Here is a 57,671-nt window from a genome sequence, read left to right as displayed (position 1 = left end):
CTCTGCGGTCGGCGCGGCTGCCTCCATGAAAGCCCCTCACCAGAACGGGATCAAGGAGCGACCAGTGTATGCGGGATCATTGAACTGTAAGTATTAAATGCAGGACTCATGGACCAACTGTGCGATTTAAAGGAATGGTTGGTGAAAGTTGCGGAGCCATGCCCAGGACGAATCCCCCGACACTGGGCTCGGTCAGCCAGTCCGTGCCGGTGGTGCGGGCGGCCAGCTCGACGTCACCGCTCCCCAGGGCGCACGCGGCCAGGCCCATCGCGGTGCCGATCAGATACAAGTTCTGAATGACCGCGCCAACGTGCTTCAGCGTCAGCGCGTAGGGGAGGCCGCTGTACTTCCAGGACAGCCGGTGGATGCGCGAGGTGATGGTGATGACCACCGCGGGCGGGTCCACCAGTCCGGCGCTGATCTGCGCCTCCGCGACCAGCTCCGCCGTCGCCGGGTCCGTCTCCCCGTCACCGACCTGCACCAGGCAGTGCTCCAGCGGCGCGTAGTAGTGGGTGCCCGACGGGATGCCGGCGCAGTCCCGGATGGTGAGATAGAACTCCAACTCGTAGGCGCGGCCGCCGCTGGGGTACGGCCGGTCGGTGTACGCCTCCTCCTGCCGGCCCTCGCCCTGCCGCTCGTGCAGACCGCGGACCCGCAGCGCCCGGTACAGGAACTCGCCCAGCACGGCGGCCGTGAGCGGCTCCGCGCCGAAACTCCGGATGCTCTGGCGCTCCTCCACCACGGTGGTCAGCGGCGGGTCCTGGGCCGTCACCTCGCTCAGGGCCGGCCGGGGCAGCGCGAGACGCGGGCCGTCCGGCAGCGGCTTGACGGCCGGGGCCGGGGGCAGCCGCCCGGCCAGCGGATACGTCGCGCCGAAGTCCGCGTCGTGCCGGCCGAGCGTGGAGCGGCTGTGGAAGAGCAGGTCGACGGCGCCCCACGACAGCAGCGCCGGGTCCCGGTCCTCCGCGAAGGACGGCACCGGGTCACCGCCGCCCCGGCCCTCCTCGTACCCGCCCGGACCGCCGTGGTCGGCGGCGGGCGACGGCTGCTCCGCGGAGAGCACCATGCCGGTCCCCAGCAGATGGCCGACGATCTCGGCGACCACCGCGGCGGGCAGCGGCACGGCCGCGGCGATCTCGTCGACCGTGAGCGCGCGGCCGAGCATGCTCACGACCCACGCGGCCTCCGGAGCGTGCAGGACGACCCGGTACAGCGACACCGGCCCCTCCAGCACGAACCCCTCGCCCTCGCTGCGCAGGAACGCGAAGCGGGACAGCCGCACCGGACGCCGCCGGTCGACGGCGTCCGGCCGGAACCGGGCCGACTGCGCGATCGGCACCACCGACAACAGGGGATGGTCGGCGCCCTCCAGCGTCAGTGAACGCACCACCATGTGCTGCAACCGGTGCAGCACCATCAGGATCTCGGCCTGCGCACCCGTGACAGTGGCCGTGCGCCCCCCGGGGGAGGAGGGGCGCACGGAGCTGTCGGCGGCCAGCTCGGCCGCCACGTTGGCCAGCGAGATCGGGCCGAGGCTCATCCGCCGCAGCGCCTCGCGGACCAGCGGGCCCGCCCGGTGCAGCCGGGTCTCGCCCCACCGGCCGGAGAGCACCACGGGACTGGTCGGGCCGCCCATGTCCACCAGGACGTCCTCGCGGAGCGACCACAGGGCGACGCAGCGCCTCTCGCCCTGCGGTGTCACGACGGTGCTCAACGGCCTCTCGGCGGTCATAGGGGCTCCTGGGGGCATGACGGGGACGGCGGTGGGGCGCCGTCCCGTGCAGATGAACAGTCAGAGGAACAAGGGGACGGGGTTGAGGTCCTCGTACGGTGTCGGCGCGGCCAGCCGGCCCAGCCGCACCGGCACGTCGAACAGCCGGCCGGGCGCGAACCGGGCCCAGAAGTGCCGCAGCCCCGGTACGACGACCTTCACCACCGGGATCCCGATGTCGGGCCTCGTCTGGTCGAGCACCAGCAGGTCCATGCCGTGCCCGCGCAGCAGCTCGACGACGGCCTCGACGTCGTCCCGCAGGTCCGGCCGGTTGCGGAAGGCGAAGTCGGCCGGACCGCGCGCCGGGAGCGAGGGGTCGGGCAGCAGATACGGCTGCGTGGCCACGGTCGCCCCCCACCACCAGCCGAGCGGTTCGGGCGCCGTCGTGCCGTAGCCCGTGCCGTCGGGCCGTGCGTCGACCACCGCGGGCAGCAGCTGGTTCATCTCGGTCAGCGCGCGGCGCAGCGCCACCGCCGGGTCGAAGTGCGCCCCGAACCCGAACATGATGTCCTCTGCGGGTTTGTCGGTGCGCCGCGACACCGCCGCGAACACCGGCACGCCCAGGTCGGAGGTGAGGTCCAGGACCCACACCTCACGGTTCATGTGCCGGTACCGGTCGAGGAGTTCCTCGGTCCAGGCGTCGCCGAAGCCGTCGGCGCCGTGCAGCCGCACACCGGGCTGCCGGGTGCGGTTGTACCACCACAGGGCGACGGCGTCCCGTTCCACCAGCTCCAGGAAGCCGTGCAGGATCGCGTCCTCCGGGCTGCTGCCCGCGGCGTTGCCGTTGGAGTCGGCGCGCAGCGAGCGCCTGCCGGCCACCGGCCGGGACGACCCGTCGGCGGCCCCGGGGAAGTACAGCATGCCGGTCGGCAGCAGCCGCTGCCGCTGCTCGGTGAGCGACCACACCGGCGTCCAGTCGACCGGGGCCCGGTCGTCGAACGGCTCGGGAACGTACTGGAACGCGTCGTGCAGGGCGTTCCACCGCTCCCGGTCGCGGAACTGGCGGGGGGCGAACAGCTGGCAGGCGTCCGGGGAGACGGCGATGTCGCCCAGGCCCCGCAGGCTGTCCCTGGTGCGCGGCTCGTCCCCCTGGAGGGTGCCGCTGTACCGCTCCAGCGCCTCGCACATGGCGCTCACCTCGGCGTCGAGCGCGGTGGCGCCCTTTCCGCCGCTGAGGTGACGCAGCCCGGCCCGCAGCCGCGCCAGGTCGGTTCCGCCCAGCGCGGCGTTGCGGCCGGCCAGATAGCAGTGCAGGCCCGACGGTGCCCGCGGGTCCCTGCGGATCTCCTCGATCACCCCGGTCACCGGGCTGACCAGATGCGCGTACCGGTCGCGGACCTCCTGCGGGGAGAGCGCCCGGTGCCCGCCCCCCGCGTACGGGGCCTTCGGCCGGGAGACCAGCGTCACCGGCTGCCGCACCTGACGTGCGACGAGGCCGGGGTCACCGCAGTCCGGGCACTGGGGGCGCCGCCGCAACTCATGGTGACGGGTCGTCAGGGCGAGGGTGTCCAGGGTCAGGACCGCGGACTGGCCCGGATAGCGGTAGCCGGCCAGCCACTTCGCCGTCTCCAGCGCCGCGAGCTGCGCGGCGGCGGCCGCGGACGGCGGCACCTGGGCGGCCGGCCGGGGGACCGGGCCGGTCAGGCCGAGCGCCCGCCGCACCGGCGCCTCGCACAGCCGGTGGCCGCGCAGCCGGTGGGCCAGGCACGACCAGCAGGGGCCGGAGTCCGGCTGGAACACCGGACCCACCCACGCCGTGGAACCACCGGGCCGGGACAACAGCCAGGGCCGCCCCGTGGCCCGGTGCAGGGCGTCGATCTCACGCAGTTCGGGGTTCAGGTAGTCGTCGCACACGACGAGGGACAGCGAGGCGAGGTCGTTCCCGGCCCCGCCGTGCGCGCCGTGTGCTCGTCCGTTCCCGGCCACCGCGAGCCCCGCTGCCCGGCACGCCTCCAGCACCCCCTCGGCGCACGCGCCGCCCACCGTGAGGACCTCCAGCGGGGCGGCCGCCAGCCGCCGCAGCGCCACCGTGCCGTCCAGGCCCGCCAGCTCCCAGAACGCGCGGGCCGGCCGGCCCGCCTCCTCGGCACCGCCCGCGACCGCGACCGGCGCCGAATAGCCCACGAGACCGGCCTGGGCGAGCCGCGCGATCAGCCGGCCGACCTGCTCGGGCGGTATCTCGGGGGCCGCGTCCCGCAGCAGGGACGGCAGGTCCCTGGTGCCGTCCAACAGGGGGACCAGGGCCTCGATGTGATCGCCCTGCAACGCGGTCACCCCCCGGTCGGACAGGAGGTACGCGGCGTCGTCGGCGACGACCTCCGCTCTCAGGTGACTGCGGAAGCCCACGAGCCGCGGGTCGTGCGTCCTCGACGGTTGCGCGGGACGCTCACCGAAGACGGCGGTCACCGCACGATCCTCCGGCCGCCGGTCCCCGACGACGTGTAACGGGCCTCGGGGGACACGTCCTCGGTCAGGCAGAAGCAGAGGAACGCGTGCGTGGTCGTCGGCTGGGAGAGCTCCTCGATGGTCAGTTCACCGACCGGGTTCTCGGGCAGCGAGGGGGGCTGCTGCCCGTGGGCGAGCGTGACGCCGAACTCGTCGAGCACCGATGTGGCGTCCACCTGGTAGCGGCGTGACAGCTCCGGCTCCAACCACGCACGTGCGACCAGTTCCATGAACCGCAGTTCCTGGCCGGGCATCCGGTCGAAGGCCACGGTCTGCTCCGTGGCGGACGTACCGTCGAGAGTGGAAATAACGCCTTCGTGCACGTTGCCCTCCGCAAAGACCTGTGTATGGATCGGAAGTCGCCGTGATCGGACCGGCAGACAGGATTCTTCGGGCAGCGGGGTCGTCACCGACAGTGTTCCCCTCATGCCTCCCATGTGAATTCGTCATGGGTCACCGCCTCCGTTATTCACGCGGCGCCGATGAAGCGCTCACTGGGAGTGGCGTGGCCCGCCATGCCACTGTGGAGCGCTCGGAAACGCAAGCCGAGCGGTTTTGGCTGGAGGGAGAACCACAATGGAGGTCCGGGTCCTGGGGCCGCTCGTCGCCCAGCTCGACCACACGTCCGTAGTGCCCAGCGCGGCCAAGCCCCGCCAGGTGCTCGCCCTGCTGGCTCTGCACGCCGGCCAGGTCGTGACCGTGTCCACCCTGCTCGACGAACTGTGGGGGGACGCGCCGCCACGCACCGCGCCCGCGACCCTCCAGACCTACATACGGCAACTGCGCCGCCGGCTGGCGACGGCGCTGGGCCCGACCGCGGTGCGCGGGCCGAAGGACGTCCTGTGCACACGGTACGGCGGCTACGCGCTCGACGTGGCCGGCCCCTGTGACGCGACGGAGTTCCAGCGGCTGTCCGCTGCCGGGCAGACGGCCCTGCGCGAGGGCTCCGTCCGGGAGGCGTCCGTCCTGCTGCACCAGGCGCTGGCGCTGTGGCGCGGCCCCGCCCTGGCCGACGTGCAGATCGGCCGGGCGCTGGAGGTGGAGACGGTACGGCTGGAGGAGACCAGGCTGGGTGCCCTCGACGCCAGGATCGAGGCGGACATGCGGCTCGGCCGGCACGCCGCGCTGCTCGGGGAGCTGACCGCGCTGGCCGCCCAGCACCCCCTGCACGAGACCGTGCACGCCCAGCTGATGCTGGCGCTGTACCGCTGCGGCCGGCCCTCCCACGCCCTCGGCATCTACCAGAGGCTGCGTCAGTGCCTCATCCGTGAGCTGGCGTTGGAGCCGTCGACGCGGTTGCAGCGGCTGCACCAGGCGATCCTGCGGGCCGACCCCGTCCTGGAGTCCCCCGAACCGACCGTGTCCGAGGGCGCCGCGCCACGCCTCAGGCCCCTGACCCCCGCCTCGGTCTGACCGGCGCCCCGCCGCGGGCCCCTGTCCGCCCGGCGGTCGGCCGGCCGCGCGGGCGATCGGGGACGTACCTCTCTCTTCGGATCTCTTCGGACTCTGTCGTCGTTTGGCGGCCCTTAAGCGCCGCTCCCGACGCTGTGGGCACTGCGGGGGCTGGTCACCTGGTGGCCACCGCGTGACGAGAGGAGTTCCGGGGCACTATGACGCGATACCTGAGACGCGGTGGCACACGCCACGACGGTCGCCTGCGCATGTTCTGCTTCCCCTACGCGGGTGGCGGTGCCTCCGCCTACGCGGGCTGGCAGCGGTGGCTGGGATCCGGCGTGGAGGTGCTGCCGGTGCAGTTGCCCGGCCGTGAGGGCCGGATGGCGGAGCCGCGCTTCACCGACCTCCCCGCGCTCGTGGCCGATCTGGACCGGGAGCTCGGCGAGGAACTCGACGGTCCGCACGTGCTGTTCGGGCACAGTATGGGAGCCCTTGTCGCGTTCGCCCTGGCGCAGTACCGTCGGGCCCGCGGCGAACGGCTGCCCCTCGCGCTCCTCCTCGGCGCGCACCGGGCCCCGCATCTGCCCGCCCCGCCCCTCACCCACGGCTACGTGGCGGACGACATGGAGCTGATGCGCGGGCTGTCCGCGCTGGGAGGTCTGCCGCGGGTGCTGCTGGACCGCCCGGAATGGCTGGCGGCCCTGCTGCCCGTCGTCCGGGGCGACCTGATGCTCTGTGAGGGCGCCGGGAGCGTGGACCGCACCCCGCTGCCGGTTCCGCTGCACACGTTCGCCGGCGCGGAGGACCGGCTGGTGACCGTCCCCGAGGTACGGGAGTGGTCCCTGTACTCCACGGTGCACTGCGAGACCGTGGTGGTGCCGGGCGGCCACTTCTACATCAGGGAGCAGGAGAGCGCCTTCCTCGACCGGCTCACGGAGGTCCTGAGCCGGTACACCGACATCGCCGACCTGCTCGGCATGGACCTGGTGGGAGCCCCGAGCGACTGACGCGCCCTCCTCCGGCACGAGGCCCTCCGGGGCAACTCCGAGAGGCCGCCTCCCCTCCCGAACTCAGGGAGGGGAGGCGGCCGTTCGCGTGCGGGGAACCGCTCACCCGAGGACGCGAATGCTCGCACACCGAACACCGCCGGGCTGCCGCACGAGCCGCAGTCCGCGCCCACCCCTACGGTCACTACGCGCGCCGGACGGCCTGTCCGCGAGGCGGCCGTCGGCGGGCCGGGATGTGGTTCGGTGTGCTGGACGCCCGGTCGAGGAGCGGCCTCGCGTCGGCTGGGCGGTGCCTTGGCCTCGCCGGGCGGCGTGTCCGAGGGCGGCCCTCCGTCGATCGGGCGGTCGTGTCGCGCGCCGGGGTGCCTGTCCGAGGGACCGCCCTCCGTCGGTCGGGCCGTCGTCTCGCGTGCCGGGGCGGTCGTTCGTTCGCGAGGCGCCGCCGGTAGAGCGGCTCAGCCGACGGGCGTCCGCCCCGTCGGGATCTCCGAGGCCGGGATCTCCGGGGCTGGGATCTCCGGAGCTGGGATCTCCGGGGCCGGGATCTCCGGGGCCGGGATCTCCGGGGCCGGGATCTCCGGGGCCGGGATCTCCGAGGCCGGGGTGTCCGGGGCCGGGGTCTTCGACGGCATCTCCGGGGCCGGGGCCGGGGCTCCGGGGGCGTCGGTGTCCTCGACCGGGGCTTCCGCCTCCCCGGCGGCCGTGCGGCCCGGCATCAGCAGGGCGGCGACCACCGCGCCGGTCGCCACGCCGGCCGCCGCCACGGTCAGGCCCACCCCGGCGGCGTGGTCGAAGGCCGACCTCGCGGCCGCGGCGAGCGCCGCTCCCGCGTCGCCCCCGGTGCGTTCGGCGAGTGCCAGGGCGTTCTCCAGCGTGCGCCTCGCCGCCGGCGGCCGGCCGGCGTCGGTCATCGCGTTCGTGTAGCTGTGGGCCAGCACACTGCCGACCACGGCGACCCCCAGCGCGTTGCCGAACTCCTGCATCGTCATGTCCAGCGAACCCGTCGCACCCGACCGCTCCGGCGGCACCAGGGACATCACCACGTCCGTCGTGGGCCCCATCGCCAGCCCGAAGCCGATCCCCGCGAGGACCAGCCCGGCGAGCACCGGCGCGTAACCCTCGCCCACCCGGCCGAGGACCAGCACCCCCGCCGCCCCGAGCGCCAGACCCACGGCGACACTGCCGCCGGGACCGACCCGGCGGACCACCGCGGGGCACACCATCGTGCCGAGCAGCACGGCGAACGCCACCGGCATCACGGCGAGACCGGCACGCAGCGGCCCGTACCCGAAGGCGAACTGCAACCGCTGGGTGAGGACGAAGAGCGTGCCCGCCAGGCCGAACATCAGCAGCAGGATGCTCACGCTCGCCCCGATGAACGGCGCCCGGCGCAGCAGCGCGAAGTCCACCATGGGGTACGGGTGCCGGCGCTCCCACAGCACGAAGCAGACGCCCGCGACGGCGGCCACGGTGAAGCCGGTGACCGGCCACGTGGAGGTCCAGCCGTGCTTGGCCGCCTGGATCGTCCCGAAGACCAGCCCCACCATGGCGCCCGTGCCGAGCAGCGCGCCCACCGGGTCGGGGCGGCGCGGCGAGGGATCGGCGGACTCCGGCAGCAGCAGGGCCCCGGCGACCAGCACCACGGCCACCGGCACCAGGTTCACCAGGAAGATCGACCCCCACCAGAAGTGGCTGACCAGGGCTCCGCCGACCACCGGCCCGGCCGCGACCCCCAGCGCGGAGCAGCCGCTCCACACACCGATCGCGCGGGCCCGCTCGGCCGGCGGGAAGACGTCGACCAGGACGGCGAGCGTGCCGGGCATGATGCACGCGGCACCCAGCCCCATCAGCACGCGCGCCCCGATCAGCTGGCCGGTGCCGTCCGCGGTCATGCCGACCAGCGAACCCACGCCGAAGACGGTCGTGCCGAGCAGGGTCGCGCGCTTGTGGCCGTACCGGTCGGAGAGCGTTCCGGCGGTCAGCAACGCCCCGGCGAGGGCCAGGGCGTAGCCGTCCACGATGAACTGGATCTGGCCGACGTCGGCGTCCAGGCTCCGCATCATCTGGGGGATGGCCACGTTGAGCAGGCCGTTGTTGAGCACGATCGCGAACAGGGCGAGGGAGAGCACACCGAGGATCCACCAGCGGCGGGGATCCGCGGTCTCGGTGCCGGTCATGGTTCGGTCCTCCGTCGGTGGCGGGCACAGCGGTCCCCGCCACCCTCACGGGACCCGCTGAAGGGGGACTTGCGGCGGGCCCGCCGTCCCGGTCCGGGCCGCCGTCCGCTCAAGCCGCGCTTCAGCGCCGCTCCCTACGGTCCCGGCGGTGCTGCCCTCGGGTGAGCGGCGGCGAACACCGAAGGAGGTGCCATGGAGCTCCCGGTTCGGCTGCGGCAGTCCCGCTCCGCACTACTGCTGATCTTTTTCGTCCACGGCGCGGTCTTCGCCCTGCTGGTCACCCGTATCCCGGCGATCCAGGACCGGTACGGCCTCAGCGACGCCGAGCTGCCGCTGTTCCTCGCGGCGGTCCCGGTCCTGGCCGGCGTCGGCACGGTCACCGCCTCGCGGGTGGTCCGCCGGGTCCCCTCGTCCCTCGTGGTGAGGGTCGTCCAGCCGGGGATCTGCCTGGCGCTCGCCGGGGTCGGGGCGGGCCAGGCCGTCTGGCAACTCGCCGTGTGCCTGGTGGCCTTCGGGCTGCTGGTGGGCGCCATGGAGGCCAGCCTGAACATGACCGGCGTGGGGATCCAGCGCGGCTACGGCCGCAGCATCATGCTGGGCTTCCACGGCGCCGCGAGCCTCGGCGGCATCCTCGGCGCCGCCCTGTCCTGGGCCGGCGCCCACTGGCACCTTTCGCTGTTCACCGTGTTCGCCTCCTCGGTCGTCATGCTGCTCCCTGCCGCGGTGGCGGCCGGCCCCCGCCTCGACGTGCGCCCGGACGGGCCGGGTGCCGGGAGCGGCGCTCCGTCCACCGCCCCGACCGCCGCCGGGACGCCCGAGGCGCGGCCGGGCGGCCGGCGTGGCGTCCCCTGGAAGCCGCTGCTGCCGCTCTGCCTGATCATGGCGGTGTCCGTCGTCGCGGACTCCACCGCGACCAACTGGAGCGCCAAGTTCCTGGAGGACACCCTCCACAGCTCGGAGGCGATGGCGACCGTCCCGTACGGCCTCTACATGGTGGCCACCCTGCTGGGCCGCGCGCTCGGTGACGGCTGGGTGCAGCGGTGGGGCGCGGCGGCCGTGGTGCGGGCGGGCGCCGTGCTCGCCGCCCTGGGGTTCGCCGTCGTCGCCGCGGCGCCGGAACCCCTGACCGCCGTCCTCGGTTTCGCCGTGCTCGGTGTGGGGCTGTCCGTGATCATCCCCCAGGCCCTCGTGATCGGCGCGCAGCGGCTGCCGGGGGCCGAGGACACCGCCGTGGCACGCGTCAGCCTCTTCAACTACGTGGGATTCCTGATCGGCCCACCCCTGGTCGGGGCCGTCGGAGCGGCCGTCTCCTACCGCGCGGCCATGTGCGTGCCGCTGCTGCTGGTGCTGTGCGTCCTGCTGGTGGCCCGTTCCCTGGCCGCGCCTAAACCGGCCGACTCCTCCGCCCGCGCCCCGCGTCCCGAGGCGCCCAGGACCACTGTCGGCTGACGGCGCCCGCGCGTCCCCCGGCGCGGCGCCCACCCGGTCGTGCCCCGGCTGCCCGAACGGCAGCCGGGGCACGAGCGTTCCCGCTCCACCCCGCGCGCTGACACCCAGTCTCGTCCTCCCGCCCCCGCCCCGAGCCCGCCCCCGGTCTTTAGTCGGGCCAAAGCGTCAGGGCCGACGATCCCGGCAGGGCGGATCCCAGGAGCCCGGCCGTGCGGCCCGGCTGCCCGGTCATCCATGGGTGAGCCAACCGACGATGGGAGAACCATGCGCTGGGAAAGCGTTTACGTGGCGGGGACGGGGGCCTGGCTCCCCGAACCGTTCTCCGCCCGCGCCGCCGTGGAGGCGGGTGACTACGACCCCGAGCAGTTCGAGGCGGACGGCCTGCTGTCCGTCCGGGTGGCCGGTGAGGACGTCCCGCCCCCCGACATGGCGGTGCAGGCCGCCACCACCGCGCTCAAGCGGTCCGGTCTCGCCCCGGAGACCGTGCGTCTGCTGCTGCACAACTACGTCTGGTTCCAGGGCCAGACCATGTGGCCCGTGGCGTCCTACGTCGCCGACCACGCCGTCCACTGGGGCGTACCGGCGTTCGAGGTGAAGCAGGAGTGCAACGCGGCCGTCGGCTCGCTGGAGCTGGCCGCCCGGCAGCTGACCACCGAACAGGACGAGGCCGCGGTGGTGCTCACCACCGCCGACCGCTTCGCCGAGCCGCTCATCCACCGCTGGAGCGCGGAGGCGGGCCTCGTCTACGCCGACGGCGGCACCGCCCTGGTCCTCTCCAACCGCGACGGCTTCGCCCGCGTCCTGTCGACCGTGACCCGCGCCGACAACCGCATGGAGGCGCTGGCCAGGGGAGCGGGCCTCACCCCGCTGCCCACCCAGGAGCCGTACGAGCACGCCGAACGGTTCGCCCACTACCTGCGCTCCCGCGGCGGCAACATCCGCGAGGCCACCGACCGGCTGGTCGCCATGGTCAAGGGCGCCGTCGACGACGCCCTGGCCGAGGCCGGGACCACCCCGGACGAGCTGGCCCACGCCGTCATCCCGACCGGCGGCCGCAGCAAGATGCAGTGGCAGGCCGAGCAGCTGCTGGGGGTGCCCGAGGAGCGCACCACCTGGGAGTTCGGCCGCCGCACCGGACACCTCGGCGCCGGCGACCAGTTCGCCGCGCTGAACGACCTCGCCGAGACCGGCGCACTGCGCCCGGGCGACCGCGTGCTGATGCTCTCCGCGGGCCCCGGCACCGCCAGTTGCGCCGTCCTGGAGATCCTCCGCACACCGGGCTGGACGACCCCGGCCGCCGACCCGCAGACACCCGAGGAGCAGCGATGACCGCGACCGTGATCGGAACCTTCCCCGGCACGGCACTGATCGACAACGCCGTGGGCACCGACACCGCCCCCCGGGTCGACAACGCCGCGGAGGTGTTCCTCACCGCCGCCGCCACCCGGCACCCCGACGCCCCCGCCGTGCGGGACCGCTACGGCGTGTGGACGTACGCCGAACTCGACGCCGCCGCCGACTCCTTCGCCAGGGAACTGCACCGCCGCGGCATCCGCCCCGGCGACCGGGTGCTCGCGCGCGTCGACAGCGTCAAGGAGTTCACCGCCCTGCTCTACGGGACCTGGCGCAGCGGCGCCGTCCTGGTGCCGATCAACCCGGGCATGAAGGCCTTCCACCTCCAGTCGGTGATCGCCGACGCCGAACCCTCGCTGATCGTCGTCCAGGACGCCGAGCGCGACGGTGCCGACGGCCTGAGCTGGCCGTCCGAGGTGCCGGTCGCCGTCGTGTCCGAGCTGGACCTGTCCGGTCCGGCCGACCCGGACGCCCGTACCCAGACCGAGGTGCCCGCCGACCGGCTCGCCCTGCTCATCTACACCTCGGGCAGCACCGCGGCGCCCAAGGGGGTGGCCTGCCCGCACGGGCCCGTGGCGTTCGCCGCCCGCGCCATCCAGGCCCGGCTGAACTACCGCCCCGACGACATCGTGCTCACCGCCGTCCCGCTCTCCTTCGACTACGGCCTCTACCAGGTCTTCCTCAGCGCGCTGGCCGGCGCCGAACTGCTGCTGTCGGGCCCCGCCGACCACGCCCGGCTGCTCGGCTTCGCCCGGGACCACGGCGCGACCGTCGTGCCCCTCGTGCCGTCGCTCGGCGAACTCCTCGTCAAGCTCGCCTCCCGCGACCCGCGGCCCACCCGGATCCGCCTGTTCACCAACACCGGCGCCGCCCTCAACGCCCCGCTCATCGCCACCCTGCGGGAGACCTTCCCCGGCGCGTCGGTCGCCCCCATGTACGGCACCACCGAGTGCAAGCGGATCACCATCCTGGAGCCCGACGGCGACCTGGCCCGCCCCGGCTCGGTGGGGCCCGCGCTGCCCGGCACCGAGGTGCTCGTCGTCGACGACGACGGCCGGCCGCTGCCGACCGGGGAGACCGGCGAGATCGTGGTGCGCGGCCCGCATGTCATGGCCGGCTACTGGCGGGCCCCGGAGCAGACCGCGCTGCGCTTCCGGCCCGGCGCCGACGGCGGCCCCGTCACCCTGCACACCGGTGACTACGGCCGGCTCGACGCGGACGGCCACGTCTACTTCCAGGGCCGCAGGGACGACCTGTTCAAGCGGCGCGGCTCACGCATGAGTTCCGTCGAGATCGAGGCCGCCGTCCTCGACATCGACGGCGTCCGGGAGGCGGCGCTCCTCGTCCCCGAGGAGGACCGCGACATGGTCCTGTTCGTCGTCGGCGAGACCCCGGACGTCACCGGCGAGCAGGTGCTGGCCCGGCTCGGCGACCGTCTGGAGCCCGCCAAGGTGCCGGACGTCTGCCACATCCTGCCCGCGCTCCCGCTCACCCCCAACGGCAAGACCGACCGCAAGGAGCTGCGCCGACGGCTCATGGAGGGCACCGATGGCAACTGACCACGACCGCACCGGGCACCCCGCCGACGACCTGACGGCCCGCCGGCTCGTCGAGCAGTACGGCAGCCCCCTCTACATCTACGACCTGGCCCGCGTGCGCGCCTCCCTGGAGGACCTGCGGGCCGCCCTGCCCCAGCCGTGCCGCGTCTACTACTCCCTGAAGGCCAACTCCCATCCCGATCTCGTCGCCGAGCTGCGCCGGGGCGGGGCCCGCGCCGAGGTCACCTCGCGCGGGGAGCTCGCCGCGGCCCTCGAAGCGGGCCACCCGGCGGCGGAACTGATGTACTCCGGCCCCGGCAAGGTGCCCGCGGAGCTCGACGAGGCGATCGCGGCGGGGATGCGCACCTTCTCCGCCGAGTCCTTCGGCGACCTGGAGCGGATCGGCGCCGCCGCCGACGCCCACGGGGTCACCGCGGACTGCGTCCTGCGGATCAACGCCGCCGGGGCGCCCGGCCAGGCCGGGCTGCGGATGACCGGCGGCCCCTCCCAGTTCGGCTTCGACCTCGACGACCTGGCCGAGCACGGGGCGAGGCTCCTGGTGAAGGGCGTCCGGATCGTCGGGATGCACTTCTTCCCGCTCACCAACTCCCGCGACGAGGACGGCCTCATCGCCGAACTCGCCCAGAGCGTGCGCACCGCCGCCCAGCTCCGGGAGGAACTCGGCATCCCCCTGCACCTGCTGGACCTCGGCGGAGGCTTCGCCGCCCCGTACGCGAACCCCGGCGAGCGGCCCGTGTACGGCAGGCTGCGCACGGTCCTGACCGCCGTGCTCGACGAGCACCTGCCGGGCTGGCGGGACGGCGAACCGGTCATCGCCTTCGAGTCCGGGCGCTATCTCATCGGCGACAGCGGCCGACTGGTGGTCACCGTCACCGACGTGAAGAACAGCCGCGGCAGCACCTACGCGGTCCTCGACTCCGGCATCAACCACCTGGGCGGCCTGTCCGGCCTCGGCCGGCTGCTGCCCCTGAACGCCCAGCCGCTCGCGGACACCGGCCGGGCGGCCGACGAGCCCGCCGACCGCGAGGCGGCCACCGTGACCCTCGCCGGCCCGCTGTGCACCCCCGCCGACATCCTCGCCCGCGCGGCCGAACTGCCGGGGCTGCGCGCGGGCGACCTGCTGGCCTTCCCCAACGTGGGCGCCTACGGGCTCTCCGCGAGCCTGCTCGGTTTCCTCGGCCACCCGGCGCCCGCCGAGATCGTCGTGGACGGCGGCGAGACCGTCTCCGCCACCCGCCTGGACTTGCGGCGCCACACCGTCGCCCCCCACACCGGATCCCGTACGGAGGACCTCACCACCATGACCGAGACGACCACTCAGGCGGCGCCCGCCGCGGCGGACGAACCGGCCGCCCCCTGGGACGCGACGTTCGAGGCGCTGCTGCTGGAGGCCCTGCCCCGGCTCGCCGCCAAGGGCGAACTCCAGGCCGACAGCAGCCTCAAGGCGGCGGGCCTCGACTCGCTCGCGATGGTGGAGGTCCTGGTCCGCGTGGAGGAGACGTACGGCATCGCCGTACCCGACTCCGAGCTGATGGCCGACACCTTCGCCACCCCCGCCTCCCTGTGGCGTGTGGTGGCCGCCCTGCGGGAGCAGTCCGTCGGCTCGGCCTGACCGCCGGCGACCGGAGAGGAGACCTCATGCAGTGGGAAGGTGTGTACGTCGCCGGGACGGGGGTGTGGCTGGGCGAACCCGAGGACGCCCGGTCGGCCGTGGAGTCCGGCGCGTACGACGCGGAGCAGTACGCGGCGGACGAGATCGTCTCCGTCTCCGTCGCCGACGAGTCCATGGCCCCACCGGACATGGCCGTCCACGCCGCGACGACCGCGCTGAAGCGGTCCGGGGTGGACGCCTCCGACGTGGAGCTGCTGATCCACAGCGGCATCTGGTTCCAGGGCGTCGAGATGTGGCCCGCCGCCTCCTACGTGGCCGGCCACGCGCTCGGCCGGGGCGTGCCCGCGTACGGGCTGGAGCAGGAGTGCAACGGCGGCCTCGGCGCGCTGGAGATGGCCGCCCGCCAGGTCGCCGCGCGCCCGGGCACCGGAGCCGCGATGGTCACCACCGCGGACCGTTTCGGGGCGCCCCTGGTGCGCCGCTGGAGCAGCGAGCCCGGATTCGTCTACGGCGACGGCGCCACCGCGCTGCTGCTGTCCGCGCGGGGCGGCTTCGCCCGTCTGCTGTCCACGGCCACCGGCGCCGACAACTCCCTGGAGGCCGTGGTGCGGGGCCCCGGACTGCGCCCCCTGCCGTCCGGTGAACCGCTGGACCTGCTGGGCCGGGTGGGGCACTACATGCGCACCCACGGCGGTGTCCGGGAGGCCACCGAGCGGGTCGCGGCGGTGGTGAACGGCGTGGTGGACACCGTGCTGGCCGACGCCGGCATGGCCAGGACGGACGTCGACCGGGTGGTGACCCTCTCCAGCGGACGCAGCCGGCTGGAGTGGCAGGTGCCGCAGCTGCTTTGCATCCCCGTGGAGCGCGCCACCTGGGAGTTCTCCCGCACGGTGGGTCACCTGGGCGCCGGCGACCAGATCGCCGGCTTCAACGACCTGCTGGAGCGGGGGGAGTTGGCCGCGGGCGACCGGGTCCTGTTCGTCGGCGGCGGCTCCGGGTTCAGCTGCACCTGCGCCGTCGTGGAGATCATCGACGCACCGCGGTGGGAGCCCTTCCGCGGCGGCGGGCGGTGACGGGCCGTCCCACGCGTGAGCGGGTGCGCGGGCGGGCAGGATCCGCCCGCCACCTGCGGCTTCAGCGGCGCTCCAGCGGCCCGCCGCATACTGCGTTGTTCGATCGCTCGTGACGTACGGCCGGGCCGGTCCCCACGGCCGGCACGGCCGATCCGGCCGTACGCCTCGACACCGAGGAGAAATACATGGTGATGACCGATTCCACCGGCGCCACGAGGAGTTCCACCCCCGTGCCGCTCCGCGTCGCCTGGGGCGTGCTGGCGGCCTTCCTGCTGCTCTGGGACGTCTTCGAGGTGGTCAAGCACATGGGCTGGGTGATCCCGGGGGCCGCCCTCGGCGCCGTCCTGCCCTTCCTCCCCCGGCTCGCCGGGCTGGGCCAGGCCCATGAGCCGGGTCAGCTGGCTCCCCGGGCCGTCCCCCTCCACAACATCCTCAACCTGGCCCTGATCCCGTTCGCGATCATGGTCGTCTTCACGTTCGTCGGGGACGCCCCCGAGGACATCGCGGCCCCCTTCACCTTCGGCATGAGCTGGCTCACCTCCATCGCGTTCGTCCGCGCCCTCGGCTTCGGCCTGCGGACACCGGAGGGCTGGCAGCGCTGAACCGGCGCCAGGTCCCAGGCCCGCAGCCCTTCCCCCGGGGCAGCGGGCCTGTTCCATGCCCCGGGCCCGCGCCCGGTCCGGTACAGGGAGCCTTTATCGCTGCACAAGGCGGTCCTGCGACTGTCGGCTGACAGCCCGACATGTCTGTGAACCGAAGTAGCCCTGGAGGCCACACGATGGACACCGCCTCAGTGCCCCCCGCCGGGACCGGGACCGATAGCGAGACCGAGTACGAGTACCCCTTCCACCGCCCGTCCGCGGTGGAGGTGCCCCCCGTCTACGAGGAGCTGCGCGCCAAGTGCCCCGTGGCCAAGGTGAGGCTGCCCAGCGGCGACGAGGGCTACGTCGTCAGCCGGTACGACGACGCCCGCGTCGTGCTGGCCGACCCCCGGTTCAGCCGGGCGGCGATGCTGGACGAGGGCGCGCCCCGCCTCACCGCGGCCCCGCCCATGCCGGGCAGCCTGTTCACCATGGACGCGCCCGAGCACACCCGGGTGCGCAGGCTCGTCTCCCGCGAGTTCACCGCACGACGTGTGCAGAACCTCCGCCCGCGCATCCAGCAGATGACCGACGAACTGCTGGACGAGATGGAGAAGCTGTCCCCGCCGGTCGACCTCAACCCGGCCTTCGCGTTCCCGCTGCCGGTGATGGTCATCTGCGAACTGCTCGGCGTGCCCTTCGAGGACCGGGACCGCTTCCGCGGCTGGTCCGACGCGTTCGTCTCCCTCACGGCGCACACCGCCGAGGAGGTGATGGAGCAGCGGATGTCGATGGTCCAGTACCTCGCCCAGCTGGTGCAGCGCAAGCGCGAGGAGCCCGCCGACGACCTCATGAGCGCCCTGGTCGCCGTGCACGACGAGGACGGTGACCGGCTGAGCGAGCACGAGCTGATCACCATGGGCATCACCCTGCTGGTCGCCGGACACGAGACCACGGTCAGCATGATCGGCAAGTGCGTCCTGACCCTGCTGCGCCACCCCGAGCACCTGGCCGCCCTGCGGGAGCGCCCGGAGAGCATCGACCAGGTGGTGGAGGAACTGCTGCGCATCAACCCCATCGGTGACGGCGGCCCGTTCCGCATCACCCTGGAGGACGTCGAGATCGCCGGCACCACCATCCCCAAGGGCAGCGGTGTCATCGCGGCGGTCGCCTCCGCCAACCAGGACCCGGAGCGCTTCGGGGCGGACTCCGGCGCCTTCGACCCGGCGCGGTCCTCGGCCGGCGCCCACCTGGCGCTCGGCCACGGCGCGCACTTCTGCCTGGGCGCGGCCCTCGCCCGCGCGGAGCTTCAGATCGCCGTCTCCTCGCTGATCCGCCGCTTCCCCCGGCTGGCCCTGGCCGACGACGTCGACAACCTCAGCCTCACCAGCGGCATGATGGTGCACGCCCTGAGCCGGATGCCCGTCACCTGGTGACCTCCGCCGGTGTCACCGGCAGACAGACCGCTGCCCGGGTCCCTTCCGAGGGACCCGGGCAGCGGTCTGTGGTGGGCGCTCCGCGCTCAGGGGCGGCCGGCCGGCTGCCGCACCACGCGCGGGGCCACGACCGGCCCCGGCCCCTGCACCTGGAAGTACGCCCTGGCCAGCACCTTCTGCTGGAGCGCACGGTTGCGGTCCACCACCCGGTACAGGGACCGGCGGGCCAGACCGCCGAGCCGCCCGTCGAGCGCGAACAGCCGCTCCTGACGGAGCTGGAGCGCACGGGAGCGGCGTACGGCCTCCTCCCGCGAGGACTGGAACGTCTCGCAGGCCCGGACCAGCGCGGCCGCGCTGTCGTCGGCGAGCGCCTCGCCGACCAGCGGCGCCAGCGTCACCGCGTCGATGATGGCGTGGTTGACGCCCTGACCGAGGATCGGGGTCAGGGTGTGCGCCGCGTCGCCCATGAGGACCAGACCGGGCATGGACCAGCGGGGCACCACCGTGGTGAAGATGTCCAGCATCGAGGTGTCCGACCAGGCCCGCACCTCCTTGCGCACGGTGTCCGACAGCTCCGGGGCGAGCCGGTCCAGCCGCTCGTGCAGCGCGCCCAACCCCTGGGCGCGCAGGTCCTTCAGACCTCCCTTCGGGATGTTGAGGCCCACCCGGACGCTGTCCGGATGGGTGGGGATGAACAGCCCGTGCTCACCGCCCCGGATACGGATGCGGTACGTGTGGCTGTCCCACTCCTCGGGGAAGGGCAGCCGCAGCCAGATGACGTCCCGGTCCAGCGGCTGCTTCTCGTACGCCAGCCCGGACATCTCCCGGACCTTGCTGAACCGTCCGTCGGCCGCGACCGTCAGCGCGGCCCGCACGACCAGCTCGCCGTCGGGGGTGCGGGCGCGCACACCGGTCACCGGGCCGCTGTCGCCCTGCTCCCTGAGCAGGCCGACGGCGGTGGCGGACTGACGCAGCGTGAAGCCCGGGTGTGCGCGCCCGGCGTCGGCCAGGGCGGACAGCAGAGCCGGCTGCGGCAGTTCGACCGGGTAGGGGTGGGGGTAGCGGAAGTCGGAGAAGTCGACGCTCAGCACGGTGCTGCCGGAGTCGACGATCTCCATGTGGTGCATCTGCGCGTAGGTTCCGTCGAGCCGGTCGAGCAGACCGAGCCGGTCGAGCAGCCACACCGAGTCCGGGGAGACCGACTCGCCGCGGAAGGACCGGTTGAAGTGCCCGCTCTGCTCCAGAACCACCACCGACACGGAACGCTTGGCCAGCTCCACGGCCAGAGTGAGCCCGGCCGGCCCCCCTCCGACCACGCACACCTGTGCGGTCAGCTCTGCTGTCATCGTTTTTGCTGCCTCTCCAGCGGAGTCATGGTCGGTCGATGGTGGGACCGCGGGCTAAAGCTCCCCTTGCAGCGACCGCTCCGCGCCCGACCACCCGGACACGCCCCTGACACCGGAGGACTCCACCCTGGTCTTCAGCGCGTCGGTGAGATGGCGGAACCCCTGCTCGGACGGCGTGATGATCGAATCCGTGAACGGCACCAGCAGCCCGCTGAACCGCTCCGTCTGCACCACGTGGGTGCCGCCGTCGCGCGGGATCAGCTCGAAGCTGTGCACCCCGTCGAAGACCCCGGGCACGCCCAGCCGGCCGCGCCAGCGCAGCAGCCGCCCCGGCTCGCTCTCCAGCACGGTCGGCCGGAACACCATCTCCTTCCCGCTGCCGGGCAGTCGGAAGCGCAGGGTGAGCCGGGCGCCCGGCTCGGCCCGGCCGGCGGCCTCGACGAGGAAGGGGTTCCACTCGTGGAACCGTTCGAAGTCGGTGAGCACCGACCACACCTGGTCGACGGTGCTGTGGATGTGCACGGCGGACGAGATACGGCGCATGACGTTCCTTCCGGGACGGACTGCGGTGAACACGGGCGCGACGAAGCGGCCCCGTGACGGTCGTGCGGACGAAGAAGGGGGCAGGGGCGGGAGGCGGCGGGACCGGGACCGGGGCGGCCGGAGTCCCGGCGGCGGGGCAGGGCGCGCCGTGAAGGGCCTCGGGAGGCCGACGCTACCGGCCGGACCCGGACCGGCGCGGTCCGCGGGCCTCCGGCTCTAGCGCGACCTTAGCGCCGGTCAGCAGGGTCCCCTCCGGACGCTTCAGTGAGAATCCAGCGCCCTGCCCGACGCTTGGCGTACGCGTCCCGCCCCCCCACGGGCGCGAAGGAAGGAAAACCCATGTTCTCGGCTCTGGGCTCGGCCCTGCACCGCCGGCGGATCGTCGTGCTCCTGCTGACCCTCCTGGTCACCGCCCTGGCCACGGTGTACGGCGGCACCGTGGAGGAGAAGCTCTCCAACGGCCTGTCCGACTACGACGATCCGGGCGGCGGCAACGTCGCGGCCCGCGAGATCATCGAACGGGCCACCGGCATCGACCCCCAGCAGGGCCACCTGCTGCTGGTCCGCACCGACGGGCGGCTCGCCAAGGACACCGCCCCGCCGAAGGCCGTCACGGCCGCCGCGGAGCTCCTGCGGTCCCGCCCCGAGGTCGAGCAGGTGCTCAACTACACCTCCCCGGACGGCGCCGCGCTCATCTCCCGCGACGGACGCAGCACCGTGGTCGTCGGCGCCACCGGCTCCATGACGGACCAGGAGAGCGCCCGGGCCGTGGAGGGCCTCCAGAAGGCCATCGACGACGATCCCACCCTGCGCGGCCGCACCTGGCTGGGCGGCGCCACACCCGGTCACGTCCAGGTGGCCGAAGTGTCGGGCACCGACCTGGGGCAGGCCGAGCTCCTCGCCACCCCGGTGATCCTCGTGGTGCTCTTCCTGGTCTTCCGCGGACTGGTCGCCGCGCTGATCCCCCTGCTGGGCGGCATCGTCTCGCTGCTGCTCACCATGGCGGGCCTGCGCGTCGCCACCGAGTTCATGAACGTCTCCACCGGCGCGACGAGCCTCGCCTTCGCCCTCGGCCTCGGTCTGTCCATCGACTTCGGACTGCTGCTCGTCTCCCGCTACCGCGAGGAACTCGCCGAGCGCGGACCGGGCGCCGAGGCCGTCTGGCGGACCGTCGCCACCGCCGGCCGCACCGTGCTGTTCAGCGCCCTCACCGTGGCCGCGGCCCTCGCCGCCCTGATCGCGTTCCCGCAGCCCTATCTGCGGTCCATGGGACTGGCCGGCGTCATCACCGTGGTGTCCGCGGCCCTGTTCGCCCTCCTCGGACTGCCCCCGCTGCTCGCCCTGCTGGGCAATCGGATCAACTCCCTCGCCCCGCGCCGCTGGCAGCGTGACTCCGGTGCCGCCCGCGCCACCGAGGGACGCTGGTACCGCGTCGCGCAGGCCGTGATGCGCCGCCCCGCCGTCTTCGCGCTCGCCGCCACGGCCGTGCTGCTGCTCATCGCCTCGCCGATCCTGGGCGTGCGCTTCACCGGAGTGGACCCCACCCTCCTGCCCGAGGAGACCAGCGCGGGCCGGGTGGCCGCCGTGCTCGACGAGGACTACGACGCGAGGGCCACCTCGCCCCTGCAGATCGTGCTGGAGACCGACGGCGCCCCGGACACGGCTCGGCTCGCCGACTACACCGAGCGGATCGGCGCCGTCCCCGGCGTCAAGTCGGTGGGCACCCCCGTCGAACTCGACGACCGGTACTGGGAGATCGACGCCGTCCTCGCCGAGGACCCGCTGACCGACTCGTCCATGGACGCCGTCGAGGCCGTGCAGGACCTGGCCGCCCCGTACACCGCCCGGTACACCGGCCGGACCGCCGACTTCCTGGCGCAGCGTGAGAGCATCGCCGACGCCCTGCCCCTGGCCGGCGGCATCCTGGTCGTCGTCACGCTGCTGCTCCTGTTCGCCTTCTCCGGCTCGGTGGTGCTGCCGCTGAAGGCCCTGCTGATGAACCTGCTGTCGACCGGCGCCGCCTTCGGTTTCCTGGTGTGGGTGTTCCAGGACGGCAACCTCGGCTTCGCCCCGCAGACCGGGCTGGAGGCCACCACGCCCGTCCTGGTCTTCGCGCTCGCCTTCGGCCTGTCCACGGACTACAACGTCTTCCTGCTGAGCCGTATCAAGGAGGCCAGGGCCCAGGGCCTGGACAACCGCGAGGCGGTCGCCCAGGGTCTGTCCCGCACCGGCGGGATCGTCACCTCGGCCGCGGTCCTGTTCTGCATCCCGGTGGGCGCGCTCGCGATGTCCCGGCTGGTGTTCATCCAGGAACTGGGCCTCGGCGCTGCGTTCGCCGTCCTCATCGACGCGACGGTGGTACGCGCCTTCCTCGTCCCCTCCCTGATGGCCCTCCTCGGCGCGGCCAACTGGTGGGCCCCGTCGCCTCTGCGCGCACTGCACCGGGCCCTGCGCCTCGACCGGATGGAACACGCCGCCGAGGACACGCCCGCGTCCACCCCGGCCCCCGACAGGACGGCCGCACCCGTCGGCTGACACCACCCCCTCCACCACTGCCACCACCGTCCCGACACGACGAAAGGCCGTCCGCCATGCCGAAGGTCACCCAGGCCCACCGGGACGCCCGCCGGCGGCAGATCCTGGACGCCGCCCGCACCGTGTTCGCGGAGAAGGGATTCGCCCAGTCCTCCACCGGTGACATCGTGGCGCGCTCCGGACTGTCCGCCGGTGCGCTCTACCACTACTTCCCGAGCAAGGACCATCTGATCCAGGCCGTGTGCGAGGACGCGATCCACACGGCTCTGGACGACGTCACCTCGTCGAGCCTGCCCGAGTCGCCGGAACGCGTCCACGGCAGCTGTGACGGGCGGGAACACGCGCGGCTGATGGCGCAGATCTGGGGCGAGGCGGCCGTCTCGCCCCGGCTGGCCGAACGGGTCCGCCACCACCTGGCGACGGCACACGCCAAGGCCACCGACCTCATCCGCGTGGAACGCACCGTCCACGGCGTCCCCGCCGACCCGGACGCCACCGGAACGGCCCATGTCCTCCTGGCCCTCCTCACCGGCTACACCCTGCGCCTGGCCATGGGCGACGAGGAGAGCCCCGACGCGTTCGTCCGGGCGATAGACACGATCATCAAGACCCCCTGACCACCGACCCCGCTGCACGGCCCCCGCGCCACCGCCCCGCGTACGGGGATCGGCCGGGGGCCGTGGGGTGAACAGATGGACATGGGGTCGGCCGGGGTAGGTCCGGCGGGCCGCCGGTGCCCGCGTACGGGCGGGTTGGTCGGCAGCCGTGGCAGCGGAGGCAGTCGGGCGGCACTGCGAAATCTCCGCACCCCCACCGCGTCCGTCCTGGACCCGCGTCCCCCGGCCGCCGCCGACGACCGCCTCCGCGACGCCGTCGGGGGCCTCCCTCGCCGACCCGTCGGCCACCCCTGCAACGCCGGAGCCGGGGCCGGGTTGCGGCCGGCCAGGGCCCCAGGGCGAGCCGACTCTCGTGGGGCCACCAGCCGTTCGTGGGCGTTAACCCCCGTCCGCATCGGTCAACCCCCGTCCGCGCGGTCAACCCGCGGCCGTGTCGGTCAACCCGCCGTCGTCGGGGTCAGTCCCAGGTCCACCGCGGCCTTGCGCAGGGCGTCCGTCACCGCTGCGATCAGGGGCTCGGGGCCTGTGCGGGAGGCCCGGTGGACCGCGGCGACGCGGCGGTGGCCCGCCACGGGTGCCGACGGAAGGGCGATGGTCTCGGCGGGGGCGTCGGCGAGGGCCAGCGCCGGGACGACGGCGGCGCCGAGCCCCGCCCGGACCAGGGCGAGGACGGTCGGGAACTCCCGGCCGACATGGGCGCGCCGCGCGGTGAAGCCGTACTCCGCTGAGATGCGCTCCAGGGCGCGCCCGCACGCGGTGTCGGACGGCGCCGCGACCCAGGGCCGCTCGGCGAGGTCACGCACGGAGCGGGGCGGCGGCGACCAGTCCGCCGGAGTGATCACCCGGTACGCGTCGTCCGCGACGGGCGTGGACGCCAGGTCGCGCCACTGCTCGTCCGGGTCGGGGTCCGCGCCGTCGTACTCGACGACGAGCACGTCCAGACCGCCGGTGCGCAGCTCCCGCAGGGCATCGGGGCCCTCCGCCTCGATGACGCGAGGCTCCAGGCCCGGATGGGTGCGGGCGAGGGCGGCGAGGGCCGGGACCAGGAGGTGGCACACCGCCGAGGAGAACGCGGCGACCGCCACCGGCCCGGTCGCCCGGCCGGTGAGTTCGGCGAGTTCACGGCGCGCCTCGGCCAGCTCCTGCTCGATGCGTTCGGCGCGTGCCGCCAGCAGCCGCCCCGCCGGGGTCAGCCCGGCCCGGCGGCGCGAGCGGTCCACCAGCGGACGGCCGACCTCCCGCTCCAGCTGCGCGAGATGCTGCGAGACGGCCGACGGCGTCAGATGCAGCACCTTCGCGGCGTCCACCACACCGCCGCGCAGCGCCACGGCGCGCAGGACGCGCAGGCGGCGGGGGTCGAGTTCCATAAGCCGCACTGTAGCTCCGCTTCAGTAATCCTTGCTTGTGGTGAAGTACCACTGCATGGAGGATCGGTTCATGAGCGAGAACGACGAGCAGTGGCGGATTCGGTTCGACGCCGAGGTGACCTTCGGCAACGGCGGTGGACTGCGGACGCAGGGCTTCATGCTGGACGTGCCCGGACCGGAGATCGGCGACGGGGAGCTGGCCGAGCTGTTCGTCCGGCATCTCGGGCTGCTCATGGTGGACGAGGTGCACGTCAGTGGCCGGGAGGCGGTGCGGGAGCCGCACAAGGGGTCGCGCGGCACGAGCGGCGAGGGCCGCAGGACCGTGGACGGCACGGAGAGCGGCGCGCGCGAGGCGGGCGCCGTGCCCGGGGCGGACGGTGGGCCCAGAGGGGAAGGCCGCCGGATCGTCGACCTCAGCCACACCATCCGGCACGGGATGACCACGTACCCCGGACTGCCCGGCCCCGAGATCGGCGAGCACCTGACACGGGACGCGTCCCGCGACCACTACGCGCCCGGCACCGAGTTCGCCATCGGTCGCATCGCGATGGTCTCCAACACGGGCACCTACCTGGACAGCCCCTTCCACCGCTTCAGCGGCGGACACGACCTGGCCGGGCTGCCGATCGGCACGTTCGCCGACCTCGACGGCCTCGTCGTCCGCGTGCACGACGCCGGACGCCGGGCCGTGGACCGGGCGGCGCTGCTGCCGTACGACGTCACGGGGCGGGCCGTACTGATCCACACCGGGTGGGACCGGCACTGGGGCACCGAGCGGTACGGCCACGGCCACCCCTACCTGACGGAGGACGCCGTGGCCTGGCTGGTGGACCGGGGGGCGGCCCTGGTCGGCATCGACTCCCTCAACATCGACGACACCGACGACGGCACCCGCCCCGCCCACACCGGGCTCCTCGCCGCGGGCATCCCCGTCGTGGAGCACCTGCGCGGCCTGGAGCAACTCCCGCCACAGGGCTTCCGCTTCCACGCCGCGCCACCGGCCGTCGAGGGAATGGGCACGTTCCCCGTGAGGGCGTACGCACTCCTCGACGCCACGGGGGACGACGGCCAGACCGAGGACGGTCGCTGAAATACCGGGTGTGCGGGGCGGTGCGGGATGCCTAGGCTGAGCCGGTGACCGCCCTCGACATCCAGCACGTGGACGGTGCCGCAGGCGACGAGCAGCTCGAAGCCTGGCGGTACGTCCACAACACGATCATCCCCGCGCACGTCCTCTCCCTGGACGACGTCCGTGAGCGCGCCATCCGCAACCACCTGGAACTGGCCTATGCGGACGGCGAGTTGATCGGCAACTCCACGGTCCGCCCGCCCGGCGGCGACGACGCCACGGCCGTGGTCATCGCCCGCGTCCTCGCCGGGCACCGCGGCCGCGGACACGGCGGGCACCTGTACGAACGCGCCCTCCTGAAGGCACGCGAGCTGGGCGCCCGGGTCATCGAGACCTGTGTCCTGGAATCGAACGAGACCGGCCTCCGCTTCGCCGGGAAACACGGCTTCGTACAGATCGACCGCTACCGACTGGACGGCGACCCGGCCTGGTGGATCGACCTGCGGCTGGCCGGGTAGCCCCGCCCGCGGAGCGGTCCGGCCGCCGGGCTCACAGGGCGCCCGCGAGGTCCAGCGCCGCCACGTAACCGAAGGTCATCGCGGGCCCGATCGTCGAGCCGGCCCCCGCGTAACTGCGGCCCATCACCGCGGCGCTGGCGTTGCCCGCCGCGTACAGGCCGCGGATCACCGAGCCGTCCGGGCGCAGCACACGGGCGCGGGCGTCGGTGAGGAGCCCGCCCTTCGTGCCGAGGTCGCCGGGGACGATGCGCAGGGCGTAGTACGGCGGCAGCCACAGCGGCGCCAGACAGGAGTTGGGCTGCACGGACGGGTCCGTGTAGTAGTGGTCGTAGGCGCTGTCGCCGCGCCCGAAGTCGGTGTCGTCGCCCTGCCGGGCCAGGGAGTTGAAGCGGTCGACGGTGGCGCGCAGCGCGCCCGCGGGGACCCCGATCGCCGAGGCGAGCGCGTCCAGCGACCACGCCTTGTGGACGGCCCCCGCGTCGTACCAGTCGGCGGGGAACGGGAACGTCGGCACGATGTCCTTGAACAGGTACCGGTTGCGGTAGTTCTGGTCGACGATCAGCCAGGCCGGGATGTGCCGGGCGGCCGGGGTGTCGCGCTCGTACATCGTGTGGACGACATCGCTGTACGGCCCGGCCTCGTTGACGAACCGGGCGCCCGCCGCGTTCACCAACAGCCCGCCGGGAAGCGTGCGTTCGGCGAGGCAGAACCACGGCTGCCCCGGTGTGGCGATGGCCGGCCCCCACCAGGCGTCGTCCATCAGCGCCACGTCGGCGCCCGCGCGCTGCCCGGCGCGGATGCCGTCGCCGGTGTTCTCCTTGGCGCCCACGGACCAGTGGGCGACGGGCGGCTCCTGGTACTGCTCGCGCATGGCGGCGTTGTGCTCGAAGCCGCCGGAGCCGACGACGACGCCGCGTCGGGCGCGCAGCAGCCCGGGGGTGCCGGCGCGGGTGACGACGGCCCCGGTGACCGCCCCGTTCTCGATGTGCAGGTCGGTGAGCGGGGTGTCGAGCCACACCGGGACGTCGGCGGAGAGGAGCCCGGCGCGCAGTCCGCCCGCGAGGGCCTGGCCCATGGTGAGCGGCTTCTGCCCGAGCAGCGCGGCCTTGGTGCCCCGCGCGAGGCACTCGGTGGCGACGGCGAGCCCCTTGGCGCTCACGGCGGTCAGGGCGAGCCACTTGTAGTCGGCGCTGAAGACGACCATGCCGGGCGGGGTGGCCAGGTACGCCGGGTTCAGCCGGGCGAGTTCGGCGCCCAGCACGTTCCCGTCGAGCTGGTCGGGCTCGATGGAGCGGCCGTTCGGCAGACCGCCGGGCAGCTCCGGGTAGTAGTCGCTGTACCCCTCCATCCAGCGGAACCTGAGCGGGCTGTTCGCCATGACGAAGGAGAGCATGGCGGGGCCGTGGTCCAGGAACGCCTTCTGCCGGTCGGCCGGCACCTCGTCGCCGACCACGGCCGCGAGGTACTGGGCGGCCTTCGCCGGGGTGTCGGGCACACCGGCGGCCTTGATGACGCTGTTGTTGGGCAGCCAGATCCCCGCGCCGGAACGGGCCGCCGACCCCCCGAAGGTCGGCGCCTTCTCCACGACGACACAGCTCAGCCCCTTCTTGGCCGCCGTCAGCGCGGCGGTCATCCCGGCGGCACCGGAGCCGATGACGACGACGTCGTAGGTGCCGAGCAGGGGAGGGGCGGCAGCCGATTCCGCCGCGACGGCGGTACCGCCGAGCCCCCCGGCCGCCACGGCGGCCCCGGCACCGGCGGCGGCCCCGAGCACATGCCGCCGCGACGGGGTGGCGGCCGGTACGGTCGAACCTCTGTGGGGGTCCGCGCTCTTGGACATGCAGGTCGCTCCAGCCTGGTGAAGGGGTGGGTGGCCGTGCTGTTCGCCCGGCGGACACACGTCTGCCGTGTGTCCCGGGTGGGGTGCGGAGCCTCGAATCTGACGGGCGGGGATGGCGAAGTCAAGGCATGCGTCGGGCAGGATGTTCCGTACGAGAACGCGTCTCGCGCAGCCGTCGGCGTGGCGCACGACCCGGTGGCGGGCGCCGGGCCAGGAGGTGTCGGCACCGTGAGGCGCGCATGGCCGGAAGAGGTGCGTCGCCCGGCGCCCGCGCCGCCGTCACGCGCTCGAACCGTTTCGCGGGAAGGACGAACGGGAACGGTCCGGGCAGCGTGGTCCCGGTCCTGACGGACCGAGGGAGGGGGAGCGCTGTGCATGATCTCGCACGGGCACCGGACCATGTCCGGGCGCCCGACGGGCGGCTGCTCCGGGTCGAGTGCTCGGGGGATCCGGCAGGACGGCCCGTCTTTCTCTTCCACGGCATGCCGGGCAGCCGAGTCGGCCCCCGGCCGCGGCCGATGTTCCTCTACCAGCGGGGGACGCGCCTCATCAGCTACGACCGGCCCGGCTACGGAGGATCCGACCGCCGAATGGGGCGTCGCATCGTGGACGCGGTGGAGGACGTCACCGTCGTCGCCGACGCCCTCGGGGTGGACCGGTTCGCGGTGGTGGGCCGTTCCGGGGGCGCCCCGCACGCCCTGGCGTGCGCCGCCCTGCTGCCGCACCGGGTGACGAGGGCCGCGGCACTCGTCACCCTCGCGCCCCGTGACGCGGCGGGCCTGGACTGGTTCGCGGGCATGGCGCCGTCGAACGTGCGGGACTTCCGCTCGCTGCTCACCGACCCGCAGGGCTTCACCGACCGGCTGATCCCGCGTTCCGACGCGATCCGCTCCGACCCCGCCCGCCTGCTGGAGGACCTCCGCGCCGATCTCACCGACGACGACCGTCTGATCGTCTCCGACAACGGGATTCGCTCCATGCTGCTGCGCAACTACCACGAGGCGGTGCGGCTCTCCCCGTACGGATGGCTCGACGACGCGCTGGCGCTGACCTCGCCCTGGGGCTTCGACCCCGGTGAGATCCGGGTACCCGTGCTGTTCTGGTTCGGGGCGAAGGACGTCTTCTCCCCGGCGGCCCATTCGTCGTGGCTCGCCGAACGCGTTCCGCGTGCCACCGCCGTCCTGGAACCGGCCGCCGCCCACTTCGCCTCGCTTCGCGCCCTGCCGACGGTGCTGGGCTGGCTCCTCAAGGGGACACCCCTGCCCATGACACCGCCGGTCTGAGCCGGGCGGACGTCCGTGGAACACCGTCAGACCGCCAGTGGCTCCAGATCGCGGTAGATCCGGCGTTCCCGGGAGACGAGGTGGGAGATGCCGTTGCCCTCGCCCAACTGGCGACTCTGCCGGGTGAGTTCCGCGATCGTCTCCGCGCGCAGGCGCTCCGCCTCCTCGGTCCGGCCGAGCCGTCGCAGCGTCAGGGTGGAGTTGGCGACGACACCCAGCGCTTCGGGATGGTGCGGGCCGAGTACCTGTTGGAGCGCGGCCCGGGCCGGCTCCTCCAGCGCCCACGCCTCCTCGTACCGGCCCTGCTCGGCGCAGATGTTGGCGTAGTTGGCCTGGCAGAAGAGCGTGTGCGGATGCTGGTCGCCCAGCACGTCCCCCATCCGGTGCATCACGCGCTGGAACACCGCGTCCGCCTCCTCGACGTCCCCGCAGGCCCAGTGGTAGATGCCGAGGTTGTTGAGCGCGGCCTGAGTGTACGGATGCTCTTCCCCGGGCACCCGCACGTACTCGGCCAGCGCGGCCAGCGCGATCCGGCGTGCCTCCTCCCGCTTGTCGTCGGCGTACAGGTCCGCCGCCCAGTTCAGGTCGCAGGCCAGGGAGTCCGGGGTGTGGGCGTCGTACTGCTTGTGGTACTGCTCCCGGGTCGCCCGTGTCAGCGCCTTCGCGTTCGTGAAGTCCCCCGCTCGTCTCAGCGACACGGCAAGCGATTTGGCGCAGCTGAGGGTGCCGGGGAAGTTCTTGCCCAGCTTCCGTTTGTGTGCCTCGTACGCCTCCGACAGCAGGTCCACCGAGTCCGTGTACCGCCCCACCTCGCGCAGGTCACGGCCGAGACTCGTGGCGGATGACAGCGTGTACGGGTGGTCGGGGCCGAGGACGTCCTTGCGGCGGCCGTAGGTGTCCTGGTCGATGTCCCGGGCGTCGTCGTAGCGGCCGACCATCCGCAGCGCCAGCGCGAGGTTGTTCGCGGCGCTGAGCGTCCGCGGATGCGACTCGTGAAAGATCTGGCTGAACCCCTGGTGGGCGTCGCGGGCCAGCTCCACCGCGTTGCGGTACTCGCCGAGGGCCGCGTAGTCGCTGGCGAGGGACGAGGTGGTGATGTACGTGTGGGCGTCGGACGGGCCGAGGACGCGGCGCTGGTGTTCCACGAGGTCCTCGTCGATCGCCTTCGCCTCCACGAAACGCCCCTGGGAACGCAGGACGTTGGCGAGCTGGCCCCGCAGGTACAGGTGCTGCCGGTCGTTCTCACCGAGCGTCTGCCGCCAGTACGCCAGCAGTTCCTCGGCCAGGCGCTGGGCGTCCGGGAAGGCGCCGCGCTTCCAGAGGTAGCGGATGCGGTCGATGAGCAGCCGACGGGGTTCGACCTCGGTGCAGTCACGGATGTCCGAGGGACGCAGATGGGGCCAGATGCCCTCGAACAGCGGCCACGTCGCGGGGTCGTCGGTGGGCTCGTCGACGTCGGGGCGGGCGCCCGCCAGGACGGTGTGGACGACGTGCCGGGCGCGCCGCTGCTCGTCCACGGTGAGCTGGGAGCGGATCACGGCCTGGACCAGACGGTGGATCTGCACGCTGTTGCTGACCTGGTCGACCTTGGCGAGAGCCAGGCGGGCTATCTCCCGGATCACCCGCCCCAGCATCAGGTTCTCCTGGAGAGCGGGGTCGACCTTCCGGAGCTCGTCGCGCATCTCCTTGCTGTACAGCAGCCGGGAGGAGATCGGCTCGGGGGCCATGAACGCGCACAGCTGGAGGAGCCGCACCGAGGCGGGGGAACGTTCGGCCAGCCGGGCGATCGAGATGTTCCAGGTCGCGGCCACCGTCATCGGGTAGTCGGTGGGCTGGTTGAGGTCCAGGACGTGGGTGGTCTGCTCGGTGAGTTCGCGCAGGTACTCCTCCACGGGGGTGGCCGTCTCGGCGAGCCAGGCCGCCGCCTGCTCCACGGCCAGTGGCAGGTCACCGACCGCCTCCGCGACCCGGTCGGCCTCCTCGCTGCTCAGTCCGGGTGCCCGCAGCGAGAGATGTTCGATGCTTTCCTGACGCAGGAACACATCGACCGTCAGTGAGGCGCCCCGGTCGGCCCAGGACTGGTTGCGGGAGGTGACGAGGATGTGCCCGCCGCCGCCCATCGGGAAGAACGGCGAGAGCACTCCGGGGTCGTCCGCGTTGTCGAAGACCAGCAGCCAGCGCGTGGTCGGCACTCCCCGGGCCAGCATCTGTACCGCTTCCTGGCTGGCCAGCGCCATGTCGTCGCCGCCGGGCGCACCGATCCTGGAGCCGAGCAGGGCGAGCGAGTCCACGACGTTGTCGACATGCTCGGCGGAGATCCACCACACCAGGTCGTAGTCGGCCATGAACCGGTGCACGTACTCCAGCGCCAACTGGGTCTTGCCCACACCCCCGAGCCCGAACAGCGCCTGCGGGCGCGGCAGTACGACGGACATGCCGCCGCGGAGCTGCTCCCGCAGCTCGTCGAGGATGACGCCGCGCCCGGTGAAGGTGGTGTTGCGCTGGGGGGCGTTCCAGATGGCCGGTGTCCGGCCCGGGAAGCGAGGGTCGGACGCTCCGGTGGTCACGGGCTCCGCCCGCAGGCCCAAGGCCTCCAGGAGCGCCCTGGCACCGCCCGTCTCGTCCATGCGGTGCAGGTCGACCAGGTCCGAGGTATGGCCGGTCGGCCGGACGTCGTCCACGCGCGCGTGGGCGTGGACGGCGGCGGGGGCGTTCTGCAGGGTGGGGGTGAGGACGCGCCGCACCGACTCCGCGTTGCGGGACTTCTGGAAGGCGTGTGACAGCAGGAACAGCACACGGGTCTCCGCGGCGGGCCTCTCCCCGGGTTCGGTGGCCACCTCGTGCAGGGCCACCCGACAGCCGGCCCGTTTGAGCACACCTTCGGTCCACTCGGCCCACATGCGGTTCTCCGCCGCGTACGCCACGAGGACATGCACGGTCCGCGTCGCCGGAGACTGCCGTGTGAACGCCTCCAGACAGCGCAGCCGGAGCGGTTCGGGCACCGGCGGCAGCTGGGTGACCTCGCCGTCGGAGAGCACCGCAGTCAGCCGTTCGAAGGCCGACAGCAGGGAGTTCGCGATGCCGCTCTTGTCGCCGACGGTGGCGAGCGTCTCCTCGTACGCGTAGTACGGACGATAGGGGATCTCCACCGTGCCCCAGTACGTGGTCTGCTCCTCCGGGCTCAGCTCCTGCCCGTCGGCTCCCTTGGGCAGCCCGTCGAACTTCAGCCGGGCCAGCGCCCGCCCCGCGTCGACCTTCTCCTTCTCGCCCTCGTCGATCCGCATCGGGACGGGCAGGACCCGGATGTGCCGCTTGCGGTAGCCCATGGCCACGGTCTGCGCGACGGCGGCGGCGCCGTCCAGTGCCTGGCCGCTGAGCGTGAAGCAGTCGACGAGCACGTCGGGCATCTGGATCGTGCAGATGTCCGCGTTGTCGGACAGGCCCGTGCGGCTGTCGATGAGGACGTAGTCGTACGACGCCTTCATGTCGTCGCGCAGCGCGTCCAGGAACAGACCGCCGCCGAGCCGCTCGTAGAAGTTGTCCCACTCGAACGAGGAGACGGTCGCCGAGTACTCCCGGTTCTGGCGTCCGGCGGACAGGAAGTCGAGCGTGCCGCCGTCCGGGAAGGACAGGCCGAACCGCTCGGGTTCGAGGGAGACGGCGTGGTCCTCGACACGGGCGTAGTCCAGGTGCCAGGGCCCGGGGCGGGGTTCGCCCGTGGTGGCCGCCCAGGAGTACTCGGTGATGATGTCGATGACGCCTGAGGTCGCGGCCAGCGCGTTGGGGTCGAGGAACGGTTCGAAGAACCGGTGCAGGCCCGGCGCCTCCAGGTCCCAGTCGACGGCCAGCACGCGCTTGCCGTTGGCGGCGAGGATCCAGGCCGTGTTGGCCAGGGCCATCGTGCGGCCCGTTCCGCCTTTGTACGAGTAGAAGGTGATGATGCGTCCGCCGGGCCGGGCCGTCATGCTTCTCCTCGGGGGTCGGGACCCGCGGTGGTGTACGGCGGGTAGGTGGGGCCCTTCAACCGGGGTTGCTCGAAGTGCGGGCCCTCGGGTGGATGCGCCTCGGCCTTCTTGAGGTACTGCCGGGTCAGATGTGCGACGACGGACGGCAGCACATCGGTGAACGCCTTGAGCGTCGGTACGCCGTTGACGGCGATCCGGAAGTCGGTGCGGCGGCCGCGGTCCAGGATCGACGGGAGGGTGCGCTCGAGTTCGGCCTTGACCTGGCGCCCCTCGTCACCCTGGCAGGGGGAGTCCGCGCGGTTCCAGGGCACCACCGCCGCCACCCAGGGCTGGGCGGCGGAGTCGAAGGCCTTGAGCCGGCGCCGGCGTTCCTCGTCGAGGACCGACCAGCAGTCGACGAGCAGCAGCGCGGGATGACCGGACGGGCTGGACTCGGTGCCGGGTTCGGCGTCGGCGCCGCCCGTGGTGAGGTCGGCGGTGACCGGATCGGAGTCGTCGAAGTCGGACACGGTGATCTGGTAGTCCAGTGACCGGATCAGCTCCTCCGCCAGCACGGGCAGCGGCCGTCGCGACTCGTTGTGGTAGGGGTTCCACTTGAGGGCGTTGTCACCGTACGGGTCACGGCCACGGTGTTCCGGAACAGTGTGGCGGGTGGGCGCGGCCACGCTGACGTGGATCCGGCGGGGCCCGTCACCCGAGGGCCGGAAGGCGCTCGGCAGCGACTCGAACGGGCGGGGGTCGCTGGAAGGCAGCGGTGTCTCCTCGGCGATCTGCACGATGCGCTGGGCCAGCATCAGCACGGTCTCGTCGTACTCGTCCCGCAGCCGCTTGAGCTTGATCAGTCCGTAGATTCCGTGGGACAGGTAACGCTCGCCGAAAGCCGTCTGCTCCACCTGGATGTTGCGCACCGACTCCGGGAGCCGGTTGAGGTCGACGCGGGTCCACAGCACCGGCACGATGGCCGGAATGTCGCCGACGCCCGTGTCCCGTGCCTGGCGCATACGGTCGGTGAAGGCGAACCATTCCCGACCGCAGTACGGACTGCTGAAGTAGCGCGGGGAGTACAGCGGCACGAAGACGCGGCAGTGCGCGAGATTCAGGCTGAGCTGCTCCGGCCAGCCCGCTCCCGACCGCATCTCCCGGTCGATGAAACCCACGGGGGTGCCGTCGATGGCGGTGAGTTCGAGGATGTCCTTGCACAGGTCCTTGAAGAGCGTGTGCACCCAGTGGTTCGGGTCGCCGCTACCGGGCCCCGAGGACGGCGTGTGGGCGTAACTCAGGAAGAAATAGGGCCTCTTGTCCGGAACGACCCGCCCCCGTGCGTACGTGTTCACATGCCCCCCGCCTCTGGACGCCCTCGTTCCCCCGCCGAAGAGTCATCTGGCCGGAGCCAACAATGTGCCTGACCCGTCCGGCTGTCGGATGGCGTGTTTCACGCCAATCATCTGCGATATCCGGACATGATCCTGCTTGCGGCGTCGACCGCGTCACGCACTCCGATGTGCACGACCCGGCTTCCCGCCCATTCCCCTTCCTCGTACAGGTCGCGTGGGACCCGTGCCCCGATCTCGCCGAAGTCCCCGTCGTACAGGTCGAGATCCTCGTACTCGATCCAGTTGCCCTTCTCCTCCACCACACAGCGGTACGTCCGACGTGACGGGGGAGGCGTCATGCGGTACTCGGCGAGGTGGAAGGCGCTGCACACCTCGAAACCCACCCGCAGGAGCAGTATCCGCGCGTCGGCCTCGTACAGCCTGGCCATGGGGGAGCCCTCACCCAGGTGGCAGTGCGGATCGTGGCCGGTGAGCAACTCCGCCGCGCGTGGGCCGAGGCCGGCGAAGGATGTCTGTGGGTGCGCGCTGCGGAGGGCGCCCGGTGTGCTCCGCACGCACTCGGCGAGAGCGCCCATGGTCGGGCAGGGTGTCGCGCCCTGTTCGAACGGCAGCACCCCGGCCCGGAACTCGGCCCTCTCCTGCTCCGTCATGCCCTCGACCATGCGGCGGTACTCGCGGGAGGTGTCGGAGTTCTCCGGGGTGAACGCGGGCACGACCAGGGTGCCGTCCGGTCCCACCGCGCGCAGCAGCACGTCACGTACGGCGGTGGCACCGAGCCCGGTGCCGCCCAGTGAGGAGTGCACCATGAGGGTGCTTCCCGGGCGGACACCGACCTCGGCCAGAGTGTTCCGGAGCTTGTGCAAAAGGTTCTGAGGGCCAGTGGCATCAGCCATGGAGCGCTACCCATTCCTCTTGTAGTTCCTGGACCAGGTACGTCCCATTCTCCGTGAGTTCGTCTGCCGGGAGCATGGCCAGGCGGTCGAGTGCGTGCCGGGCCCTTCGCAGTTCCTCTTCGGTGGCGAACCGGTCCGGTGCCAGGGCCGCCGCCCTGCCGAGGCAGGCGCTCGCCTCGTCGAGGAGGCGCCCGGCACCCGTTCCGGGTACATGCAGGTCCGCCACCTGGCGCAGGGCGGCGAGACGCGCCCGCCGTGCCAGCAGGGGCAGTTCGCGGACGAACTCCTCGGGTTCGAAGTCGACGGCCAGGCCCAGCGCGTCGGGCGCGGACGTGCTGAGCTCCAGCCCGGAGCCCGCCCGGAGGGGGGTGATGGTGGTCGCGAGGAGAACGCGGGGGTCGTCGCGCAGACCGGGGTGGCGCTCGTCCAGCAGGTCGTGGGCGGTCCGCAGCCGCTTGCCGAAGAGCGCGAGATCGCTGGGGCTCAGCGGGGAGGCGACCGGTGTGGGGTAGCGGTTCCGGTACGGGTCGGCGTCGTCGATCAGCAGGGTCGGACCGTCGGCGGGGCGCAGCCTCTCCAGCGGCCGCCACCGTGCCGACGACCGGGAGCCGCCGTGCTCGGGGGTGCGCCACCGGAAGTCACCTTCGGAGACCGTGAACCGCACGCGGCCCGGTTGTGGCAACCGCACGGTCCCCAGTGTCGGGAGGTGCACCTCGGTGTCCGGCTCGTCCCAGTCGAGGGTCGTCTCCACGCCCGCTCGCACCGAGGCGGCGACGGCCGTGGCCATGAGCCGGGGCAACCGGCTCCGCGCGTCGGCCCTGAGCAGGGAGGGCCGGAGATAGGGGTGGGAGAGGACCGCGTCGAGCGCCACTCCGCTCGTCTCACCGGTGTCCAGCCCCAGCAGCAGCTCCCAGGCGGTGTCCCAGTCGGGGTGGCCGGCGAGGTGCTCGTGCGCACCGGCGACGAGCAGTCGGGTCAGCTCGGTCTGCGCCAGCCGGAGTTCCTCGACTCCGGTGACGGACGGGACCAGGGCGCGTTCGGTGACCCGCTCGGCGACGCCCACGATGAGTGCCCGGAGATCGGTGCAGAAGACGGAGGGGTTGTCGAACCCGCGTTCGTCGCTGTACCGGTGGGCGTAGAGCCCGCCACCGCAGGACTCCACGACCGGACAGGCGCGGCACGTCTCGCTCAGGCCCTCCTCGCCCTGTTGCCGGGCGCGGACGCCGGGATGGTCCGCGAACTCCGCGAAACTGTGCCGGAAGACGTCATAGCCGGTGGCCGGGGCGCCGTCGTACGCCGTCTTCAGGGAGTCGGCCTGCTCGAACGAGCCGTCGGTCTCGACGACCGCGAGGTCGGACGGCGCCAGCCCCAGGGCCTCGGTGAGGCTGGGGCCGCCTCGGAGCGTGCTGAGCACCGAGTCGAAGGTCCTGACCGGCATGGGGCGCCCCTGCTCCTCCCAGCGGTCGAAGACCTTGAGCAGCCAGTCGGCGTAGGGCGTCCCGGCGCCGTGGCCGGGCGGCGGGGCGGCCCAGGTGGAGTGAGGGAGCAGGTAGTCGATCCGGGGCGGCTCCAGCGCGGTCAGTGCGTCATGCACCGCGATCGGGTCGTTCGCCACGTCCACCGTGCACAGCAGGCCCTGGTACAGATGCCGGTACTCCGGGAGACCCAGCAGGTCGATCGCGCGCAGGACCCGGTCGTAGCTGCTGCGGCCCCGCCGGTCGAGTCTGTGGCGGTCGTTGGAGACCCGGTCGCCGTCCAGGGAGATTCCGATCTTCACGCCGAACTCCCGGAAGACCTCCAGATGCGGCCTGCCCAACTGTACGCCGTTCGTGTGAATGCGCAGGTCGAGCTCGGTGAGCGGGGTCAGCGCGCCGGTGAGTTCCGCGCAGATGTCACGCAGTCGGGCCGGGCCGGCGAGCAGCGGTTCGCCTCCGTGCAGAATGACCGTGACCGACTCCGGGGACGTGTCGGTCACGTACTCGGCCAGCCGGCGGGCGACCTGGCCGACGACGTGCTCGGCGATCACGATCGGCCGCCCACGCCAGCTCTGGTCGGCGTGCTCATACACATAACAGTGGTCGCACGCCAGATCGCATCGGCTGTGCACCTTGAGGACCAGCTGTTGGATCGTCTGCCGGCCGTGAGAGTCCGTCACTTCTGGAACTGTACCGGCCTCGCTCCGTCCGAGCCGATACACAAAACCCCAACCTCCTTGTTGATCAAGGAGGTTGGGGTCGGTGAGGGGCTGGGCTCAGACGGCCGAGTTGAACCCCGGGCGCTGCGTCTCGCGAGGGTCGATCAGCCGATCGGTGGACCGCTGGGCGTGCAGGGCGCGCGAGTCGATCGCCTGGAGGGAGGGCGTTCGCCTGGTGGCCGGTCGAGCCGCGTCCGGCCGGTGCTTCGACGTCGTGAGCGAAGGGTTCATGTCTTTCCCGTCTGGATCAGGGGACCAACGTGCTGTCATCGGTCCCTGGCCGACGAGATCCCGTGGCGAGGGCCTGGTCATTGAGGTTAGGACGACACTGTGGGTGACGTTTCTATCATGCACGCCCTATACCATGCACGCCTCCCGAGGTAAAGGGTGCCTTGGGCGTATGTGCGGATGCGGGGCGCTCTGGTGGAGTTTGCAGATTGACGAGAGCATGATCTGCCCGTTTGTCTCCAGACATCTGTGCGAGGTCCTTCTATGGCTGCCACGCCCGGCCCGAGCACCACGGTGAGTGATCGTGATTTACCCCCGTTGTTCCACGTGTGCGATCAGCTCGCGCTGGTCCATCAGGGGGAGTCGTTCCGGATCGTGCGGAGGCAGTTGTTCACGCTGCTGCTCGCCACCGGGACCGCCTCGCTCGCGGAGCGGGTGGGGAGTCGGATACCGTCCGCCGTCGCGGCCGTGCTGTACGCCGCGACCATCGCCATCGGGATCCACGCCTCCCGGCGCCGGGCCCGGGTGCACTGGCAGGCGCATCGCGCCGCCGCCGAGGTGATCAAGTCGCTGGCCTGGCAGTACATGGTGCACGGCGGTCCCTTCCACTCACGGCACGTCAACCCCGAGGCCCTCTTCGCCGAACGGCTGGAGGAGCGGCTGAGCGAGCTGCGGAAGGTGGGGTGGGACGACCCTCGGGAGAGCTCCGCCGAGCTCGGGCTCGGGCAGATCACCCCCCGGATGCGGGCGGTGCGCGCCAAGCGGTTCGCCGCGCGGCGGGACATCTACCTCCGGGACCGGGTGCTGGAGCAACTGGCCTGGTACGGGGGCAAGGCCGGGCAGGCCCACCAGGCCTCCGTGCGCTGGTCCGGCGTCACGACCACACTGACCGGGCTGGCCCTGATCACCGCCGTGCTGCGCGCCCTCGGCGCGATCGGCAGCCGCTGGGACCCGACCGGCGTGCTCAGCGCCGCCGCCGCGGCCGGTGTGGCCTGGCAGGAGGTCCGCCGGCACCGCCCGCTCACCTACGCCCACAAACTCGTCGAACAGGACCTCGACACCCATCGCGTCGCCATGGGCACCACGGTCACCGAGGACGGCTGGGCCGACGCCGTCGCCGAGGCCGAGCGCCTGGTCTCCCCCCAGCACACGGACTGGCTCGTGCGGTTCGGGTCCTGAGGGCGCGCGGGTCGGCTTCTGCGAGGGCCCGGCGCCGCTGTCGACGCGTCAGGCTCGGCGTACTCCGGGGCTCCACAGCACCGTCACCGGGACGCCCGTCCGCCGCGCGTACGCGACGATGTCGGCCGTGCCGCCCAGGCCGCGCGCCGGGGCGCCGTCCCAGACGGCGACCATGCGGTCCGCGTGGTCGACGATGTAGCGGCCCGCCGCGTAGTACGCCTCGTCGTGCGTGTGTTCGTACGGCAGCTCCACGCGGTCCGCGCAGCATTTGAGGAGCCGGCGGTACTCCGCCCGTACCTCGTCGCCGCCCAGGTGCGTCTCGTAGTCCATGCCGGGGATCACGGCGGTCAGCGGGACACCGCAGTCCAGGGCGATCTCCGCGAACAACTGGTCGGCTCCGGCGGCGAGGCTGCTGAGGGCCCGGGCCGTCGGACGGTTGCGCAGCTCCGACCGGATGCCGGACCGTACGGTGGACAGGGCGGCCTCCGGGATCTGCCGATGTCCGGTGATGCCGATCCGGGTCACGGGCCCTGGCATCCGTGCGCTCACCTCCGTGGCCGACCGCGGTCGTCCAACCCACCCTAGCCGCGCGGGACTTCAGCGAGAACGACACGTACGGGCGTTCGGTGGGGCGTCATGGGCTCACGGGGGCGACGGGCGGGCGACCGGCCCGCCGCCGACCGCCCCCGCATGCCTCGAATGCCGCCGCCGCCGGTGCGAGCGGGGGCGGCGGGCGAACGACGGACGGCGGGGGGCGGCGGGCGAACGACGGACGGCGAGGGGCGGCCGTCCGCCGCGTGGCCGTCCGGCGGACGGCCGGGGCGGGGTGCTGAGGCCGGGGCCGGGCTGGGAAGCGGGCCGGGGCGGCCCGTGTGCCGCTGCTGAGGGTCAGTCGCCCACCGGGTCCAGGGAGATGGGTTCGAGGCGGCCCTCCAGCATCGCGCCGACTCCGAGGGCCGCGCAGACGTCCGGTCGCTCGGCGATCGCCACCGGCATGCCCGTCGCGTGTCGGAGCATCTGGTCGAAGCCGGGGAGCAGGGCGCTGCCGCCGACCATCATGATGCCGCGGTCGGCGAGATCGGCCACCAGATCGGGCGGGCAGTCGCGCAGGACCTTGCCGATGCCGTCGACGACCGCCGTCAGCGGCGTCTGGATGGCGTCGCGCACGGCCGCCGTGTCGACCTGCACGGAACGGGCGAGGCCCGTCGCCACGTCCAGGCCGTGGATCTCCGTGGAGGCGGGACCGTGCGGGGTGAGGCCGTTGCCGGACAGGGCCAGCTGGAGCGGCCGTACCGACTGGCTGGGCAGGGTCAGCTCGTGCCGCAGCCGCAGGTGTTGCACGATCGCGTGGTCGATGGCCTCGCCGCCCACCGGGATGCGCACGGCGTTGACCACCGAGCCCAGGGAGAGCACGGCGAGCTGGGTGGCCGCGGCGCCGCACACCATGATCATGGTCGCCTCGGGCTGCTCCACGGGCAGACCGCAGCCGACCGCGGCCGCGATCAGCGTGTCCACCAGTTCCACCCGGCGCGCCCCCAGACCCACCAGCGTCTCGATCGTGGCGCGCTGGGCGAGGGGGTCCGCGTCGTGCGGGGTGCAGGCCGCCGCCCGGAGCACGGGCTTGCGGCGCAGGGTGCGGCGGACCTTGTCGCCGAGGAGCTGGCGCAGCATCCGCTGGGCCATGTCGATGTCCACCACCGTGCCACCGGAGACGGGCCGGGCGACGCGGATGTAGTCGGGCGTACGGCCCGTCATCTTCTCCGCGAACTCGCCGACGGCGATCAGCGCGCCCGTCCTCGTGTTCACGGCGGCCACGCTCGGCTGGTCCACCACCAGCCCGGCGCCCTTCACATAGACACGGGTCCGTGCCGCACCCAGGTCGACGGCGAAATGGCAGCGGCGCAGCTGCTCCAGACTGGCGGTCATGGTCGTCATGGCGGCGGATCCTCCCGAGAGCACGGGCCGTGCGGGCCGCCGGGTGGCGGTTCCCTGGTTCCCTTGCATCGTGCGCGGGCGGGGGGCCGGGTGCCCGCTGGGCTGGGCCGGGTGGGGTGCGGCTGGACGGGTGGTTTCTGTGACACCCGGTCACCTCGGTCGCCCGCCCGTCGCCCTCCGGTCACGAGGCCACTCGCCCGCGGGTCACCCTCCGGCCACCGGGCTCGTGATGCCCCGGATCACCCCCAGGTCCACCAAGTCCTGTGGACGGATGCGGAGTTCGTCGGCCGTGGCCCTGACCTGGCTCTCCGGGCGTTTGAGGATCGCTGCGGCCGGTTCGGGGGCGATCACCGAGAAGTAGCTGTCGGGGGTGGCCCAGGTGTTGCCGGGGGCCGCGAGGGCGAGGGCGCCGCCCGAGCCGCCCTCACCGATGACGAGGGTGGTGACGGGGGTACGGGCGGTGGCGACGGCCGTGAACAGGTCGGCGATGGCGGCGCCGGTGCCCTGGCGTTCCGCCTCGGCGTCGTTCGCCGCGCCGGGGGTGTCCACCAGGGTCAGTACGGGGATGCCGAGCCGGTCGGCCAGGCGGATCAGTCGGGCGGCGGTGCGGTAGCCCGCCGGGCGGGTGGCGGTGCCGCACTGGGCCGCGTAGGCGATCGTCCGGCCCTCGTGCTCGCCGAAGCCGCACAGCATGCCGGGGTCGGTGCCGCCCGCCCGGTCGCCGCTGATGGCCGTGCGGTGCGTGAAGTAGGCGTCCAGGTAGGCGTCGGCGCGCGGGCGGCGCGGGGAGCGGGCCCGCTCCACGGCTTCCCAGCCGGTGGCGGGGAGGGGACGCGGGGCGCTCGGGGGCGGGGCGCCCGTGGCCGGCGTGGTGGCCGGGGGCGGCGTCGGCAGGTGGGGCGGGGGCGGGGCCGGGGTCGTCGAAGGGGCGGTCAGGAGGCGGAGCCAGCGGGTCAGGGTCTCGCGGAGGTGCTCGGCGGCCACGATCGCGTCCACCGCGCCCGCATCCCGCTGCGCCTCGGCCGTGTAGGCGGCGGGGTCGGCGTCCGGCGGGCGGACCCGCGAGCCGGCGAAGCCGACCTGGGCGGCGGGGAGCGCGAGGACGACATCGGCGCCGGCGCCCAGGGTGGCCCAGCCGCCGCCCGTCGTGGGGTCGCGGAGTACGGCGATCTGGGGGAGGCCCGCCGCACGGGTGAGGGCCGACTGGCGGGCCACCCGCTGGAGTTGGGTCAGCGCGCGCATGCCCTCCTGCATCCGGCTGCCGCCGGTCGCCACCAGCGACACGACCGGCAGACGGTGCTCCCGCGCGTACCGGTACGCCGACTCCAGCCGGTCGCCGGTGCGTTCGCCGAGGGAACCGCCGAGAAAGCCGAACTCGAAGGCGATGAGGACGGCACGGACCGCCCCCGCCGGGCCGGCGGGCTCGGCGGGGACTGCGGCCGGTGCGGGTGCGGGTGCGGGTGGGGGTGCGGCTGCGGGCGCAGGGAGAGGGTCGGGTGCGGAGGCAGGGGTGGAGACGGCGGCATGGGCGGAGGCGGTGGCCTGCGCGGGAGGGGACGGGGGTGGCGGCGTGCCGATCGTGGCCACGCCGCACACCACCGACTCCTCCTCCCCGGTGCGTTCGGCGGCGCGGGCGCGGGCCGTGTCGTAGCCCTGCCAGGCGAGGGGGCCGTCGGGGGCGTACTCCTCCGGCGGGGCGGGGAGACGGGTGAAGTCGTCGGTGAGGAACGCGATGGCCTCGCGGGCCGAGAAACGGCGGTCAGTCATCCGTCTTCAGCGCCCGCTTCATGATCTTCCCCATGTCGTTGCGGGGGAGGGAGCCGAGGTAGTGGACGGTCCGGGGCCGCTTGTGGGGAGCCAGCCTCGCCGCCACGTGGGCGGCCAGCTCGTCGGGGGTGGGGCGGGCGCCGGGGTCCGCGGGGACGATCCAGGCGACCACGCGCTCGCCGAGGTCGGGGTCGGGCGCGCCGGTGACCGCGGCCTCCTTCACCGCCGGGTGTTCGAGGAGCGCGTTCTCGATCTCGCCCGCGCCGATCTTGTAGCCACCGCTCTTGATGAGGTCGGTGGCCTTGCGGCCGACGATGCGGACGTAGCCGTCGGGGTCGCGGACCGCCATGTCGCCGGTGCGGAACCAGCCGTCCGAGGTGAACGCGGCGGCGGTCGCGTCGGGGCGGTTGAGGTACTCGGTGAAGAGGTTCGGGCCCCGCACCTGGATCTCGCCGACCGACTCCCCGTCGTACGCGGTGAGCGGGGTGCCGTCGTCCTCCACCAGCCGCAACTCCACGCCGGGCAGCGGGACTCCGACCGTGCCGGCGCGGGGTTCGCCGTCGGCGCGGACGCTGGTGTTCATGAGGGTCTCCGTCATGCCGTACCGCTCGATCACCCGGCGTCCGGTGGCCGCCGCGATCCGTTCGTGGTCGTGCACGGGCAGCGCGGCCGAACCGGAGACGAGCAGCCGCGCCCGCGCCAGGGCCTTCGCGAGGTCCGGGTCGGTGGGCAGGGCCTCGGCGACGCGGTGGTACATCGTCGGCACGCCGAACAGCATGGTCGCGCCCGCGTTCAGCTCCCGGGCCACGCCCTCGGTGCCGAACCGGCCCAGGTGACGCACCGAGCCGCCGCGGCGCAGCGGGCCCAGGATGCCGAGGATCAGGCCGTGCACATGGAACAGGGGCAGGGCGTGGACGAGGACGTCGTCGCCGGTCCACTGCCAGGCGTCCGCCAGGGCGTCCAGGGTGGTCGCGACGGCGCGGCGGGGGATCACGGCGCCCTTGGGCGGCCCGGTGGTGCCGGAGGTGTACACGACGAGGGCGGGGGCGGTGTCCGGGACGTCCTCGACGGCGTACGGGGCTCCGCGGCCCGGGGCGGCGTCGACGTCCTCGACGTCCTCGACGTCTACGACGTCCACGCGTGCCAAGTCGCCCAGCGCGGCCGGGAGTTCGGTGCCCGGCGCCGTCAGGATCAGGGTGGGGGCGCTGTCCTTCACGATGTGGCCGAGCTCGCTGTCGCCCGACTTCGGGTTGAGCGGTACGGCGGGGACCCCGGCGAGCAGCGCGGCGACGACACCGACCGCCGTCTCCAGTGTCGGCGTTGCCCACACGGCCACGCGGCCCGCGTCCCGCAGGCGGGGCGCGAGGGCGCCCGCCGCGGCGGCCAGACCGGCGTAGGTGAGGGAACGGTCGCCGAAGCGGAGGGCGGGACGGTCGGGCGGGACGGGCAGGGCCAGGTCCGGGAAGAGGGGGGACACGCGTCGTACTCCTTGGTCGCTGCGGGAGGCGAAGGGTGAGGGTCGGGAGCTGAGGGGTGAGGGTCGGGAGCTGAGGGTGGGGGCTGAGGGTTGAGGGTCCGGGCGGTCCATGGGGGCCTACCCGATTCCCGGCACGAGCAGTACCAGCCCCACCACCGTCGGCACCAGCGCACCGTTCGTGGCGACACCGGCCCGAGCCCTCTCTCCCTCGGCCGCCTCCCCGTCCTCCCCCCCCTCGCCCCCTCAGGCGGCCCCGCCGTGGCTACCCCTCCACCACGTCGGCCACCACGCAGCTGACGTTGTCCGGTCCGCCCGCCCCGTTCGCCTCGGCGACGAGGGCGTCCACGGCTGCCGCAGGGGTCCCGGACGAGCCGAGGACGCGTCGGATGTCCGGGTCGGCGACGACCGTGGAGAGCCCGTCGGAGCACAGGAGGTAGCGGTCGCCGGGGTGCGCGTCCCGCAGTCGCACATCCGGGGCGGAGGTGTCCGCGCGGCTCGTCAACGCCCGCAGCAGCAGCGCCGGTTGGGGGTGGGTCGTCGCCTCCTCGGGGGTCAGCCGGCCCTCGTCGACCAGGGACTGGACGACGGTGTGGTCATGGGTGATCCGGAACAGTTCACCGCCGCGGAGGAGGTATGCGCGGGAGTCGCCGATGTGGACGAGGGCGAGCCGGGAGCCGGTCCACAGCAGCGCGGTCAGGGTGGTGCCGTCGTCCTCGGTCGCCGCGCTCTCCCGTACGGCGTCGGTGGCGCTCCGTACGGCGTCCTCCAGCACGTTCAGCACGTCGCCCGCCGGAAGTGGCTCGCGCTCCAGGGTCTTCAGCGCCTCCACGGCCGCCGTGCTCACGGGGGCCCCGCCGGGGCCGAAGCCGTCGGCCACGGCGAGGAGGCGGTCGCCGGCGTACGCGGTGTCCTGGTTGGCGGCGCGCACGCGTCCGGTGTCGGAGAGAGCGGCGTAACGAAGTTCCAGCATGGTGGTGTTCCTTCCCGGTGTGTCGGTGAGGTGGTCCACGAGGAACGCCGCCAGCTCGCGCCGGGCCGCCGTGTCGGCCTCGACCCCGGCCCAGTACGCCCGGATCTCCCGGGTCGCGGGGCCGGGCGGCAGCGCGCACACCGTACGGATACGGGCGAGCGGCATGCCCAGGCGGCGCAGCCACGCCACCAGCCGGGCCTGCTCCAACTGCCCCGTGGCGTAGTAGCGGTAGCCGGTGTCCGGGTCGACCCGCGCCGGGCGCAGGAGGTCCAACTCGTCGTAGAGCCGCAGCGCCTTGGGCGACAGCCGGCACGCCTTCGCGAACGCGCCGATCGTCAGCATGGCCCCTGATTCGGCCACAACTCCCCCTTTGCGCAGGCCGGTTCATCGTGCACCGACTCTTCCTCGTTCCGCTCTCGATGCTGGGGCTTCACCAAAGGTGAAGGTCAAGCGCGTGTTCGGAACTATGCCGGTCATCCGTTATCGTTTCGTGATCGAATGGGTCTCATCCGATCACAACCTGATCACACTCTGAAGGAACATGACCGAGCGCAGAGCAACGCCTTCCCCTGACCGTCGCCGCCGGAGCGGCTCCGCGGAGCCCGCCGGACGTCGGGCCAAGGGCGGCGGGCACCGCCGCAAGGCCCCCGCACGATTTGGCCGGGACCGCGAACCCGGTGACACCGAGGACGGCGTCGGGACGGTGCCGGAGGACGACGCCCGCACGGGCAACGGTGGCGAGGGCGGCGGCCGAGCGGTCAGCGGTGGTGAGGTCGACAGCCGTGTGGGCCGGGGCCGCCGGGCCCGCCACGGTCGCCGCGGGAAGGGGCGGTCGGGTGCGGGGCGTCCGGGACGCGGGCGGTTGTGGGGCGGGCTGGGAGCGATCACCGTCCTCGGCGCCGCCGGGTTCGCGGCCGTGGGCTGGGCGCCCGTCGACCGGGAGGAGTCCGCCGGGGGCCGGTCCGCCGTCTCCGCCGAGCCCGAACCGGAGCGGTCCCGGCGCACATCGGGCGCGGGTGCGGGGACCGGGGCCGACGGTGAGCGCGGGCGCGTCGTCCCGCCCGGCACGTCACCGAGCCGCTCGACGGGCGGTTCGACGGGCGGTTCGGCCGACGACTCCACCGACGGGGCGAGCGGTGAGCCGAGCGACGAGTCGGCGGGCGGTGGCTCCGGTGGCTCCTCCGGCGGTTCCGCCGGGCGCTCCGCCTCGCCGTCGCCGTCGCCGTCCGGGCGCACCATCCCCGAGACCGGGCCGGGCACCTTCGCCAGGGCTCCCGGCAGTGGCCCCAAGGTGGGTGACGGCAAGGTCCTGCGCTATCGCGTCGAGGTCGAGAAGGGGCTGTCCCTGTCCGCCGCCGACGTCGCCGAGGAGGTGGAGCGCATCCTGGGCGACCCGCGCGGATGGACGGCGAGCGGCGACTCCGCGTTCCAGCGGGTCTCCGGCGGCGCCACCGACTTCGTCGTGAAGGTCGCCACGCCGGGCACCGTCGACGACATCTGCGGCGCGTACGGCCTCAACACCCGCGGCGAGGTCAACTGCAACGTCGAGGACAACGTCATGGTCAACCTCAAGCGGTGGGAGCTGGCCACCCCCGTCTACGCCGACGACGTCACGGCCTACCGCGCCCTCATCATCAACCACGAGGTCGGCCACTTCCTCGGCGAGGGCCACGTCGGCTGCCCCGGCCGGGGCAGGCCCGCCCCCGCGATGATGCAGCAGATCAAGGGCATGAAGGGCTGCGTCCCCAACGTCTGGCCCTACGACGCGAAGGGGAGGCTCATCACCGGGCCCGCCGTGCCGTGACGGGTGCCCGGTCCGGTGCCCCCGGTTGTTAGCCTGCGCGGGAGAGCCAGCTGCCCGAGCAGCCGTCCACGCCTGGACGGATGTACGGGCCCCCGTACGAGAACGGAGTCCCCGTGGCCCGCACCGCCGCCCCCCGGATCGCCCTCGCCACCTACGACCCCGGCGCCAAGGCCAGTGCCGACCGGGATCTGCCGGTGCTGGTGGGCGCGCTGCGCGCGGCCGGCGCCGAGGCGGAGGCCGTGCACTGGGACGACCCGGACGTGGACTGGTCGGCCCACGACCTCGTCGTCATCCGGTCCACCTGGGACTACAGCTGGCGGGCGGCCGAGTTCACGGCGTGGGTGGAGAAGTGCGGCCGGGCCACCAGGCTCGCCAACCCGGCCGACGTCGTCCGCTGGAACACCGACAAGCGGTACCTCGGCGACCTCGCGCGCGCCGGGGTGCCCGTCGTCCCGACCTCCTATCTCGCGCCGGGCGACCCCGTGGAGCTGCCCGACGCCCACGAGTACGTCGTGAAGCCGACGTCCGGGGCCGGGGCCCGGTTCGCCGCGCGGTACGGGGCCGGGCCGGAGCAGCGGGAGATCGCCGTACGGCATGTCGAGCGGATGCACGCCGAGGGGCTCACCGCGATGGTGCAGCCGTTCGTGGCCAGCATCGACACCGACGGGGAGCGGGCGCTTCAGTTCTTCGGCGGCCGGCTGCTGCACGCCAGCCGCAAGGGCGCGGTGCTGTCGCCGGGCACCGCCTACGACGAGGACAAGGTGGCCCACCCGGACCTGGGGCGCTGGACGCCCACCGAGGACGAACTCTCCGTGGCCCGGCGGGCGTTGGCGGCGGTGCCGGGGCAACCGGAGCTGCTGTACGCGCGGGTGGACCTCGTCACCGGGTCGGACGGACGGCCGTGCGTCATGGAACTGGAGCTCGTCGAGCCGAACCTGTTCCTGTGGCTGCACACGGAGTCGGTGGGACGAGTCGTCGAAGCGGTGCTGGCGGCCGCCGCACGCTGACGTCGCGGCCCGGGGCCCTGCCCCGGCGTCCTCCTCGGACGGTTCCGGTCGCTCACCCGAACCGGCGGCAAATCCGGTTCCCCGGCGGCCCGCCCGTGCCCGGTGGCTGGTCTTCACGGTTACAACAGCCTGTACGGCAACCACAAGTGAGGGCGTGACCAGGGTCGTGTGCGGATCGGAGTCGCGGCGCACCTCCGGCTTCCCGGCGGAGCTGACGAGCTTCGTGGGGCGGCGGGACGAGGCGGCGGAAGTCAGACGGTTGCTGTCGGCGGGGAGACTGCTGACGCTGACGGGACCCGGCGGGGTGGGCAAGACCCGGCTCGCCGGACATGTCGCGGAACAGGTCGCGCGGGCCTTCCCGGACGGCGTGTGGCTCGTGCCGCTGGCGGCGCTGCGGGACGAGGCGTTCGTCCCGCACGCCGTGAACGACGCGCTCGGGGTGCGCAACGAGACCGTACGGCCGCCGCTGGACGTCCTCGTCGAGTATCTGCGCGACCGGCGGTCACTGATCGTGCTCGACAACTGCGAACACCTGCCGCGCAGTTGCGCCACGCTCGCCGGGACCGTGCTGGCGGCCACCGAGGGCGTACGGATCCTCGCCACCAGCAGGCACCGGCTCGGGGTCGCCGGGGAGCGGCTGTTCGAGGTGCCGCCGCTGCCCGCGCCCCCGGCGGAGGACGTCGGCCCCGAGGCCGTCGAGACCTTCCCCGCGCTGCGGCTGTTCGCGGACCGGGCGGCGGCCGTGGTCCCCGGCTTCACCGTCGGCGCGGCCAACCAGCGGGCCGTGGCTCGTCTGTGCCGGCGCCTCGACGGGCTGCCGCTCGCCATCGAACTCGCCGCCGTACGGGTCCGCGCCCTCGGCGTGGACCAGCTCGTCGAACGCCTCGACGACCGCTACCAGCTGCTCACCTGCGGCAGCCCCACCTCCGCGCCCCGCCACCGCACGCTGCGCTCCGCCGTCGACTGGAGCCACGAGCTGTGCACCCCCGAGGAACAGGCGGTCTGGGCCCGGCTGTCGGTGTTCGTCGGCGGCTTCGACCTGGCCGCGGCCGAGGCCGTCTGCGGCGGCGACGTGCTCAACGCGGTGGCCGGGCTCGTCGACAAGTCCGTGCTCGTCCGGGAGGAGCACGACGGCCGGGTCCGCTACCGGCTGCTGGTCTCCCTGCGCGACTACGGCCTGGAGAAGCTGAACGACCTCGGGGAGACGATCGCCACCCGGCGGCGGCACCGCGACCACTTCGCCCGGCTGGGCGCCGCGTACGAGCGGGCCTGGTTCGGCCCCGACCAGGTCGGCATCACCGAACGGCTCCGTATCGACCAGGACGACTTCCGGGCCGCGCTGGACTTCTGCCTCACCACCCCCGGCGAGGCGCAGCACGGGCTGCGGCTCGCCTCCACCCTGTGGTTCCACTGGGTCGCGTACGGCATCTGGGGCGAGGGCCGGCACTGGATGGACGGCGCGCTGCTGGCCGGGGCCCGACCCGACGGGTCCCTCACCCGCGCCCTGTGGGCGGGCGCGCTCACCTCACTGGTGCACAGCCGCTCGGCCGCCGTCCTCGCCGGTCTCGACCCCACCCGGGCCGCGTCCGCCGACGACTCCGAACTCCCGGTGCCCGCGCCGCCGCCCGTCGTCCTCGGCCCCGGCCTGGTCCGGACGTCCCACGCCTCCTTCGTCGTCCTCACCCGGATCGAGCTGGCCTGCACCCTCGTCAGCCGGGGCCGTGCCGCCGAGGCGATCCCGCTGTGCGCCGAGGCCGTCGCCCTGTGCGAGGCCCACGGCGAACAGTGGGCCCGCTCCTGGGCGTTGCGCACGCTCGCCCTCGCCCACTGGTCGGCCGGGGAGTACGAGCGGGCCGCCGGGCACGCCCGCGCCTGCCTGCGGCTGCCGTACACCGAGCGCCAGCACCAGAGCCTCGCCCGCACCCTCGCCCTGCTCGCCGCCGCCGAGGCCATGGCGGGACGGGCCGAGCGGGCCGCCGTCCTGCACGGCGCCGTCGACCGCATCTGGCACGCCATCGGCGGCGACCCCACGGCCGCCCAGCGACCTGGCCAGCTGGGCGCCGCCGAACACCGGGCCCGTGAACTCCTCGGTGACCACGCCTACGAACGCTCCCGTCGACGCGGCGCCGCCCTGTCCCCCGAGGAGACGGTGGCGTACGCCCTCGACGGGAGGGCGGAGGCGACGGCGACCGTGGGCGAGGACCCCACCCCCGGCCCACGCAGGGGCCCCGCCTCCTCCGGCGCTGCCGTGCACGGCGGCCGGCCCGCCCCGGCCGGGCGCACGGGGCCAGCCCCGGCCGTGGCCGACGGGCCCGCACCCGGCTTGCGCGACGCCCGTACGCCGGCCGGGAGCCGTGCCCCCGACACCGCCGTGACCACCGGGCTCCCCGCCGAGCCCGTGCCGCTCACCCGGCGGGAACTCCAGGTCGCCGCCCTCGTCGCCCAGGGCCGCACCAACAAGCAGATCGCCGACCATCTCGTCATCGCCCGCCGCACCGCCGAGGGCCATGTCGAACGGATCCTGAACAAGCTGGGGTTCCACAACCGCAGCCAGGTGGCGGCCTGGTTCAGCGCGCGCTCGTGGTCGTAGGCCGTGTCCGACGATTCCCGTCCGCCTCGCCCTCCGGGCGACGACGCGCATTGTCGGACACGGCCTGGGATGCCGCTCTCCACGCCTCACCCGGCGGCCGCCGCCTCGTCCTCCACCCTGACCACGAGCTGCGGCACCTCCGCCGCGCCCAGTTGCTCCAGCACCAGCGCGAGCAGTTCCCCGCAGCGCACGGTCACCGCGCTGCCGGACGGCAGGGACGCGGCGAGACTGATCAACTGCCACGCGCAGTGCGCCTCCATGAAGCACAGGTCCCGCAGATCGAGGACGACGTGGCCGGGCCCCGAGTCGTCCCGGTGGTTCAGCGCCTCACGCAGGGCCTCCACGAACTCCGGGCCCGTGCCCGGCTCCGCCCCACCGGCGATCCTGGCGCCCTCCGGTGTCCCGGTGACCGGCGGGGAGTCGAGCAGCTCCACGGCCCGCACCGGGTGCACCTCCGTGACCCGGGCCGTCAGCTCGTCAGCGAACCGCCGCCGGTCGTACCAGCAGATCGCGGTGAACCTCGGGTCCGCGAACAGCGGCGCCACCGACGCCTCGTAGTCCAGCAGCCGCTCCGGGGCGAGACGGACGCGGGGCGCCCAGCTCATGTCGGCGGTGACCCGCAGCCCCGACCAGCCCTCCGCGTAGGAGCGGTCGACCTCGGCGCGGTACGCGTCGATCGTGCGCTCCTTCTCGAAGCGGCCGTCGGGGACGTACATCTCGGTGTTCCGCCGCAGCACCAGCTGACCGCTGTCCCGCGCCGCCACGGCCTGTCCGGTGCCCCCGTCCACCAGGGTGACCACCTCGTCGTCCGTCAGGTCGTCCGGGTCCATCACCAGCAGCACCTTCTCCCGGCGCGCCAGACTGGTCCGGGTGTACGCCGTGAACACCTTCCACGGCGACTCCCCGGCCACGTCCGCCGTCCCCATGCACGCGTGGTCCCCCAGCCGCAGCGCGTCGACGGACACGATGCGACGCTCCGCGGAACGTTCGGACGACATGGGGGCGCCTCCTGGCGGTACGGGACTCTGCGCGGAGGTTAAGCCCTCGCGGGCCGCCGTTGAGGGGATGATCACGACTGGTCGACTTGGGTCCGGCGGCGAGCGAATGAGGGGCAAGGATGAACGGTCACGTTCCCCACGCGTGACCGCGACCCGGACCCGAACCGGCGGCGGGCCCTACCGGGCACTCACCCGCTGCAACAGTCCCCACGTGAACTCGGCGACGACCTCCCGTCGCGTGCCCCGCGCGTCCGGGGCGGCGAACGCCAGCCCCCAGCGGGTCGGCGCCGTCCCCTCCAGCGGCCGGGCCGGGGCGAACGCGCGGGCCACCTCGTCGACCGTGCACGACCACGGGGTGAGGTCCTCCAGGGTGGCCGGGGCGGGGCCGGCGGCCCCCGGTGCCCGGACGAGCCACTCGTTCCAGACCGCCCCGTCCGGGCCGACCAGCACCTCGAACCGGAGGTCCGGCCACAGCGGCACCGGCCACAGCCGGGCCTCGCAGTCCAGGTCGCCGATGCGGCGCGGCGCCACGGACTCCGGCGCGCCCAACACGGACCGGTACCGGGCGGCGGCGCCCCGTGCCCGGGGCGAGCGGACCATCGCCTGCCACCGCTTGTTCGCCTCGCGCATCTCCGCGATCGACACCCCCAGCTCCCGCCGGGCCTCCTCGACGAGCCCGGGATTGTGGTCGGCCATCCGCCGCAGCAGCACGAGCTGGAAGTCGAGCGGGGTGAACGGACCCGAGGGGCTACCGGGGCGCTTCGCGGAGGGCATGGGAGCCATGCTCCCCCACCGTCCCCCCGCCCGGTCGGCGCCCGTCCGGCAGGAACAGCACCGAGTTCACGTACCGCGGTCCCCCGAACGGCAGGACCCGGCGCAGCAGACCGTGCGACGCCACGTACGACGTGCGCGCCTGGTGGGCCTCCAGCACGGCCGGGTTCAGCCGGTGCCAGGTCCCGGCGGGCAGCACCCAGCCGGTGTAGCCGAGGCCGGTGAGGAGGTCGACGACCGGGGCGATCGGCTGGATACGGGACTCCAGCTCGACGAAGAGGGCCGGGCGGTCACGGGCGAGGGTCGCTGAGGCACCGCGCAGCACGGCGAGTTCGTTGCCGTCCACGTCGATCTTGACGAAGCCGACCTCGCTCAGGCCGAGCCCGTCGAGGGTGACGCACGGGACGTCGAGGGCGCGGGCGTGGATGTCCCGGCGGACCAGCGACGACACACCCCGCCCGCCGTCGTCGCCGGGCGGCAGCCACAGCCGGGCGGTGCCCGGCCGGTCGGACGCGGCGGCCTGGACGACCCGGACGTTGCCGGGGGCGCCCGCGACGAGCAGCCGGGCCAGCCGGGGCACCGGCTCGACGGTCACCACCCGCGCGGCCCGCCGGGCGAGCCGGTGCGTCCACGGGCCGTACCAGCCGCCGACGTCGACGGCCGTGCCGCAGCCGGGCGGACAGAGCTCGTCGAGCCGGGCCAGCTCGGGCTCGAACCGGGGATAGACGAACCGGGCGGTCGCGGCGACCGCCCGGTCGGGCAGCAGCGGGGCCAGCCGGGCGGCGAGCGTGGTCATGAACACATCCTCCTCAGCAGTTCCTCGTGTTCGTCCTCCGTGACCTGCTCGCCCGAGGACGGCAGCAGTTGCGGGATGCCGTCGACGATCGGGTACCGGCGGTGCAGCCGCGGGTTGTAGAGCGACTCCGGTGCCCGGGACGCCTCGTCCGCGCCCTCCTCGGGCACGACCAGATGCAGCGGCCCCTTGTCGAGCGGGCACGCCAGGATCTGAAGCAACGGGTCGTCGGGGTTCATGGCGGGGTCAGCTCCTTGGCGGGGGTGGAGGGTTGCGGCGCCGACGGCGGCGCGTCGTGCTTGGGCATGCTCAGCAGGACACCGACCGCGAGCACCGTGCCGGACAGCCGCAGCGCCAGCCGCAGCGGATCGTCCGGCAGCGACTCACCGAACGACAGCGTGCCGAGCACGGCCGTGAACAGGCTGGTCACCGTCGTGCACACCGGCACGATCAGCGACGCCCGGCAGCGCTGGAGCGCCGCCTGCGACATGACCAGGCCGAACGCGCCGGTGAACAGCAGCAGATACGGGTACGGGGAACGCAGCACGGCGACCACCGCGTCCCCGACCCCACCGACGGTGAGTCGGCTCGACACCCCCTTGATCGCGAGGGAGCTGACGCCGTACAGCAGACCCACGGCCACGCCGTACTCGACGCCCGTGGTCGGCAGCCGGTGCCGGTGCCGGGCGCGCCGCTCCGCGGACCGGTACAGCCACACGCCCAGCGCCAGCGACGGCAGACAGATGGTGAGGACCAGCGCGTACGGCGCGTCGCGGCTGACCGTGTCGGAGCCCTCGTCCAGCGACAGCACCACCATCAGCAGCGCGGCGAGGATGGCGCCCAGCGCGTACCGCTCCCGGCCCGTCGTCTCCTCCCCGAGCAGCCGCGCCGACAGCAGCACCAGCAGCACGAGCCCGGAGACGAAGATGCCCTGGGCGGCGGCGATGGGCAGCGTCCGGTACACGGCGAGCTGCGCCCCGAACCCGGCGGCCAGCGACAGCGAACCCCCGATCCACAGGGGGCTGCCGAGGACCAGCCGCAGCAGTCTCAGCGGCTGCCGCACCGACACCTGGGGCAGCGCGCCGAGCGCCCGTTTCTCCAGCACGAACCCGGTGCTGTACAGCGCGTTCGCCAGCAGGGCCGCGGCCACCCCCCACCACATGGTCACGCGCCCCGCGTCGACGGCCTGCGCGCGTGCAGCAGCAGGATCGACGCGGCCGACGGGGCCGCGCAGACCAGCCGGTCCAGCGGGCGCACCGGACGCGGTACGCCGTGGAAGGGCGCGCCCCGCAGCCGTACGACCTCGAAGCCCGACGCGGCCACGAACTCCTTGAGCGCGCGGGCCGTGTAGAGCCGCAGATGGCCCACGACCTCCGTGCCCGGCCGGCCGTGGATGCCGCGCAGGCTGACCTCCGAGAACACCGGCTGGACGCCCGCGAGCAGCAGGGCCCGGTTGTACCAGGCGGCGAGGTTCGGGGTGGAGAGCATCAGATGGCCGCCCGGGCGCAGCACGCGGCGGATCTCGTCGAGCGCCGCGTCCGGGTCGACGAGGTGCTCGATCACCTCGCTGAACAGCACGGCGTCGGCGGACTCGGCCCGGAACGGCAGCCCCCCGTCGGTGAGTTCGCCGCGCACGGCGTACGGCAGACGGGTGCGGGCGCGGCGGAGGGCGTCCTGGGACCAGTCGATGCCGATGAGGCGGTGGCCGGGCAGGAGGGGCGCGGCGGTGGCGGCGGCGGTGCCGTCGCCGCAACCGATGTCGAGGATCGTGCGGGCGCCGTGGGCGGCCGGGCCGAGCGCCTCGGCGAGCATCCGGGCCTGGCGGAGAGTGCGGGGGCTGCCGGAGGCGACGGGAACGGTCGGGTCCTCGTAGAAGTCCCGCAGCCCGGGGCGGTCCGTGGTGGCCGCCGGGGTCGCTGTCCTCGCTGTCCTCGGTGTCCTCGGTGTCTTCGTGGACATCAGGGGGTGTCCTCTTCCGTCGCGTGCAGGTAGTGCTCGAAGAGGTCGCGGAGGTGGGCGCCGTCGCCGTGGCCGAGCAGGGCACGGGACCAGCGCAGGGCCAGGTGGAGACGGCCCGCCGTGGAGGCGGTCGTGACGGTGAGGCCGCGTGGCATGCGGGCGGGCGCGGAGAACCACACGGCGTGCGCGCGGCCGGCCTCCTGACCGAAGTCCAGGGAGTACGGGATGCGGCCGATGTTGCTGAGCAGGGTCGTCGACGTCCAGGGGGCGGCCGCCCGGCGCAGGCCCCGGGTGAGGGCCGCCCGCCAGGAGACGGGGACGACGGGCGCGGTCAGGAGCGAGGCGCCGTGGCCCAGTTGGGGTCGGCTGAGCGACTTCAGGGCACGGGTGCGGTCGGCCGTGCGGCGCAGCAGGACGGCGGTGGGCGTGCGGCGCTGGTCCACCTCATCCGGGAGGAAGGCGACGTCGACCAGACGGGTGCCGTTGCCGATGGGCATGCGGGTGTCGCGGGGCCGGTCGTCCACGGGCATGGTGATGCGGAAGGGGCGCGGGCGGGCACCGTGCTCCCGGTTCCAGTGGGCCAGCATCAGGGCCGTGGTGACCATGAGCTGGTCGTTCACGGTGTACGGGGCCGACCTGGGGCGGCGGGGCACCGGCAGTTCGGTGACGAGCAGGCCGTTGCCCGGGGAGGGCTCGGGCGTGCCGGGGGCGACTCGGGCGGGCGGGGCCCAGGTGGACGGGGTCTCGGGACCGGCGAGGGGCAGGTCGGGGGTGGTGGCGCGGACCGGGGGCGCGGTGGGGGCGTTGTCCTCGCCGCCGTACAGCTCGGCCGCGGTGGCGAGGATGCGGAGGCAGGCGGGGCCGTCCAGGGCGGTGTGGTTGATGGTGAGGAAGAGGACGGTGCCCTCACCTTCCGGGCCCGCGTCCGCGACCACCTCCAGGCGGATCGGCGGGGAGAGGGACAGCGGTGGGGCCTGGGTCAGGGACCTGGTGCGGGCGTCCCGCAGGGCGTCCGGGCCCGGGGGCGGGAAGCTCACCACCTCCACCTCCGGCTCCTTCGTCAGCTCCCACTCGTAGCGGCGGCTGTACCAGTGCGCCGGGGCCTGGCGCATCAGGCTGCGGGGGTGCCGGTGGAGGGCCTCGGTGAACGCCTCCCGGAGGCGGTCGGGGGCGAGGGGGCCCGGCAGATGGACCTCGATGTGGACGGTCTCGGGTTCCTCCTCCTGGAGGCAGTGGCGGGAGACCTCGTCGACGACCGGGAACGGGATGCGGACGGGGCCTCGGGCGGCGTCGTCGCGGGCCGGATGGTCCAGTGTGGTCATGTCCGCTCGCCCCTCCCGGAGACGCCGTCGTTGTCGTCCACGGCGCCGGCACGACCCGCGGCGCCCGCACCACCCGCGGCGCCCGCACCACCCGCGGCGCCGGCCTCGCCCGCAGGGGCCGCACCGCCCCCGCCGTCCGCCGGTGCTGCGGCCCCGCGCTTCGGCTTGATGAGGGGGATCCCGCGGGTCGGCGTGTCCGGCTCCCGGTACGGGGCGCCGGGTCCGCGCGCGGAGATCGTCTGGCTCGCGGCGGGGCCGGTGGTCCGGGTCCGCCGCGGCAACGGCTCCGTCGGCTCCTCCGCCCCCGGCGGTACCTGGAACTCCCGTGTGGAGCCGGGCCGGTCCGGGGACGGCTCGGCTCCCGCCCCCACGCTCACCAGCGCCGCGAACAGGCCCAGCAGGGCGAGCAGCTGGGCCACCGGCCCGAACGCGCCCTGGTCCGCCGCCACCGGCTCGCCCGCTCCGGTCGCCGCCGCGACGCCCGCCCCGGCGAGCGCGAGGAACGCGATCGGCACCAGCAGGGCGTGCCGCGTCCGGGCGAGGAGCGCCAGCAGCGGGACGAGTAGCGCGAGGAAGCCGGCGATCACGATGCCGACGAGGGTGAGGGCGACCGTGCCGAGCCACGGGCCGGGGGCCGGCGGTGCCGGCTGCGGCGCGTCCGGGTTGGGCTCCCGGCGCCGCCACAGCGCCAGCCCGACGAGGGCCGCGAGGCCCACCCCGGCGCCGATCAGCCCGGCCTCGTACGTCACGGACGGCTCGTAGGACAGCTTGACCGCGCCGCCCGACCCGCCGGGTATCCGCCAGCCCTGCTGCCAGCCGTCGAGCCGTACCGGGGTCAGCTCCCGGCCGTTCAGGGTGGCCTTCCAGCCGTCGTTGTAGTTCTCGTACGTGGTGAGGTACGAGGCGGCGCCGTCGCCGACGGTCACCTCGCGGCGGTCGCCCAGCCAGTCCCGTATCCGCAGGTCGCGTCCGGTGGCGGCGGGCGCGGTGACCGTGCCGCGGGTCAGCGTGACCTCGGTGACGGCGAGGGCGCCCGAGTCGTCGGAGTCGACGGTGTGACGGTCCTCGGCGCCCAGCTCCAACGCCGCGTCGGGCCGGTCGTTCTGGCAGAGCGTCAGGTCCAGCGGGCGGCGCTCGGTGAGGTCCCGTACGGTTCCCTTCGCGCTCGTCTCGTACCGCTTGCCGTCGACCTCGACGACCGGGCCCTCGCCGCACGGGAGGTCGACGTCGAGGGTCGGGGCGGGCTGCTCGGTGCGGTAGGGGGCGAGCGCCGGGATGTACGCCTCGACCAGGCCGACCGGGAGGCGCAGGTCGTCACCGGCGACGGGGTTGTGGACGGTGAGCCGGGCCGTCTCGGTGACGGTGATGTCGAGGCGGTCGGTGGTGATCGGGTCGAAGCGGACCCAGCCGTTCTCGTCGACGGCGGCGACGGCCGCGCCGTCCGGGGAGCTGATCGCGACCTTGGTCGCCCGGGTGGACAGACCGCCCGCCGGGGCCAGCACGAGCGAG

General features: G+C 73.6%; 45 protein-coding genes (2 of these 45 cut by a window edge). 18 read left to right on the top strand and 27 right to left on the bottom strand.

The window, feature by feature from the left end:
• From SMA5143A_RS30860 to SMA5143A_RS30845, 4 genes are all read right to left on the bottom strand, one after another.
• On the bottom strand, positions 1-27 hold the start of the coding sequence (locus SMA5143A_RS30860) for a sensor histidine kinase (RefSeq protein ID WP_107466074.1). Its footprint begins 1,215 nt before the window's first position; only the first 27 of its 1,242 coding nucleotides appear in the window; it begins with the start codon at positions 25-27; its stop codon lies off the left edge, out of view.
• Between the two features lie 79 nt (positions 28-106).
• Complete coding sequence (locus tag SMA5143A_RS30855; RefSeq protein ID WP_107466072.1) at positions 107-1,732, bottom strand: SagB/ThcOx family dehydrogenase; 1,626 nt, start codon at positions 1,730-1,732, stop codon at positions 107-109.
• Positions 1,733-1,792: 60 nt separating this feature from the next.
• Positions 1,793-4,177: a TOMM precursor leader peptide-binding protein gene (locus tag SMA5143A_RS30850; protein ID WP_107466070.1), complete on the bottom strand. Its 2,385-nt coding sequence runs from the start codon at positions 4,175-4,177 to the stop codon at positions 1,793-1,795.
• Entirely contained in the window at positions 4,174-4,539 is a 366-nt protein-coding gene (locus SMA5143A_RS30845; protein ID WP_258193832.1) for a TIGR04351 family putative TOMM peptide, read from the bottom strand. The genes SMA5143A_RS30850 and SMA5143A_RS30845 overlap by 4 nt, the downstream gene beginning before the upstream one ends.
• Before the next feature lie 253 nt (positions 4,540-4,792).
• On the opposite strand from SMA5143A_RS30845, the gene SMA5143A_RS30840 reads away from it, so the two are divergent.
• Together SMA5143A_RS30840 and SMA5143A_RS30835 are read left to right on the top strand one after the other, a co-directional pair.
• Positions 4,793-5,629, top strand: a complete 837-nt coding sequence (locus SMA5143A_RS30840) for an AfsR/SARP family transcriptional regulator (protein ID WP_107466069.1) — start codon at positions 4,793-4,795, stop codon at positions 5,627-5,629.
• 197 nt (positions 5,630-5,826) lie between these two features.
• A complete protein-coding gene (locus SMA5143A_RS30835) occupies positions 5,827-6,618 on the top strand; it encodes a thioesterase II family protein (protein WP_257233853.1) in 792 nt (263 codons plus the stop codon).
• Between the two features lie 455 nt (positions 6,619-7,073).
• Here the strand turns inward: SMA5143A_RS30835 and SMA5143A_RS30825 are convergent, their stop codons facing one another.
• The gene (locus tag SMA5143A_RS30825; RefSeq protein ID WP_258193831.1) at positions 7,074-8,795 is read right to left on the bottom strand and encodes an MFS transporter; all 1,722 of its coding nucleotides are present in this window, start codon (positions 8,793-8,795) and stop codon (positions 7,074-7,076) included.
• Between the two features lie 192 nt (positions 8,796-8,987).
• Here SMA5143A_RS30825 and SMA5143A_RS30820 point away from each other — a divergent pair, with 192 nt between their 5' ends.
• The 7 genes from SMA5143A_RS30820 (at position 8,988) to SMA5143A_RS30790 (ending at position 17,858) form a co-directional block, all read left to right on the top strand.
• The gene (locus tag SMA5143A_RS30820) at positions 8,988-10,244 is read left to right on the top strand and encodes an MFS transporter (protein WP_107466067.1); all 1,257 of its coding nucleotides are present in this window, start codon (positions 8,988-8,990) and stop codon (positions 10,242-10,244) included.
• A gap of 264 nt (positions 10,245-10,508) precedes the next feature.
• Positions 10,509-11,573 (top strand): ketoacyl-ACP synthase III family protein, encoded by a 1,065-nt coding sequence (locus SMA5143A_RS30815; protein ID WP_107466066.1) that lies wholly within the window; start codon positions 10,509-10,511, stop codon positions 11,571-11,573.
• Positions 11,570-13,156 (top strand): class I adenylate-forming enzyme family protein, encoded by a 1,587-nt coding sequence (locus tag SMA5143A_RS30810; RefSeq protein ID WP_107466064.1) that lies wholly within the window; start codon positions 11,570-11,572, stop codon positions 13,154-13,156. The genes SMA5143A_RS30815 and SMA5143A_RS30810 overlap by 4 nt, the downstream gene beginning before the upstream one ends.
• Positions 13,146-14,768 (top strand): phosphopantetheine-binding protein, encoded by a 1,623-nt coding sequence (locus SMA5143A_RS30805; RefSeq protein ID WP_107466062.1) that lies wholly within the window; start codon positions 13,146-13,148, stop codon positions 14,766-14,768. Before SMA5143A_RS30810 ends, SMA5143A_RS30805 begins: the two co-directional genes overlap by 11 nt.
• A 26-nt stretch (positions 14,769-14,794) precedes the next feature.
• Positions 14,795-15,841: a ketoacyl-ACP synthase III family protein gene (locus SMA5143A_RS30800; RefSeq protein ID WP_107466061.1), complete on the top strand. Its 1,047-nt coding sequence runs from the start codon at positions 14,795-14,797 to the stop codon at positions 15,839-15,841.
• A gap of 185 nt (positions 15,842-16,026) precedes the next feature.
• Positions 16,027-16,443, top strand: a complete 417-nt coding sequence (locus SMA5143A_RS30795; RefSeq protein ID WP_107466059.1) for a hypothetical protein — start codon at positions 16,027-16,029, stop codon at positions 16,441-16,443.
• A gap of 176 nt (positions 16,444-16,619) precedes the next feature.
• Entirely contained in the window at positions 16,620-17,858 is a 1,239-nt protein-coding gene (locus SMA5143A_RS30790) for a cytochrome P450 (RefSeq protein WP_107466057.1), read from the top strand.
• Positions 17,859-17,944: 86 nt separating this feature from the next.
• On the opposite strand, the gene SMA5143A_RS30785 is transcribed toward SMA5143A_RS30790, so the two are convergent.
• Together SMA5143A_RS30785 and SMA5143A_RS30780 are read right to left on the bottom strand one after the other, a co-directional pair.
• Positions 17,945-19,204: an FAD-dependent oxidoreductase gene (locus tag SMA5143A_RS30785; RefSeq protein ID WP_107466055.1), complete on the bottom strand. Its 1,260-nt coding sequence runs from the start codon at positions 19,202-19,204 to the stop codon at positions 17,945-17,947.
• Positions 19,205-19,258: 54 nt separating this feature from the next.
• On the bottom strand, positions 19,259-19,747 hold the full coding sequence (locus SMA5143A_RS30780) for an SRPBCC domain-containing protein (RefSeq protein WP_107466053.1): 489 nt from the start codon (positions 19,745-19,747) through the stop codon (positions 19,259-19,261).
• A 339-nt stretch (positions 19,748-20,086) separates the two neighbouring features.
• Between SMA5143A_RS30780 and SMA5143A_RS30775 the strand changes: the two genes are divergently transcribed.
• A complete protein-coding gene (locus SMA5143A_RS30775) occupies positions 20,087-22,282 on the top strand; it encodes an MMPL family transporter (protein ID WP_107466052.1) in 2,196 nt (731 codons plus the stop codon).
• A gap of 56 nt (positions 22,283-22,338) precedes the next feature.
• Positions 22,339-22,899: a TetR/AcrR family transcriptional regulator gene (locus SMA5143A_RS30770; RefSeq protein WP_107466050.1), complete on the top strand. Its 561-nt coding sequence runs from the start codon at positions 22,339-22,341 to the stop codon at positions 22,897-22,899.
• Positions 22,900-23,336: 437 nt separating this feature from the next.
• Here SMA5143A_RS30770 and SMA5143A_RS30765 read toward each other — a convergent pair whose 3' ends face one another.
• Positions 23,337-24,266, bottom strand: coding sequence for a LysR family transcriptional regulator (locus SMA5143A_RS30765; protein ID WP_107466048.1), 930 nt, complete (start codon positions 24,264-24,266; stop codon positions 23,337-23,339).
• A gap of 70 nt (positions 24,267-24,336) precedes the next feature.
• Between SMA5143A_RS30765 and SMA5143A_RS30760 the strand changes: the two genes are divergently transcribed.
• A complete protein-coding gene (locus tag SMA5143A_RS30760; protein WP_181362076.1) occupies positions 24,337-25,356 on the top strand; it encodes a cyclase family protein in 1,020 nt (339 codons plus the stop codon).
• 44 nt (positions 25,357-25,400) lie between these two features.
• The gene (locus SMA5143A_RS30755; protein ID WP_258193830.1) at positions 25,401-25,853 is read left to right on the top strand and encodes a GNAT family N-acetyltransferase; all 453 of its coding nucleotides are present in this window, start codon (positions 25,401-25,403) and stop codon (positions 25,851-25,853) included.
• A 31-nt stretch (positions 25,854-25,884) separates the two neighbouring features.
• Here SMA5143A_RS30755 and kstD read toward each other — a convergent pair whose 3' ends face one another.
• Positions 25,885-27,693: a 3-oxosteroid 1-dehydrogenase gene (gene kstD / locus SMA5143A_RS30750; RefSeq protein WP_107466045.1), complete on the bottom strand. Its 1,809-nt coding sequence runs from the start codon at positions 27,691-27,693 to the stop codon at positions 25,885-25,887.
• Positions 27,694-28,064: 371 nt separating this feature from the next.
• Here kstD and SMA5143A_RS30745 point away from each other — a divergent pair, with 371 nt between their 5' ends.
• Positions 28,065-28,976, top strand: a complete 912-nt coding sequence (locus SMA5143A_RS30745) for an alpha/beta fold hydrolase (protein WP_107466043.1) — start codon at positions 28,065-28,067, stop codon at positions 28,974-28,976.
• 26 nt (positions 28,977-29,002) lie between these two features.
• On the opposite strand, the gene fxsT is transcribed toward SMA5143A_RS30745, so the two are convergent.
• The 5 genes from fxsT to SMA5143A_RS43170 form a co-directional block, all read right to left on the bottom strand.
• The gene (gene fxsT / locus SMA5143A_RS30740) at positions 29,003-32,941 is read right to left on the bottom strand and encodes an FxSxx-COOH system tetratricopeptide repeat protein (protein WP_107466042.1); all 3,939 of its coding nucleotides are present in this window, start codon (positions 32,939-32,941) and stop codon (positions 29,003-29,005) included.
• Entirely contained in the window at positions 32,938-34,275 is a 1,338-nt protein-coding gene (locus tag SMA5143A_RS30735) for a TIR-like protein FxsC (protein ID WP_181362074.1), read from the bottom strand. The genes fxsT and SMA5143A_RS30735 overlap by 4 nt, the downstream gene beginning before the upstream one ends.
• A 107-nt stretch (positions 34,276-34,382) precedes the next feature.
• Complete coding sequence (locus SMA5143A_RS30730; protein ID WP_258193829.1) at positions 34,383-35,081, bottom strand: AAC(3) family N-acetyltransferase; 699 nt, start codon at positions 35,079-35,081, stop codon at positions 34,383-34,385.
• Between the two features lie 79 nt (positions 35,082-35,160).
• Complete coding sequence (gene fxsBH / locus SMA5143A_RS30725; protein WP_107466038.1) at positions 35,161-37,323, bottom strand: radical SAM/SPASM protein FxsBH, inactivated beta-hydroxylase extension form; 2,163 nt, start codon at positions 37,321-37,323, stop codon at positions 35,161-35,163.
• A gap of 96 nt (positions 37,324-37,419) precedes the next feature.
• Entirely contained in the window at positions 37,420-37,593 is a 174-nt protein-coding gene (locus SMA5143A_RS43170; RefSeq protein WP_181362073.1) for a hypothetical protein, read from the bottom strand.
• Between the two features lie 261 nt (positions 37,594-37,854).
• Between SMA5143A_RS43170 and SMA5143A_RS30720 the strand changes: the two genes are divergently transcribed.
• Positions 37,855-38,769, top strand: a complete 915-nt coding sequence (locus tag SMA5143A_RS30720) for a DUF4231 domain-containing protein (RefSeq protein ID WP_107466037.1) — start codon at positions 37,855-37,857, stop codon at positions 38,767-38,769.
• A gap of 48 nt (positions 38,770-38,817) precedes the next feature.
• Here SMA5143A_RS30720 and SMA5143A_RS30715 read toward each other — a convergent pair whose 3' ends face one another.
• The 5 genes from SMA5143A_RS30715 to SMA5143A_RS30690 all read right to left on the bottom strand — a co-directional run bounded on the left by SMA5143A_RS30715 (position 38,818) and on the right by SMA5143A_RS30690 (position 45,260).
• Positions 38,818-39,306, bottom strand: coding sequence for a hypothetical protein (locus tag SMA5143A_RS30715; RefSeq protein ID WP_181362072.1), 489 nt, complete (start codon positions 39,304-39,306; stop codon positions 38,818-38,820).
• 351 nt (positions 39,307-39,657) lie between these two features.
• On the bottom strand, positions 39,658-40,695 hold the full coding sequence (locus tag SMA5143A_RS30710) for a rod shape-determining protein (RefSeq protein WP_107466096.1): 1,038 nt from the start codon (positions 40,693-40,695) through the stop codon (positions 39,658-39,660).
• Positions 40,696-40,908: 213 nt separating this feature from the next.
• Positions 40,909-42,471, bottom strand: coding sequence for a carboxyl transferase domain-containing protein (locus SMA5143A_RS30705; RefSeq protein WP_258193828.1), 1,563 nt, complete (start codon positions 42,469-42,471; stop codon positions 40,909-40,911).
• Complete coding sequence (locus SMA5143A_RS30695) at positions 42,464-43,948, bottom strand: acyl-CoA synthetase (protein ID WP_258193827.1); 1,485 nt, start codon at positions 43,946-43,948, stop codon at positions 42,464-42,466. The genes SMA5143A_RS30705 and SMA5143A_RS30695 overlap by 8 nt, the downstream gene beginning before the upstream one ends.
• Positions 43,949-44,210: 262 nt before the next feature.
• Complete coding sequence (locus SMA5143A_RS30690) at positions 44,211-45,260, bottom strand: MerR family transcriptional regulator (RefSeq protein WP_107466032.1); 1,050 nt, start codon at positions 45,258-45,260, stop codon at positions 44,211-44,213.
• A gap of 541 nt (positions 45,261-45,801) precedes the next feature.
• Between SMA5143A_RS30690 and SMA5143A_RS30685 the strand changes: the two genes are divergently transcribed.
• The 3 genes from SMA5143A_RS30685 (at position 45,802) to SMA5143A_RS30675 (ending at position 50,319) form a co-directional block, all read left to right on the top strand.
• Entirely contained in the window at positions 45,802-46,722 is a 921-nt protein-coding gene (locus SMA5143A_RS30685) for a DUF3152 domain-containing protein (RefSeq protein ID WP_258193835.1), read from the top strand.
• Positions 46,723-46,835: 113 nt separating this feature from the next.
• Positions 46,836-47,729 carry an ATP-grasp domain-containing protein gene (locus SMA5143A_RS30680; protein WP_258193826.1) on the top strand — a complete coding sequence of 298 codons (894 nt, stop codon included), beginning with the start codon at positions 46,836-46,838 and terminating at the stop codon, positions 47,727-47,729.
• Between the two features lie 154 nt (positions 47,730-47,883).
• Positions 47,884-50,319, top strand: coding sequence for an ATP-binding protein (locus SMA5143A_RS30675; RefSeq protein ID WP_107466026.1), 2,436 nt, complete (start codon positions 47,884-47,886; stop codon positions 50,317-50,319).
• Between the two features lie 86 nt (positions 50,320-50,405).
• Here the strand turns inward: SMA5143A_RS30675 and SMA5143A_RS30670 are convergent, their stop codons facing one another.
• The 8 genes from SMA5143A_RS30670 to SMA5143A_RS30635 form a co-directional block, all read right to left on the bottom strand.
• Positions 50,406-51,317 carry an MEDS domain-containing protein gene (locus tag SMA5143A_RS30670; protein ID WP_107466024.1) on the bottom strand — a complete coding sequence of 304 codons (912 nt, stop codon included), beginning with the start codon at positions 51,315-51,317 and terminating at the stop codon, positions 50,406-50,408.
• A 177-nt stretch (positions 51,318-51,494) separates the two neighbouring features.
• Positions 51,495-52,091, bottom strand: coding sequence for a hypothetical protein (locus SMA5143A_RS30665; RefSeq protein ID WP_181362071.1), 597 nt, complete (start codon positions 52,089-52,091; stop codon positions 51,495-51,497).
• A complete protein-coding gene (locus SMA5143A_RS30660; RefSeq protein WP_107466021.1) occupies positions 52,066-52,884 on the bottom strand; it encodes an FkbM family methyltransferase in 819 nt (272 codons plus the stop codon). The genes SMA5143A_RS30665 and SMA5143A_RS30660 overlap by 26 nt, the downstream gene beginning before the upstream one ends.
• A complete protein-coding gene (locus tag SMA5143A_RS30655) occupies positions 52,881-53,120 on the bottom strand; it encodes a Trm112 family protein (protein ID WP_107466019.1) in 240 nt (79 codons plus the stop codon). The genes SMA5143A_RS30660 and SMA5143A_RS30655 overlap by 4 nt, the downstream gene beginning before the upstream one ends.
• Entirely contained in the window at positions 53,117-54,031 is a 915-nt protein-coding gene (locus SMA5143A_RS30650) for a hypothetical protein (RefSeq protein ID WP_107466094.1), read from the bottom strand. The genes SMA5143A_RS30655 and SMA5143A_RS30650 overlap by 4 nt, the downstream gene beginning before the upstream one ends.
• 14 nt (positions 54,032-54,045) lie before the next feature.
• Positions 54,046-54,840: a class I SAM-dependent methyltransferase gene (locus SMA5143A_RS30645; protein WP_258193825.1), complete on the bottom strand. Its 795-nt coding sequence runs from the start codon at positions 54,838-54,840 to the stop codon at positions 54,046-54,048.
• Positions 54,840-56,162: a condensation protein gene (locus SMA5143A_RS30640; protein ID WP_107466018.1), complete on the bottom strand. Its 1,323-nt coding sequence runs from the start codon at positions 56,160-56,162 to the stop codon at positions 54,840-54,842. The genes SMA5143A_RS30645 and SMA5143A_RS30640 overlap by 1 nt, the downstream gene beginning before the upstream one ends.
• A protein-coding gene (locus SMA5143A_RS30635) for an alpha-(1->3)-arabinofuranosyltransferase domain-containing protein (RefSeq protein WP_107466017.1) crosses the window boundary here: on the bottom strand, positions 56,159-57,671 show its 3' portion. The gene runs 2,972 nt beyond the window's last position; 1,513 of the gene's 4,485 nt are visible here — the last part of the coding sequence; its start codon lies off the right edge, out of view; it ends in the stop codon at positions 56,159-56,161. Before SMA5143A_RS30635 ends, SMA5143A_RS30640 begins: the two co-directional genes overlap by 4 nt.

The organism is Streptomyces sp. MA5143a (assembly GCF_900290235.1).
Lineage (GTDB): Bacteria > Actinomycetota > Actinomycetes > Streptomycetales > Streptomycetaceae > Streptomyces.
This window is presented reverse-complemented; position numbering and strand designations above follow the sequence as displayed.

Coding starts and splice junctions, on each gene's coding strand:
- SMA5143A_RS30855 (WP_107466072.1), bottom strand. CDS start 1,732: ATGACCGCCGAGAGGCCGTTGAGCACCGTCGTGACACCGCAGGGCGAG.
- SMA5143A_RS30795 (WP_107466059.1), top strand. CDS start 16,027: ATGGTGATGACCGATTCCACCGGCGCCACGAGGAGTTCCACCCCCGTG.
- SMA5143A_RS30800 (WP_107466061.1), top strand. CDS start 14,795: ATGCAGTGGGAAGGTGTGTACGTCGCCGGGACGGGGGTGTGGCTGGGC.
- SMA5143A_RS30640 (WP_107466018.1), bottom strand. CDS start 56,162: ATGACCACACTGGACCATCCGGCCCGCGACGACGCCGCCCGAGGCCCC.
- SMA5143A_RS30645 (WP_258193825.1), bottom strand. CDS start 54,840: ATGTCCACGAAGACACCGAGGACACCGAGGACAGCGAGGACAGCGACC.
- SMA5143A_RS30720 (WP_107466037.1), top strand. CDS start 37,855: ATGGCTGCCACGCCCGGCCCGAGCACCACGGTGAGTGATCGTGATTTA.
- SMA5143A_RS30760 (WP_181362076.1), top strand. CDS start 24,337: ATGAGCGAGAACGACGAGCAGTGGCGGATTCGGTTCGACGCCGAGGTG.
- SMA5143A_RS30655 (WP_107466019.1), bottom strand. CDS start 53,120: ATGAACCCCGACGACCCGTTGCTTCAGATCCTGGCGTGCCCGCTCGAC.
- SMA5143A_RS30730 (WP_258193829.1), bottom strand. CDS start 35,081: ATGGTGCACTCCTCACTGGGCGGCACCGGGCTCGGTGCCACCGCCGTA.
- SMA5143A_RS30815 (WP_107466066.1), top strand. CDS start 10,509: ATGCGCTGGGAAAGCGTTTACGTGGCGGGGACGGGGGCCTGGCTCCCC.
- fxsT (WP_107466042.1), bottom strand. CDS start 32,941: ATGACGGCCCGGCCCGGCGGACGCATCATCACCTTCTACTCGTACAAA.
- SMA5143A_RS30765 (WP_107466048.1), bottom strand. CDS start 24,266: ATGGAACTCGACCCCCGCCGCCTGCGCGTCCTGCGCGCCGTGGCGCTG.
- SMA5143A_RS30660 (WP_107466021.1), bottom strand. CDS start 52,884: ATGACCACGCTCGCCGCCCGGCTGGCCCCGCTGCTGCCCGACCGGGCG.
- SMA5143A_RS30770 (WP_107466050.1), top strand. CDS start 22,339: ATGCCGAAGGTCACCCAGGCCCACCGGGACGCCCGCCGGCGGCAGATC.
- SMA5143A_RS30790 (WP_107466057.1), top strand. CDS start 16,620: ATGGACACCGCCTCAGTGCCCCCCGCCGGGACCGGGACCGATAGCGAG.
- kstD (WP_107466045.1), bottom strand. CDS start 27,693: ATGTCCAAGAGCGCGGACCCCCACAGAGGTTCGACCGTACCGGCCGCC.
- SMA5143A_RS30825 (WP_258193831.1), bottom strand. CDS start 8,795: ATGACCGGCACCGAGACCGCGGATCCCCGCCGCTGGTGGATCCTCGGT.
- SMA5143A_RS30715 (WP_181362072.1), bottom strand. CDS start 39,306: ATGCCAGGGCCCGTGACCCGGATCGGCATCACCGGACATCGGCAGATC.
- SMA5143A_RS30690 (WP_107466032.1), bottom strand. CDS start 45,260: ATGCTGACGATCGGCGCGTTCGCGAAGGCGTGCCGGCTGTCGCCCAAG.
- SMA5143A_RS30835 (WP_257233853.1), top strand. CDS start 5,827: ATGACGCGATACCTGAGACGCGGTGGCACACGCCACGACGGTCGCCTG.
- SMA5143A_RS30785 (WP_107466055.1), bottom strand. CDS start 19,204: ATGACAGCAGAGCTGACCGCACAGGTGTGCGTGGTCGGAGGGGGGCCG.
- SMA5143A_RS30805 (WP_107466062.1), top strand. CDS start 13,146: ATGGCAACTGACCACGACCGCACCGGGCACCCCGCCGACGACCTGACG.
- SMA5143A_RS43170 (WP_181362073.1), bottom strand. CDS start 37,593: ATGAACCCTTCGCTCACGACGTCGAAGCACCGGCCGGACGCGGCTCGA.
- SMA5143A_RS30665 (WP_181362071.1), bottom strand. CDS start 52,091: ATGCCCTCCGCGAAGCGCCCCGGTAGCCCCTCGGGTCCGTTCACCCCG.
- SMA5143A_RS30820 (WP_107466067.1), top strand. CDS start 8,988: ATGGAGCTCCCGGTTCGGCTGCGGCAGTCCCGCTCCGCACTACTGCTG.
- SMA5143A_RS30840 (WP_107466069.1), top strand. CDS start 4,793: ATGGAGGTCCGGGTCCTGGGGCCGCTCGTCGCCCAGCTCGACCACACG.
- SMA5143A_RS30705 (WP_258193828.1), bottom strand. CDS start 42,471: ATGACTGACCGCCGTTTCTCGGCCCGCGAGGCCATCGCGTTCCTCACC.
- SMA5143A_RS30775 (WP_107466052.1), top strand. CDS start 20,087: ATGTTCTCGGCTCTGGGCTCGGCCCTGCACCGCCGGCGGATCGTCGTG.
- SMA5143A_RS30780 (WP_107466053.1), bottom strand. CDS start 19,747: ATGCGCCGTATCTCGTCCGCCGTGCACATCCACAGCACCGTCGACCAG.
- SMA5143A_RS30670 (WP_107466024.1), bottom strand. CDS start 51,317: ATGTCGTCCGAACGTTCCGCGGAGCGTCGCATCGTGTCCGTCGACGCG.
- SMA5143A_RS30710 (WP_107466096.1), bottom strand. CDS start 40,695: ATGACCGCCAGTCTGGAGCAGCTGCGCCGCTGCCATTTCGCCGTCGAC.
- SMA5143A_RS30810 (WP_107466064.1), top strand. CDS start 11,570: ATGACCGCGACCGTGATCGGAACCTTCCCCGGCACGGCACTGATCGAC.